The sequence below is a fragment of the Curvibacter sp. GW821-FHT09D12 genome, assembly GCF_059416245.1.
The window spans coordinates 57,672-115,342 of record NZ_JBWKOU010000003.1 but is presented as its reverse complement, the minus strand read 5'-3'; the positions used below and the strand labels follow the sequence as shown (position 1 = coordinate 115,342).

At 61.8% G+C, this 57,671-nt stretch carries 46 protein-coding genes, 1 tRNA gene and 2 pseudogenes (2 of these 49 cut by a window edge); 42 read left to right on the top strand and 7 right to left on the bottom strand.

Going from position 1 to position 57,671, the window contains the following annotated elements:
- From AC07PT_RS05470 to AC07PT_RS05345, 26 genes are all read left to right on the top strand, one after another.
- Positions 1-3,165, top strand: partial view of an SDR family NAD(P)-dependent oxidoreductase gene (locus AC07PT_RS05470; protein WP_494656050.1) — the 3' end only. 4,554 nt of this gene lie to the left of the window's left edge; only the last 3,165 of its 7,719 coding nucleotides appear in the window; its start codon lies beyond the left edge, outside the window; it ends in the stop codon at positions 3,163-3,165.
- Positions 3,162-4,526: an aminotransferase class I/II-fold pyridoxal phosphate-dependent enzyme gene (locus AC07PT_RS05465; protein ID WP_494656049.1), complete on the top strand. Its 1,365-nt coding sequence runs from the start codon at positions 3,162-3,164 to the stop codon at positions 4,524-4,526. Before AC07PT_RS05470 ends, AC07PT_RS05465 begins: the two co-directional genes overlap by 4 nt.
- Before the next feature lie 44 nt (positions 4,527-4,570).
- The gene (locus AC07PT_RS05460) at positions 4,571-5,689 is read left to right on the top strand and encodes a KpsE/RkpR family capsule polysaccharide export protein (RefSeq protein WP_494656048.1); all 1,119 of its coding nucleotides are present in this window, start codon (positions 4,571-4,573) and stop codon (positions 5,687-5,689) included.
- A 3-nt stretch (positions 5,690-5,692) separates the two neighbouring features.
- Entirely contained in the window at positions 5,693-6,490 is a 798-nt protein-coding gene (locus AC07PT_RS05455; protein ID WP_494656047.1) for an ABC transporter permease, read from the top strand.
- On the top strand, positions 6,487-7,131 hold the full coding sequence (locus AC07PT_RS05450; protein ID WP_494656046.1) for an ABC transporter ATP-binding protein: 645 nt from the start codon (positions 6,487-6,489) through the stop codon (positions 7,129-7,131). Before AC07PT_RS05455 ends, AC07PT_RS05450 begins: the two co-directional genes overlap by 4 nt.
- Before the next feature lie 29 nt (positions 7,132-7,160).
- Positions 7,161-8,717 (top strand): sulfotransferase family protein, encoded by a 1,557-nt coding sequence (locus AC07PT_RS05445; protein WP_494656045.1) that lies wholly within the window; start codon positions 7,161-7,163, stop codon positions 8,715-8,717.
- The gene (locus AC07PT_RS05440; protein ID WP_494656044.1) at positions 8,714-9,808 is read left to right on the top strand and encodes a hypothetical protein; all 1,095 of its coding nucleotides are present in this window, start codon (positions 8,714-8,716) and stop codon (positions 9,806-9,808) included. Before AC07PT_RS05445 ends, AC07PT_RS05440 begins: the two co-directional genes overlap by 4 nt.
- A gap of 245 nt (positions 9,809-10,053) precedes the next feature.
- Positions 10,054-12,927 carry a glycosyltransferase gene (locus tag AC07PT_RS05435; RefSeq protein ID WP_494656043.1) on the top strand — a complete coding sequence of 958 codons (2,874 nt, stop codon included), beginning with the start codon at positions 10,054-10,056 and terminating at the stop codon, positions 12,925-12,927.
- A gap of 42 nt (positions 12,928-12,969) precedes the next feature.
- On the top strand, positions 12,970-14,175 hold the full coding sequence (locus AC07PT_RS05430; protein WP_494656042.1) for a hypothetical protein: 1,206 nt from the start codon (positions 12,970-12,972) through the stop codon (positions 14,173-14,175).
- The gene (locus tag AC07PT_RS05425) at positions 14,172-14,816 is read left to right on the top strand and encodes a PI-PLC domain-containing protein (RefSeq protein ID WP_494656041.1); all 645 of its coding nucleotides are present in this window, start codon (positions 14,172-14,174) and stop codon (positions 14,814-14,816) included. The genes AC07PT_RS05430 and AC07PT_RS05425 overlap by 4 nt, the downstream gene beginning before the upstream one ends.
- The gene (locus tag AC07PT_RS05420; protein WP_494656040.1) at positions 14,785-15,450 is read left to right on the top strand and encodes an HAD family hydrolase; all 666 of its coding nucleotides are present in this window, start codon (positions 14,785-14,787) and stop codon (positions 15,448-15,450) included. The genes AC07PT_RS05425 and AC07PT_RS05420 overlap by 32 nt, the downstream gene beginning before the upstream one ends.
- Positions 15,443-16,186 (top strand): glycosyltransferase family 2 protein, encoded by a 744-nt coding sequence (locus AC07PT_RS05415; RefSeq protein WP_494656039.1) that lies wholly within the window; start codon positions 15,443-15,445, stop codon positions 16,184-16,186. The genes AC07PT_RS05420 and AC07PT_RS05415 overlap by 8 nt, the downstream gene beginning before the upstream one ends.
- A 3-nt stretch (positions 16,187-16,189) precedes the next feature.
- Positions 16,190-16,558 (top strand): cupin domain-containing protein, encoded by a 369-nt coding sequence (locus AC07PT_RS05410; RefSeq protein WP_494656038.1) that lies wholly within the window; start codon positions 16,190-16,192, stop codon positions 16,556-16,558.
- The gene (locus AC07PT_RS05405; RefSeq protein ID WP_494656037.1) at positions 16,552-17,289 is read left to right on the top strand and encodes a glycosyltransferase family 2 protein; all 738 of its coding nucleotides are present in this window, start codon (positions 16,552-16,554) and stop codon (positions 17,287-17,289) included. Before AC07PT_RS05410 ends, AC07PT_RS05405 begins: the two co-directional genes overlap by 7 nt.
- Positions 17,290-17,310: 21 nt before the next feature.
- Positions 17,311-18,204: an NAD-dependent epimerase/dehydratase family protein gene (locus AC07PT_RS05400; protein WP_494656036.1), complete on the top strand. Its 894-nt coding sequence runs from the start codon at positions 17,311-17,313 to the stop codon at positions 18,202-18,204.
- Positions 18,204-19,235 (top strand): GDP-mannose 4,6-dehydratase, encoded by a 1,032-nt coding sequence (locus AC07PT_RS05395; RefSeq protein ID WP_494656035.1) that lies wholly within the window; start codon positions 18,204-18,206, stop codon positions 19,233-19,235. Before AC07PT_RS05400 ends, AC07PT_RS05395 begins: the two co-directional genes overlap by 1 nt.
- A gap of 50 nt (positions 19,236-19,285) precedes the next feature.
- Positions 19,286-20,317, top strand: a complete 1,032-nt coding sequence (locus tag AC07PT_RS05390; protein WP_494656034.1) for a GHMP family kinase ATP-binding protein — start codon at positions 19,286-19,288, stop codon at positions 20,315-20,317.
- Positions 20,302-20,907 (top strand): D-sedoheptulose 7-phosphate isomerase, encoded by a 606-nt coding sequence (locus AC07PT_RS05385; RefSeq protein WP_494656033.1) that lies wholly within the window; start codon positions 20,302-20,304, stop codon positions 20,905-20,907. Before AC07PT_RS05390 ends, AC07PT_RS05385 begins: the two co-directional genes overlap by 16 nt.
- Positions 20,904-22,175 (top strand): HAD-IIIA family hydrolase, encoded by a 1,272-nt coding sequence (locus AC07PT_RS05380; RefSeq protein ID WP_494656032.1) that lies wholly within the window; start codon positions 20,904-20,906, stop codon positions 22,173-22,175. The genes AC07PT_RS05385 and AC07PT_RS05380 overlap by 4 nt, the downstream gene beginning before the upstream one ends.
- On the top strand, positions 22,172-23,455 hold the full coding sequence (locus AC07PT_RS05375) for a sulfotransferase family protein (RefSeq protein ID WP_494656031.1): 1,284 nt from the start codon (positions 22,172-22,174) through the stop codon (positions 23,453-23,455). Before AC07PT_RS05380 ends, AC07PT_RS05375 begins: the two co-directional genes overlap by 4 nt.
- Positions 23,456-23,635: 180 nt before the next feature.
- The gene (locus AC07PT_RS05370; RefSeq protein WP_494656030.1) at positions 23,636-25,471 is read left to right on the top strand and encodes a YncE family protein; all 1,836 of its coding nucleotides are present in this window, start codon (positions 23,636-23,638) and stop codon (positions 25,469-25,471) included.
- Positions 25,472-25,499: 28 nt separating this feature from the next.
- On the top strand, positions 25,500-26,201 hold the full coding sequence (locus AC07PT_RS05365) for a sulfotransferase family 2 domain-containing protein (RefSeq protein ID WP_494656029.1): 702 nt from the start codon (positions 25,500-25,502) through the stop codon (positions 26,199-26,201).
- Between the two features lie 136 nt (positions 26,202-26,337).
- Positions 26,338-27,045, top strand: coding sequence for a hypothetical protein (locus tag AC07PT_RS05360; RefSeq protein ID WP_494656028.1), 708 nt, complete (start codon positions 26,338-26,340; stop codon positions 27,043-27,045).
- Between the two features lie 17 nt (positions 27,046-27,062).
- Positions 27,063-28,340, top strand: a complete 1,278-nt coding sequence (locus AC07PT_RS05355) for a glycosyltransferase family 2 protein (RefSeq protein ID WP_494656027.1) — start codon at positions 27,063-27,065, stop codon at positions 28,338-28,340.
- A 112-nt stretch (positions 28,341-28,452) separates the two neighbouring features.
- Complete coding sequence (gene cysQ / locus AC07PT_RS05350; protein ID WP_494656026.1) at positions 28,453-29,307, top strand: 3'(2'),5'-bisphosphate nucleotidase CysQ; 855 nt, start codon at positions 28,453-28,455, stop codon at positions 29,305-29,307.
- A gap of 9 nt (positions 29,308-29,316) precedes the next feature.
- Entirely contained in the window at positions 29,317-30,888 is a 1,572-nt protein-coding gene (locus tag AC07PT_RS05345; RefSeq protein ID WP_494656025.1) for a glycosyltransferase family 4 protein, read from the top strand.
- A gap of 49 nt (positions 30,889-30,937) precedes the next feature.
- Here AC07PT_RS05345 and AC07PT_RS05340 read toward each other — a convergent pair whose 3' ends face one another.
- Entirely contained in the window at positions 30,938-32,254 is a 1,317-nt protein-coding gene (locus AC07PT_RS05340) for a glycosyltransferase family 4 protein (RefSeq protein ID WP_494656023.1), read from the bottom strand.
- Positions 32,247-33,128, bottom strand: coding sequence for an FkbM family methyltransferase (locus AC07PT_RS05335; protein ID WP_494656021.1), 882 nt, complete (start codon positions 33,126-33,128; stop codon positions 32,247-32,249). The genes AC07PT_RS05340 and AC07PT_RS05335 overlap by 8 nt, the downstream gene beginning before the upstream one ends.
- Positions 33,129-33,275: 147 nt before the next feature.
- On the opposite strand from AC07PT_RS05335, the gene AC07PT_RS05330 reads away from it, so the two are divergent.
- From AC07PT_RS05330 to AC07PT_RS05310, 5 genes are all read left to right on the top strand, one after another.
- On the top strand, positions 33,276-34,487 hold the full coding sequence (locus tag AC07PT_RS05330) for a polysaccharide biosynthesis/export family protein (RefSeq protein ID WP_494656020.1): 1,212 nt from the start codon (positions 33,276-33,278) through the stop codon (positions 34,485-34,487).
- 53 nt (positions 34,488-34,540) lie between these two features.
- A complete protein-coding gene (locus AC07PT_RS05325) occupies positions 34,541-35,707 on the top strand; it encodes a glycosyltransferase family 4 protein (RefSeq protein ID WP_494656019.1) in 1,167 nt (388 codons plus the stop codon).
- A gap of 10 nt (positions 35,708-35,717) precedes the next feature.
- Entirely contained in the window at positions 35,718-36,950 is a 1,233-nt protein-coding gene (locus AC07PT_RS05320; protein WP_494656018.1) for a capsule polysaccharide biogenesis protein, read from the top strand.
- The gene (locus AC07PT_RS05315) at positions 36,947-37,735 is read left to right on the top strand and encodes an SDR family NAD(P)-dependent oxidoreductase (RefSeq protein WP_494656017.1); all 789 of its coding nucleotides are present in this window, start codon (positions 36,947-36,949) and stop codon (positions 37,733-37,735) included. Before AC07PT_RS05320 ends, AC07PT_RS05315 begins: the two co-directional genes overlap by 4 nt.
- 215 nt (positions 37,736-37,950) lie before the next feature.
- Complete coding sequence (locus AC07PT_RS05310) at positions 37,951-39,267, top strand: LTA synthase family protein (RefSeq protein WP_494656016.1); 1,317 nt, start codon at positions 37,951-37,953, stop codon at positions 39,265-39,267.
- On the opposite strand, the gene AC07PT_RS05305 is transcribed toward AC07PT_RS05310, so the two are convergent.
- Positions 39,236-39,886, bottom strand: a complete 651-nt coding sequence (locus AC07PT_RS05305; RefSeq protein WP_494656015.1) for a GNAT family N-acetyltransferase — start codon at positions 39,884-39,886, stop codon at positions 39,236-39,238. The two genes, AC07PT_RS05310 and AC07PT_RS05305, sit on opposite strands and share 32 nt — an antisense overlap.
- 219 nt (positions 39,887-40,105) lie before the next feature.
- Between AC07PT_RS05305 and AC07PT_RS05300 the strand changes: the two are divergent.
- The 5 genes and pseudogenes from AC07PT_RS05300 to AC07PT_RS05280 all read left to right on the top strand — a co-directional run.
- A pseudogene (locus AC07PT_RS05300) lies at positions 40,106-40,357 on the top strand (leucine zipper domain-containing protein); the annotation flags it as partial.
- 40 nt (positions 40,358-40,397) lie between these two features.
- Entirely contained in the window at positions 40,398-40,700 is a 303-nt protein-coding gene (locus tag AC07PT_RS05295) for a hypothetical protein (RefSeq protein ID WP_494656014.1), read from the top strand.
- Between the two features lie 213 nt (positions 40,701-40,913).
- Positions 40,914-41,489 carry an adenylyl-sulfate kinase gene (gene cysC / locus AC07PT_RS05290; protein ID WP_494656273.1) on the top strand — a complete coding sequence of 192 codons (576 nt, stop codon included), beginning with the start codon at positions 40,914-40,916 and terminating at the stop codon, positions 41,487-41,489.
- Between the two features lie 153 nt (positions 41,490-41,642).
- Positions 41,643-42,155 (top strand): annotated as a pseudogene (locus AC07PT_RS05285) (methyl-accepting chemotaxis protein); the annotation flags it as partial.
- Between the two features lie 308 nt (positions 42,156-42,463).
- Positions 42,464-42,553: transfer RNA gene (locus tag AC07PT_RS05280), tRNA-Ser, on the top strand.
- Between the two features lie 116 nt (positions 42,554-42,669).
- Here the strand turns inward: AC07PT_RS05280 and AC07PT_RS05275 are convergent.
- Positions 42,670-44,256: an EAL domain-containing protein gene (locus AC07PT_RS05275; protein WP_494656013.1), complete on the bottom strand. Its 1,587-nt coding sequence runs from the start codon at positions 44,254-44,256 to the stop codon at positions 42,670-42,672.
- 446 nt (positions 44,257-44,702) lie between these two features.
- Here AC07PT_RS05275 and ilvD point away from each other — a divergent pair, with 446 nt between their 5' ends.
- On the top strand, positions 44,703-46,562 hold the full coding sequence (gene ilvD / locus AC07PT_RS05270) for a dihydroxy-acid dehydratase (protein WP_494656012.1): 1,860 nt from the start codon (positions 44,703-44,705) through the stop codon (positions 46,560-46,562).
- Between the two features lie 91 nt (positions 46,563-46,653).
- Here ilvD and katG read toward each other — a convergent pair whose 3' ends face one another.
- The 3 genes from katG to AC07PT_RS05255 all read right to left on the bottom strand — a co-directional run bounded on the left by katG (position 46,654) and on the right by AC07PT_RS05255 (position 52,183).
- Positions 46,654-48,828 carry a catalase/peroxidase HPI gene (gene katG / locus AC07PT_RS05265; RefSeq protein ID WP_494656011.1) on the bottom strand — a complete coding sequence of 725 codons (2,175 nt, stop codon included), beginning with the start codon at positions 48,826-48,828 and terminating at the stop codon, positions 46,654-46,656.
- 410 nt (positions 48,829-49,238) lie between these two features.
- Entirely contained in the window at positions 49,239-51,422 is a 2,184-nt protein-coding gene (locus AC07PT_RS05260; protein ID WP_492345418.1) for a putative bifunctional diguanylate cyclase/phosphodiesterase, read from the bottom strand.
- The gene (locus AC07PT_RS05255) at positions 51,419-52,183 is read right to left on the bottom strand and encodes an oxygen-binding di-iron domain-containing protein (RefSeq protein ID WP_494656010.1); all 765 of its coding nucleotides are present in this window, start codon (positions 52,181-52,183) and stop codon (positions 51,419-51,421) included. The genes AC07PT_RS05260 and AC07PT_RS05255 overlap by 4 nt, the downstream gene beginning before the upstream one ends.
- A gap of 241 nt (positions 52,184-52,424) precedes the next feature.
- Here AC07PT_RS05255 and AC07PT_RS05250 point away from each other — a divergent pair, with 241 nt between their 5' ends.
- From AC07PT_RS05250 to AC07PT_RS05230, 5 genes are all read left to right on the top strand, one after another.
- Positions 52,425-53,690: an MFS transporter gene (locus tag AC07PT_RS05250; RefSeq protein WP_494656009.1), complete on the top strand. Its 1,266-nt coding sequence runs from the start codon at positions 52,425-52,427 to the stop codon at positions 53,688-53,690.
- 74 nt (positions 53,691-53,764) lie between these two features.
- A complete protein-coding gene (locus AC07PT_RS05245) occupies positions 53,765-54,139 on the top strand; it encodes a FlxA-like family protein (RefSeq protein WP_492345415.1) in 375 nt (124 codons plus the stop codon).
- A 242-nt stretch (positions 54,140-54,381) separates the two neighbouring features.
- Positions 54,382-55,566, top strand: a complete 1,185-nt coding sequence (locus AC07PT_RS05240; protein WP_494656008.1) for a response regulator — start codon at positions 54,382-54,384, stop codon at positions 55,564-55,566.
- On the top strand, positions 55,550-56,269 hold the full coding sequence (locus tag AC07PT_RS05235) for a histidine phosphatase family protein (RefSeq protein WP_492345413.1): 720 nt from the start codon (positions 55,550-55,552) through the stop codon (positions 56,267-56,269). The genes AC07PT_RS05240 and AC07PT_RS05235 overlap by 17 nt, the downstream gene beginning before the upstream one ends.
- On the top strand, positions 56,266-57,671 hold the start of the coding sequence (locus AC07PT_RS05230) for a PAS domain-containing hybrid sensor histidine kinase/response regulator (protein WP_494656007.1). 2,965 nt of this gene lie beyond the right edge of the window; the window shows 1,406 of its 4,371 coding nt (coding positions 1-1,406); it begins with the start codon at positions 56,266-56,268; its stop codon lies off the right edge, out of view. Before AC07PT_RS05235 ends, AC07PT_RS05230 begins: the two co-directional genes overlap by 4 nt.

The following is a 57,671-nucleotide window of genomic DNA, read 5'->3' as shown; positions in this document are numbered from 1 at the left end:
AACACGCCAGCGGCTCGTTGGCTGGAGTGGCTGTTTGGTCCCCAAACGGCATGGCACGCAGGTCCTGCGCATTGGCAGGCGCAATTGGAACGGCGAGGGCTGCAGACCAGCGGACAGTTGTTACTCGCCCCAGGCAGCCCCAGCTCGCCAAACGCCTGGCTGAGCCAAAGTGCCAGGCCCCCCGCCCAGACGGCCCAATCGTCGGCGGCAGGCTCGGTTTGGTTGATCCTGGCGAACCAGGACGTCGATGGCGGACCAATGGCTGACCAGTTGGCCACACGCTTGTCCAGACTAGGCGCCCGGGTAATTCTCTCTCCTCCCGCGCTGGACTTCAGCCAGGTAGAAGCCCTCAGTGCCTGGCTAAGCCAAACCACGGCGCAACTCGGCCCGGTGCAAGGCATCCTGCATCTGCATGGGCTTCCCCCTGCAGGCTGGGGCCCCAATACACAGGCCGGCGTCAAACCTGAAGCCCAGTTGGCGATGCAACTGCAACGCTCGACCGTTGCCACCACCGTGCTCCAGGCCTGCGAAGCGACCCATACGACAACAACCTTCTGGATCGTCACCGCCGGTGCGGCATCGAATTGGCTGCCAGGGCGAACGGCCCACTTCGGGCACACCTTAGACGCACCACTCTATGGGCTGGGGCGCACCCTGCTAAACGAGCCGTCCTGTCTGCAAATACGCCTTATTGATTTGGAGCCGACGGGGGTCGATGAAACCACCGGTGAAGCCGTCTTCCAGGCCCTGCTGACCGAGTTGATCGCCCCCGATGCCGAACGCGAGGTGATCTTTAGCTGCACTGGCGAGCGCTTTGTGCCTCGGCTGAGAGTGGCACCGCGTCTGCTTCCCCTCCCCCCAGCCACCGGCGGTGCAACCAGAGTCCACCTCTCGTTCTCGACGGCAGGACAGTTGCGTCACCTGGGCTGGACCACCAGCCCCAGCATCGCCCCGACAGCAGATGAGGTGCAGATCCAGGTTCACGCCACCGGCTTGAACTTTCGCGATGTCATGTATGCCCTGGGCATGCTGTCCGAAGAAGCGGTCGAATCCGGATTTGCCGGTCCCACACTCGGACTAGAGTGTGCTGGCATCGTGACGGCGCTGGGCCCCGAGGCCCGCGGCCTGGCCATTGGCGACCGCGTGCTGGCATTCGGGGCTTCCTGCTTCGCGAACCAGGTCTGCACCCGGCGCTCCGCTGTGGCCAGGCTGCCAAGTGCCATGGGCTTTGAAGCGGCCGCCACCATTCCCACCACCTTCTTCACGGCCTACTACGCCTTGCACCACCTGGCCCGCTTGCAACCAGGAGAGCGGGTGTTGATCCATGGCGCCGCTGGTGGCGTGGGCATCGCTGCCATCCAACTGGCTCAACACCTGGGGGCCGAGGTCTTTGCCACGGCGGGGTCGGATGAGAAGCGTGACTTTTTGCGACTCCTGGGCGCGGATCATATTTTTGACTCGCGCTCCCTGGCCTTTGCGGACCAGATCATGCAGGTCACCCAGGGCCAAGGGGTGGATGTGGTGCTGAACTCGCTGGCGGGTGAAGCCATCAACCGCAACCTGGGCGTGCTCAAGCCCTTTGGCCGCTTTCTGGAGCTGGGCAAGCGTGACTTTTACGACAACACCAAGGTTGGGCTGCGCCCGTTTCGCAACAACATTGCCTACTTTGGCATCGATGCCGACCAATTGATGCTGGCGCATCCAGCACTGACCGAAGCCCTGTTCCAGCAGGTGCTGGGCCTGTTTGCCCAAGGCATCCTGCATCCGCTGCCTTTTCAGGCCTTTGAAGCCGATGAGGTGGTCGATGCTTTCCGACAGATGCAGCAAGCGCGCCACATCGGCAAGATCGTGCTCACCTACCGCCAAGGCATCAACCAAATCCAGCCAACCACCCGCACACGTGCCCCCTGGCACCTAAACCCCAACGCCACTTACCTGGTCACCGGCGGCCTGGGCGGCTTTGGCCTCAAGACGGCGCAGTGGCTGGCCGACAAGGGGGCGCGATTCCTGGTCTTGATCGGTCGCAGGGACCCTGTGGCCGCCCATGCCGTGGCAGCGATCGCGGCCCTGGAGCATCAGGGTGTCACGGTCCTGGCGCAATCCTGCGACGTCACCAGCGGGCCAGCCATTGCTGCGCTGATGGCTCAACTGAACGAACACATGCCACCGTTGCGGGGGGTGGTGCACGCCGCCGCGGTGATCGAGGACGGCCTGCTGCGCAATACTTCACCGGCACAGCTGGCCAAGGTGTACGCCCCCAAGATCCTGGGTGCGCGGCATCTGCATGAAGCGACCCAGCACATGCCACTCGACTTTTTCGTGCTGTTCTCCTCTGCCACGACGCTCTTTGGCAACCCCGGTCAAGGCGCATATGTAGCAGCCAACGCCTACCTAGAGGCCCTGGTCAAAGCACGCCGCGCCGTGGGGTTGGCCGCCTTGTCGGTGCGCTGGGGAGCTGTCGACGATGTTGGCTTTCTGGCACGCCATAAAAAAGTCAGGGATGCCCTGCAGAACCGCATGGGTGGAGCCGCGTTGGCCTCCGACCATTACCTCGCCGTGTTGGAGGAACTGCTGGCAGCCAACCGTTCGGACCTGGGCGTCATGGCGCTGGATTGGGGATCACTGAGCCGGTTTCTGCCTTCAGCCAACGAACCCAAGTTCGAACGCCTGGCCACGCTGGCGCAAGGCCCGCACACCGACCCCATCCAGCAGAGCGACCTGCTCAGCCTGCTCGATCAGCTCGATGAAGCTTCACTCGACATCACGGTCAAGGACATGCTCAAAGCCGCCGTTGGCGAGATCTTGCGCATCCCTCCGGACAAGATCGACCCCGACCGATCAATCTATGACCTGGGCCTGGATTCGCTCATGGGGGTCGAGTTGGGACTGGCCATTGAAGGCCGCCTTGGTGTTCAGTTTTCAGTGATGGCGCTCAGCGAAAACCCCACCATCAGCAAACTCGCAGGCAAACTCATTGCCCAGGCCCGCCAGGCGCGTGCCGGCACGCTCAGCGAGGATGAGCAAAGCGCGGCCTTGATCACCGCACAGGTGCAACAAGTGGTCGAGCAGCATGCGATCGTGGTCGATGCCCAGTCGATCGAACGCCTTGCCACCGACATCCATTCTGGTCAGGCGACTCCGCCAGCACGGATCACCCAGTCATGACGCCCAAAAGTATCCGAAGCCTCAGCGCCCAAATCAAAGACAAGCTGATCCAGCAGACGCTGGAGAGGCGCATGCAACAAGCCTCCGCCCAGCCGCCTGCGGCAGGTGCCGCGAGGTGCCTCATAACTCCCAGCAGCGACTCGCAGAGTCCTGTGCCGCGGGCCCATTACCAGTTCAGTGCTCACCCCGGCTACCAGCGGCTGCGCATCATCAACGATGGCTCCGCACGGCTGGGCATTGCCAATCCGTTCTTCAAGTCGCAAGACGGGGTGGCGGGGGCCACCACGCGGATGGCAGGGCGCGAATTCATCAACTTTGGCAATTACAACTACCTGGGCCTCTCGGGAGATCCAGAGGTCTCCAGCGCAGCCAAGGCGGCGATCGACCAATATGGCACGTCGGTGTCAGCCAGCCGAATCGTTTCTGGCGAGCGCCCTCTGCATGGCCAACTTGAACGTGACCTGGCCGAGTTGTATGAGGTGGACGACGCCCTCGTATTTGTCAGCGGCCACGCCACCAACGTCACCACCATTGGCTACCTGTTTGGTCCCAAGGATTTGATCGTGCATGACGCGCTGATTCACAACAGCGTGCTCCAAGGGGCCCAACTCTCGGGCGCCACCCGCCTGGCATTTGCCCACAACGACTGGGCTGCGCTCGATGCCCTGCTGACCGCGCAGCGGCACCAGTTCGAACGCGTGCTCATCGTCATTGAAGGCCTCTACAGCATGGATGGCGATTACCCCGATCTGCCCCGGTTCATCGACATCAAACAACGCCACCACGCGTTCTTGATGGTGGACGAAGCGCACTCACTGGGTGTCATGGGCGCCAGCGGACGCGGCATTCGCGAACATTTCGATGTCGCTGGCCGGGCGGTGGACATTTGGATGGGCACCTTGAGCAAGGCATTGGCGGGCTGTGGTGGCTACATCGCCGGCGAAGCCGCCTTGATCGAGCACCTCAGATTCATGGCCCCGGGCTTTCTATACAGCGTCGGCCTGGCCCCCCCCCTGGCCGCGGCCAGCTTGACCGCCTTGCAGAAATTGACGAGGGAGCCGCAGCGGGTTCATTCACTGCAGGCCAACGGCGCCTATTTTCTGGCGCAGGCCCGAGGCCAAGGCATGGACACCGGCGGAGCCACGGGCCTGGCGGTGATTCCGGTCATCACAGGCAGCTCCCTCCGTGCGGCAAAATTGTCTGAAACACTTTTTCAGCGGGGCATCAACGTGCAACCCATCTTGTTCCCTGCAGTGCCTGAAAAATCGGCCCGGCTGCGCTTTTTCATCTCCTGTGAGCACACCCAGGCGCAGATTCATCGCACGGTGGACACCCTGGCCGCCGAACTGGCCCGGGCCTAGGTAGACGATCCACTCCTTCCAATGCAACGAACCAGGCAGGCACCATGGACACCCTGATTGAAAAACTCAAACAAAAAACACGCAGCTTCGACGGATTGTTCTGGCTCACGGTCGCAGTGCCAACGGCTCTGTCCATCGGGTACTTTGGTTTCATGGCCTCTGACGTCTATACCAGCGAAAGCCGCTTTGTCGTGCGCAGCCCCGAGAAACAAGGTACCTCCGCACTGGGGCTGATGCTCAAGGGGGCGGGCTTCTCAAGCAACCCCAGCGAGACCTATACCGTGCAGGATTACATCCTCTCGCGAGACGCACTCAAGGCCCTCAACGACGAATTGGGCCTGGGCAAGGCCCTGGGCAGCACGGAGGTGGATGTGTTCAGCCGCTTTGCGGCCCTGGATGGCGATGGCAGCTTTGAAGCCCTGTACCGTTACTACCAAAAGAAGGTCCAGGTGCAAACGGACAGCAGCTCCGGCATCAGCATCCTGACCACCCGGGCCTTCAATGCCGAGGACGCACTCAACACCAACCGCAAGCTGCTGGAGCTCAGCGAGGTGCTGGTCAATCGCCTCAATGAGCGCGGGCGCCAGGACATGATCAAGTTTGCCAGCGCCGAAGTGGCCCAAGCGGCTGCCAAGGCCAAAGCGGCGGGCATCCTGCTAACTGATTACCGCACCAAGTACGGCGTGATCGATCCCGAACGGCAGGCCAACGCGCAATTGCTGCAGCTCACCAAGATCCAGGATGACCTGCTGGCCACGACCACCCAGTTGTCACAGCTCCAGGCCTTCACGCCCGACAACCCCCAGATTCCGGCTTTGAACAACCGTGCGAAGGTGTTACGGGCCGAGATCGACAAAGAAAACCGGCAGATCACGGGGGAACAGGCCTCGTTGGTGAAGAAAGCCACGGACTACCAGCGACTGCTCATTGATCGCGATCTGGCGGAAAAGCAGCTGGCCAGCGCCCTCGTCTCTCTGGAGAGTGCCCGCAACGAAGCCTTGCGCCAGCAGGTGTACCTGGAACGCATTGCCCAGCCAAGCCTGCCCGACATCGCCACCGAGCCACGCCGCGTGCGCAGCATCCTGGCCACCCTGGTGTTCGGCCTGGTGGCTTGGGGGGTGCTGGGCATGTTGCTCGCTGGGGTGCGCGAGCACCGGGACTGAACCATGCAAGAAGCAGCCACCTCGACATTGCGCCGTTCATGGGCCATCCAGCGTCGGGTCATCGGGGCCCTCCTGGTGCGGGAGATGCTCACCCGCTACGGGCGACACAACCTCGGTTTCCTGTGGATCTTTGTCGAGCCGATGATTTTCACGCTGGGGGTGACCACGCTATGGACCCTGACGGGCATGGGCCACGGATCCAACCTGCCGATCGTGGCTTTTGCGATCACGGGCTACTCATCAGTCTTGCTGTGGCGCAACATGCCGGGACGCACCATCGGCGGACTGGCGCCCAACATGCCCTTGATGTACCACCGCAATGTGCGGGTGATGGATGTGTTCCTGGCCCGCCTGCTGCTCGAGGTCGCGGGCGCCTCCATGTCTTTTGTGACGCTGTCCTTGCTGTTCACCTTCTTGGGCTTGGTCAAACTGCCCGAGGATCTTCTGCAAGTGGTTTTTGGCTGGGTGCTGCTGATTTGGTTTGGCACCGCCTTGGCAACCTTCCTGGGTGCACTCAACGAACGGACCGAGGCCGTCGAGAAGATTTGGCATCCCGCTTCTTATTTGCTCTTTCCATTATCAGGTGCCGGCTTCCTGGTCGATGCCTTGCCAAAGGCATGGCAGGACTGGATATTGGTTTTGCCCATGGTGCATGGCGTTGAGATTGTCCGTGAGGGTTATTTTGGCTCCGCCATCCATGCGCACTACAGCGTGGCGTACCTGATCGGGTTCAATGCCTTGCTCACGCTGCTGGGCCTGGCCAATGTCAGATACGTCAGCAAGAACTTGACCTTACGATGATAGAAATCCTCAACATCAGCAAACGTTACCCTCTGCGCCACGGTTGGACCACCGTGCTTGATGGCGTCAACCTGGTGATCGAGCCCGGCGAGAAAATCGGCATTCTTGGCCATAACGGGGCCGGAAAGTCCACCTTGATCCGTCTGATCAGTGGCATTGAATCGCCCACCACGGGCTGTGTGAAACGCCACATGAGTGTTTCTTGGCCGCTCGCGTTCGCAGGCGGTTTTCAAGGCCGATTGACCGGTTTGGATAACCTGAAATTCATATGCCGCGTCTATGGCACCACGGTGGCTGACAAAATTGATTATGTGCAGGACTTTGCCGAACTGGGCAAGCACTTCAAGGAGCCCGTGGAAACCTACTCATCAGGGATGATGACTCGTTTGGCTTTTGCCATCTCGATGGTGATTGAATTCGACTGTTTCTTAATCGATGAGGTGGTGGCGGTCGGCGATAGTCGATTCCAGCAAAAATGCCATGACGAATTGTTCATCAAACGCAAGGACCGGGCCATGATTTTTGTCTCGCACCACGACGGCTACATCAAGGAACATTGCCGGCGCGCCTGCGTCTTGGCCCAGGGCCGCCTGGAAGCCTACGGCGATGTGGACTCAGCCTTGCACCGATACCACCAGTAACCCTGCGACCAGCCAACCCCCAGAACACGATGAAAGTCATCCTTTGCACCGGCGCCCCACAGTCTGGCCTCGAAGACGTCTTCGGGCTGCTTCAGCAAGCGGGCGTGGCGGCGGCCCTACCGGCGAGCCAGGCAACCCTCACGGCGACAGAACTGCAGACCAAGTTGCTGCTCAGCCAGGAAGTCAGCCTGGCGGGCACCGAACCCCTGACGCAGGTCGTGCCTGGCAAACTGTGGCACCAGTTGGCCGCAGAGCTGTTTTTTGCCAATTTGCCCTATGCCGCCTGGGGTTGGGCCGACCATCAAAGCAGCGTGCTGATGGATTTTTGGCAAGACTTTGACCCCCAGGTTCGCCTGCTGCTCGTTTACAACTCGCCGCAGGCGCATTTGATCAAGGTAATCGACGAGCACACACCTGCCAGCCCGGCCCTGGTCGCCGAACAGCTCCAGGCGTGGGCGCGTTGGAACACGGCCTTGCTGCGCTACCACCACCGCCACCCAGGACGCTGCTTGCTGGTGAACGCCCAATCGGCCGGCGCTCAGCCGCAAGCCTTGGTGGACGCCATCGCCTCGCGCTGGCAAATCGACGGCCTGGACCGCAGCGCCGTCACAACGGCCACGCTGCCCGCCCACCAAGCGCTGCAGGACTACCTCATCAATCAGATCATCGATCCGCAGCACCCGGCGCTCACCCTTTACCAGGAACTGGAGGGAGCGACCCTCGCCATCAGCGCGCCAGAAACGCAGGCCCCACCCAACGCCCGAGACGCCTGGGAAAGCTGGGTTCAGGCACGCAGCAGGCAGGCCATGGAAGCTCAGGAGCAGGCCCGATTCAGGCAGGACATGGCGGCACAGGCACAGGCACAGGCACAGGCACAGGCACAGGCACAGGCACAGGCACAGGCCCAAGCCCAAGCACAGGCACAGGCCCAAGCCCAAGCCCAAGCCCAAGCCCAAGCCCAAGCCCAATTGGCCGACCGGGTGGACCAAACCCATGAACAGCTGCGGGCACTCGGCAACGAAAACGAACACCTCATGCTGCAACTGCACCAGGCCCAGGAGGAGCTGGAGCACTATTTCGTGCGTTACCAGGCGCAGGAACAAGCCGCCAGCGCCCCGTCCTCCGCTACCCGATTGGTCAATGATTTCTGGCGCATGCACCAACCCAAGAACCTGAGTATCGACATGCAAAAGGACGTGGCTGGCAGCAACTGGTACCCCCCGGAGGCCGATGGCCGATGGGCCGGGCCAGCGTCCCTGTCCACCCTGCAAATGCCCCCCGTGCAAGCTGGCGACTACACGCTGGAGTTGGACATCGTGGATGCGATGTCGCTGGACATCGTGCGCCAGCTCTGCATAGAAACTCCTGGCCAAAGCCAAGCGGTGGAACTGATCTTCCCGCTCTACCAAGGCGACTACCCACTGGTTTGCAAAGTACCCCTGCACCTCGCCAGTGCCGATGCCGATCAGCCCTGGGAAATCGGCCTGCGCTTCAGTCACACCCTCAGTCCTGCGGACCAAGGCCTGGAAGACCAGCGTAGCATGGCACTGCGGCTGCGCAGCCTCCGGCTCATCCAGCACGCATGATGGCACGTTATCCCTACCTGGATGTTTGGCTGCAGTGCCTGCAGCAGTTGGCCCCGCCCACGGGCCTTGTGCACGTCGGTGCTGGCGGTGGGCTTCAGCCATACCCCTTTGGACATCTACCCCGCGTGCTGGCGGCAGAGGCCCATGGGCCTCGGCACGCCCATTTGCAAGCCCAACTGGCAACGCACACGAACAGCCAGGTCTTCCACGCCGTGCTGGCGGACAGAGTGGGCAACGCCGACTTCCACACACTCAGCCAATCGCAGGAAAGCGGGCTCTGCCCCGCCGCCACCTGGCTGGGACTATGGCCGAATCTCCAAACACTGCAGACAGATGTCCGCCCCACCACGACGCTGCATGCCCTGCTGACCCAAGCGCCGGCGGGTCCTGAAGCCTATAACTGGGCAATGATCGACTGCCTGCCAGCCGACCAGATACTGCATGGGGCAGGCGACTTGCTGCATGGCTGGGACGTCCTGGTGCTTCGTGCGCTCCAAGCCGTGCCCGCCGACGCCTCCCACCCCACCCAGGCCATGGGCCTGGCCGCCCTGCGCGCGCAAGTGGCCCCGTTTGGCCTGCAATGGGTGGCCCTGCAAGAAGAAAACCACCCGAATCTGGTGCGCGCCTTGTTTGTTCGCAACCCCACCGAGCACAAAAGACAATGGGCGGAGCAACTGCAGGCACAGGCCCAGCAAACCGTCCAGTATCAAAGCGCCTTGGCGTCACTTCAAGCCCAACAGGCCTGCTGGCAACAGGACCTGGCCCAACTCGGCGAATCCATGACCGCGCTGACACAAGCCCAGGACCAATTGGTGCAAGACAAGGCCGCCTTGAGCCTTGCCCTGGACACCACCCGCGACGAATGCGCCCAAAAAGCCGCGGCCTTGGAACAAGCCCAGGCGACGTTGCAAGAACTCGAATCCGCCCTGCAAGCCAGCAACCGCCAATGGCAGCGGCAGCAGTCCGAACTGAAACAAGCCGAGGCCCACATCGCTTTGATCCAAGGCCTGCTCGACGTCCCGCCCTCCCTTCCTGTCGTGCCGCCCAGCGCCCCGAGCCCCCTGCTCGAACCGGAGCGACCCAAGCCATGAACGCAATGCACGGGTCATCTGCCTTCGCCGCATGCCAGCGCCCCGACCGGGGCGGCCGGCTGCGCACGCGCCACCAGGGCCAGTCTGGAAACCAGACCCCTACCCGAGTCTCTGGGCTCGTTCCAAGTGACTTGCGCAGCGAGCGCATCAACTGACCAACCCATATCGAACCACAGATGCAGCAAGCAAAAGTCAGACTGTCCGAGGGTTATGGCGCGCTCCGCGCCGGAAAGCTGGCGCTAGCCATGCACTGCTTTGTGGAGACGCTGGCGAGTGGTCCAGGCCTGTCCCGGGTGACCCTCTCCAACATCCGCCAGGCCCAACGCCACCAACAAAGACTGGCCGCCGCAGGCCGCACAGACCGGTTTCTCATCCTGCCGCCTGCCGGTACCCCATCGGACGCGAACGTTCCTGTGCGCACCCTGGAGGCGGCCACCGGCCAGATCACTTGGCACGACCAAGCCTTTCACCTGCAAGGCCAGTCGCCAGGCCCAGGCGGAGGCATGGCGGGCAGTGCCTGGATCGACTTCGCAGCCCGGCATCCTGCCAGCCATGTGCACGATACAGCCGCCACGGCCGAGTCGGTCTTACTCGGCTGCTGCTACCGACTGCTTTGGCGGACACAGGTATTCATCGCGCCAGGTCCCGGCCCCGCCATCGCCCTGGACAACTATCTCGGGCAGTGGGCCGACCCCTCGGTGCTGGCCCCAATCGCCATGACCATGGGGCCCGAGCTGCCCGCCCTGATTGAGCAACTGGGCAGCACCACGAACAGGCTCGGGGCCCAGGAGGGCCAGGACTGGCCGCAGCCCTACACCCGACTGGGCGCCGTGCATCAACAGCTGCAGGGCATCGCAGACGAGCCCTTCTTGTCCGCGCTGTTCAGGTTGAGCATGGAACGCCAACCCGAACCCCACGAGCGCCAGCATTACCTCGAACGCCTGCAGCAGCAGCCCGGCGAACGCGCGGCCATCGTCCGCGCGGTGTGCCAAAGCCAGGAATGCCAGCAGCGCATGCGCGACCGCCAGGTCGTCTCACCGCACACCCCCCGCGTGTACGCCTTGCCTCAGATCGGAGACCTGGGACCGCTCGATGTCAACCTGCCCGGCCATGCCCACCCCGTCGTTTCGGTCCTGATCCCGGTGTATGGCAAGGTCGAGTACACGCTGGCCTGCCTCCAATCCATCGCGAATAACCCGCCCCAGGCACCGTTTGAAGTCATTGTCGTGGACGATGCATCGCCAGACGGTTCCGCCCAGGTTCTGCAGCGCATCCAGAACCTGCGTCTGATCCGGAACCGAGTCAACCTCGGCTTTCTGCGCTCATGCAACCATGGCGCCAGCAGTGCCAAAGGCGAGTATCTGCTGTTCCTGAACAACGACACGCAGGTCCAGGCCGGCTGGCTGGATGAGCTGCTGGCGACCTTCACGGCCTTTCCCGGATGTGGGCTGGCAGGGTCTAAGCTTCTGTACCCGGACGGCACCCTGCAGGAGGCCGGCGGCATCATTTGGCAAGACGGCAGCGCGTGGAACTACGGACACGGCCAAGACCCAGCCCTGCCCCACTTCAACTACGCACGCGAGGTCGACTATGTGTCGGGGGCGGCCATCATGGTACCGACCGCCCTCTTTTCGCAGCTCGGCGGCTTTGACGAAATCTATGCCCCCGCCTACTGCGAAGATGCCGACCTCGCCTTGAAGATCCGCGACCTCGGTCTCCGCGTCATTTACCAACCCCTGTCGCAGGTGGTGCACTTCGAAGGGGTCACCTCCGGCACCGACACCCGCCAAGGCGTCAAAGCCAACCAGGTGAGAAACTCGCACACGCTTCACCAGCGTTGGCAATCCAGGCTGGCCAAGCACCGGCCCAATGGCCAGGCCCCCAGCGAAGAGAAAGACCGCGCGCACACGGCGCGCGTGCTGGTGATCGAGCATTGCACCCCCACACCCAACCAGGATGCAGGATCGGTCACCGTCTACAACCTGCTGTTGCTGCTGCGAGAAATGCAGTTTCAGGTCACCTTCATTCCCGAAGACAACTTCCTGTACCTGCCCGAGTACACCCCAGCCCTGCAACGCATGGGCATCGAAGTGCTCTACGCCCCATACGTCACCAGCGTCGAACAGCATCTGAAGGAAGAAGGCGCTCGCTACGACCTGGCCTTCTTGTTCCGCCCCGGGGTGGTGGAACGCCATGTGCAGGCCCTGCGCCAGCACAGTCCCCAAGCCAAAGTGCTCTACCACACGGTGGATTTGCACTACCTGCGAATGAGTCGAGAGGCTCAACTGCAAGCCGACAGCACCAAACAGCAGGCAGCCCAGGTGATGCAACAGCGCGAATTCGCCGCGATTCGTGCGGCCGATGCTTCGATCGTCCACAGCACGGTGGAATTCGACATCCTGCGCCCTCAACTCCCGCAGGCAGCGCTGCACGTCTTCCCACTGATCCTGGAGGTTCAAAGCAACGCCGCCCCCTTGAGCAAGAGGCGGGACATCGTCTTTGTCGGGGGCTACCAACACACCCCCAACGTGGATGCAGTGCACTACTTTGTCGCCGAAGTCATGCCCTTGCTGCGCAAGCAACTGCCCGGCGTCTGCTTCTATGCCGTGGGCAGCAAGCCCCCCCCCGACATACAGGCCTTGGCCGCCGAAGACGTCATCATCACAGGCTTCGTCGAAGCACTGACCCCGCTGCTGGACAACATGCGGGTCTCCGTGGCGCCGCTGCGCTATGGCGCAGGCATCAAGGGCAAGATTGGGACCGCCATGGCCGTTGGCTTGCCCGTGGTCGGAACCGCCTTGGCGGCCGAGGGCATGTCCCTGACCCACGGGGACAACATATTGATTGCAGACGAAGTGCAAGCCTTCGCAGATGCTGTGACCAAGGTCTACCAAGACCCTGATGTCTGGCACACCCTCAGCCAAAATGGCCTGGCGTTTGCAGATCAGGCCTGGGGAAGCGATGCGGCATGGAGCATCCTGAACACCATCCTCCAATCGCTGGGAATGCACCCGGTGCGCCGCGCCACGCCGCTGCGCCTGTACTCCTCAAACCCGGGTCCCTCGGTCGAGTCCCTCTCCCGCCAGCTCCCCGATGCCACCGGTACGGTCTGTTACTGACCAAGTCCTCGCTTTATTGATCAATTATTCGAATTCAATCCTATGACGCAACGGGCTGTGGTATTTACAGGCTTGATCCGGGATGAAGCCAAATTCATCCTTTTTCTGGACTTTTATCGGTGCCAGCCAGCCAGCAGCAGGCCTCCGCTCTACTTTTCAACTTGGCAAGGAGAGCTTGCAAAATACCCGGCGGTGCAAGATGCCTTGGCCCATCTGGGTGCGCACATCCTGGAGCAACCACAACCGGATCTGATCCTCCCTGGCCACGTACTGCACCAAATCGCGGCACTTGATTTTCCCCTGGCCATCATTCCAGATGACGTTTTAGTCTACAAAGGGCGCCCTGACTTCTCAGACATCGATACCTACCGGGCCTTCATGGCGCTCGAACCACAAGAATGTGCAGCACTGCCTTTCTTGCATCCGGCCCCGACGCGCCGGATCTACATCCTGGGTCACTTCCCGGCTCACCCGTTTTACATCAATGACATGATCTACTGCGGCCTCGCCGCAGACTTGAAAAAGAACACTGAACTCTCCTTCACCACCCTCCTTCGATACAACAGGGTGGCGCCTGAACAACTGATGTGGGGGCATTGGGGTTTCGGATCGGACTGGATTGATCGCTACATGCGATGCAATATTGGCCTGATATTTGATGATGCCGAAAAGACCCGGGTGCATCTTGAGCTGCTGCAATCCTCCGCCTGCTACCAGCATGCCTTGGCGCTCTACATGCTGATCATTGATGCATGGTTTTCTGATTTACAGCCGCAAGCTATCGATGTGCCAAAACAATTGGCTCAGTGCACACTGGAAGAACTGCTGTGGGCGCCGATTGACAACAAGCACGTGTCACACCATTCAAATGCCATGAACAATGCGCTCTCGAGCACCCAGTTCGCCAAGGGCATCCTGGCTGGTCAATACCGGCGATCCGCATTTGGTGACCTTTTCCAAGCAGCATTGAGTGACATCCTGCGTCAACCTCTTGCCAGTCCGGAGCGGTTGGCCTGGATTGAAAAATCAGCGCTCGACTTTCAAATCAAAATGAACAGCGTGCTGCCTGGCGTCGGCGGGAAATGCCTACAGAACAAGGGCCCACTGTGGCAGTTGGACGGCCCCAAAGCGCAGTGGACCCAGCAGCAAACCGGTACGCCACTCACGAAGGCCCTGGAAGATGAGATCAACCTCCTGCGCAGGGCCAACAACCTGTTGCAGACCCAACTCAATGCCAACCGACCATGAAAATCATTGCACATCGCGGCATGTGGTCGCATCCCGACGAGAAGAATACCGCGGCAGCCTTTGACGCCGCCTTGGCGCGGCAATACAGCATCGAGACCGACTTGCGGGACATGCATGGGCAACTGGTCATCTCTCACGACCCAGCAATGCCGCCGGCCCTGTCTGGGCTGGACTTCTTGATGCGCTTCCGGGAAAAGAACCCCAACATCCCCTTGGCCATCAACATCAAATCCGATGGCCTGCACACGCTGATGGCCCAAGCCTTGGCGGGTTGGTCTCCCGAGGACTACTTTCTGTTCGACATGTCCATACCAGACACCCTGGGCTACCTGCGCCAGGGCTTGTCTGTTTACCTGCGATGCAGTGAATACGAAATCCCTGCCCCCAAGCTGCTGCCTCAAGCCAGAGGCATCTGGCTGGATGCCTTTGAAGAAGAATGGTACGACCCAGCCACGATCGAGCCTTGGACATCGCAGGGCAAAGCCGTGTGCATCGTTTCGCCAGAACTGCACCGACGAGCGCATCAAACCCATTGGGCCAAACTCAAAGCCTGGGGTCTAGGCCGCCATCCATTGCTGTCGTTGTGCACAGACTACCCTGATGCCGCCCATGACTATTTCAATTCACAAGATGAATATTGATAAAAAAATCAAGGCCATTATTTTCGACATGGACGGCGTCTTGATTGACGCCAAAGAATGGCATTATGAAGCACTGAACCGGGCACTGGGGCTGTTCGGCATGGAGATCAGCAAATATGATCACCTGGTGACATATGACGGATTGCCTACCAGAAAAAAACTGGAGATGCTCTCGATTGAACGGGGCCTACCCACAGCCTTGCATGACTTCATCAATGATCTCAAGCAAGATTACACGATGGAATTGACCCACGCCCGCTGCAAGCCAACCTTTGTCCATCACTATGCCTTGTCGCATTTGAAGGCAGAAGGCTACCAACTGGCCGTTTGCTCGAACTCGGTACGCAAAACCATTGAAATCATGCTGGGCAAAGCCCGACTTTTGGATTATATGGATTTCTATCTATCCAATCAGGATGTGATCAAGCCGAAACCCGATCCTGAAATCTACACCAAGGCCATTCAGCGTCTCGGCCTGCCTGCCACACAATGCCTCATCATCGAAGACAATCTCAACGGTATCAAGGCCGCACAAGACTCAGGAGCGCATGTTCTCAAAGTTCGTGACACCAATGATGTTAACTACATGAACATCACTGAGTTCATTCAGCGCGTCGAGGCCAGCCATGCTTAATATCTTGATTCCTCTGGCGGGGCCCACGCCTTTCTTTGATGCCAAAGACTATCCTTTTCCGAAGTCGCTCACGGAAATCCGCGGCAAGTCAATGATTGAGCACTTGATCCACAACCTCAATTCGATACAACAGAAGAAGCGATTTATTTTCCTGCTCCGAGACGAAGATTGCGTGCGATTTCATTTGGATGAAACCATCTGCCTTCTGACCGAGGCGGGTACAGTGGTGCGCCGCATTCGGGGTGAGACCCAAGGCGCTGTATGCAGTTCGTTGCTGGCCATTGACGAGATCGACAATGAGAATCCTTTGATGATCTCCAATGGCGATCAGTTTTTTGAAACCAGCTTGCCGACCTGTGTTTCACAACTGATGCATCAAGACCTTGATGGTGGCTGCATCACTTTCCAGTCAACCCATCCCCGTTGGTCCTATGTGCGAATCAACCAAGACCAACAATTGATCGAAGCGGCAGAAAAGCGCCCCATCAGCAAGCATGCGATTGCTGGAGTTTATCTGTTCAGCCGTGGCTGCGATTACATTCAAGGCGCCAAAAATGCAATCAGCAAGAATGCCAATCACGAGGGTCTGTTCTACGTCTCGTCCGTTCTGAATGAACTCATTTTGCTGAATCGAAATTTGAAAGCAGTTCCCACGCCGCCTGGTGACTACATTACCTTCTACTCCCCCCAAAAGATAGCCGAATACGAATCCGGTCGACGCCCGGATGCTTATTAAAAAATGGCACTGACCAATCAACACTCCAAAGGTTTACACATGAAAGTGGCGAAGTTAGCCGAAATGCACCGAGGGTGGTTTGTTGGAGATTTCAACCCAACCGTTTTCCAGACCCAGGCTGCAGAAGTGGGTGTCAAGCACTATGCCGCGGGAGCGCAGGAGGAACGGCATCATCACAAAATAGCAACCGAGATCACGACCATCCTGTCTGGCCAAGTCCGGATGAATGGCCAGGACTTTTTTCCCGGTGATATTGTGACGATTACCCCCAACGAAAGCACTGATTTCCAGGCGATCACTGATGCCATGACCGTGGTGGTCAAGGTCCCAGGGGTGTTGGATGACAAGTTCCCGGGAGAGGCGTCGTGTTGAATATCGTGATACCGATGGCAGGGCACGGCAGCCGTTTCAAGCAAGTTGGCTACCCAGACCCCAAGCCCTTGATCCCTGTGAATGGGGTCCCCATGATCAAGGTCGTGATAGACAACCTTCGACCTCGACAAGCCCACCGCTATATTTTCATATGTCTACAGCAGCATCTGCGTGAACATGCCTTGGCCGAGAAACTACAAGCATGGGCACCCGGATGCCATGTCAGGGCGGTTGACCAGGTTACCGATGGAGCAGCCTGCACCGTCTTGCTGACCAAAGACCTGATCGACACCCCAGCTCCGCTGATGATCGCCAACTGCGATCAGTACATTGACGTGGCCATCGACGATTATCTATTGACATTGCAATCCAATGACCTGGATGGCTTGATCATGACCATGAAGGCCACCGATCCCAAATGGTCATTCGTCAAATTGAACAGCCAGGGGCTGGTTTCGGAAGTGGTCGAGAAGGTCGTGGTCTCAGATGAAGCTACGGTCGGAATCTACAATTACCGGCATGGAAATCATTTTGTCGCGGCAGCCGAGCAGATGATTTCAAAGAACCTGCGGGTCAATCAAGAGTTCTATGTCGCCCCGGCCTATAACGAAATGATTGCGCAAGGCGGGCGCATCGGGATTTACAACATTGGGGCAGACCGGGCGGGCATGTACGGTTTGGGTGTGCCAGCTGACCTGGAATATTTCACCGCTCTGTCTAAATTCATTTGAAAACACCAGACCATCCATCCCATGATTCACAAAGCGATGAATGCCCAACCGAACTTGCTTGTCATTGGTGCCGCAGGGTACATCGGCAAGGCCTTGCTCCAGCAGGCCAAAATGCGAGGCCCAGCCCTGGGCACCTCGTCCAGTGGCCAGGGCGGTTCATGGCCCCTGAGGCTGGAGGCACCCGAAGATTTTGACTACAACCGCATCCAAACTGGAGATGTGGTCTTCGTCACTGCCGCCATTTCTGCGCCCGATGTGTGTGCACGGGAACCTGAGCGCGCCAAAACGGTGAATGTGACCGGCACCATGGTCTTGATTGACAACGCCCTCCGACAGGGTGCTCGGGTGGTTTTTTTCTCAAGCGACACGGTCTATGGCGAGCGCGCGCAAGCCTTTGATGAGCAGGCGCCTTGCCAACCCGCCGGTGACTATGCAGCGATGAAACATGAGGTGGAACAGCACTTCGCGGACAAACCCCAATTCAAGTCGATTCGCCTGTCGCATGTGTTCTCGCGCGAGGACAAGTTCACTTCGTACATCACCGGCTGTGCGCAACGCCAGGTGCCTGTCGAATTGTTCCATCCGTTCTTGCGCGCCATGGTCCATCGCGATGATGTGGTCGCCGGTGCGCTGGCCCTGGCAGAGCGCTGGGATGCCACGCCTGAGTCGGTCATCAACTTTGGTGGACCCGACTGTGTGTCGCGGGTCGATCTGGCAAGCTGTCTCCAGAAAAACTGCTTTCCGGACCTGCAACTGCAGGTGACGCAGCCCCCCGACGATTTTTTCAAACAGCGCCCCCGCGTGATCGCCATGACCTCCCCGGTTTTGGCGCGCCTGCTGGATCGATCACCTCGCTCAGTGGAGGAGGCGGTGCGCCTGGAGTTTCCCCAGTTCAACAGGAGCCGTGCCAATTGATGAAGAAAAAAATATTGATCACCGGCGTGACAGGCCAGGTTGGCTCTCAACTCGCAGATTACCTGCTGGAGAACTCTGCCTATGACGTGGTGGGCATGATGCGTTGGCAGGAGCCGATGGACAACCTCTATCACCTGACACAGCGCATCAACCGCAAGGACAGAATCAGCCTGTTTTACGCCGACCTCAACGACTACGCGGCCTTGAGTCGCATGATCAAAAGCGTCAGACCCGATGGCATTTCGCACCTGGCGGCACAGTCCTATCCCAAGACCTCGGTCGACATCCCTCTCGAAACACTGCAAACCAACATCATCGGTACGGCCAACCTGCTGGAGTGCGTCCGGCAGCAAAGAGAGGCCGATGGTTATGACCCGGTGATCCATGTCTGCTCGTCGAGCGAGGTTTACGGACGGGCCAAGGCCGGTGCCAAGCTGGCCGAAGATACGCCGTTCCATGGCGCCAGCCCCTACAGCATCAGCAAGATCGGCGCCGACTACCTGGGGCGCTATTACGGCGAGGCCTATGGACTGCGCACGGTCATCACCCGCATGGGCACCCACTCGGGACCGCGGCGCAGCGATGTTTTTTTTGAAAGCACGGTGGCCAAGCAGATTGCACTGATCGAGGCGGGCTACCAAGAGCCAGTGATCCGGGTCGGCAACCTCGCCAGCACCCGAACCTTTCAAGACGCACGCGATGCGGTGAGAGCCTACTTTTTGCTGATCGAGGCCAGTGCCCAAGGCAAGATCCCTTGCGGGGCGTACTTCAACATCGCCGGCGAGGAAGCGTTCCAGTTGCCTGAGGTGATCGAGTTGCTGCTTGGCATGAGCACGCGCCAAGACATTCAGGTGCTCAGCGATCAGGAGCGCTTTCGACCGATCGACGCCGACTACCAAATGTTCGACAACACCAAGATCCGTTCTGCCATCGATTGGGCGCCCCAGATTCCGGCCCGGCAAATGTTCGCCGATTTGCTCCAGCACTGGCGCAATGAGATTGCCAAAGGTCGGATTCCGTTGAACCGCTAGAAAATGCCAGAACAGATGGATTGAACCTGTTGACCAACCGAAATGACACCATGACCGTGATTCGCGCCCGAGCGCCCCTGCGCCTCGGCTTGGCCGGCGGAGGCTCCGACGTCTCGCCCTTTTGCGATATCCATGGCGGCTATGTGCTCAACGCCTCCATTGATCGGTATGCCTATGCCGTGATCAAAACGCTGAAGGAGCCCTTCATCCGCTTGATTGCGACCGACCAGCAATCCGAGCAAGTCCAGGCTTGCACGGCCCAACTGCCACTGGACGGATCGCTGAACCTGCACAAAGCGGTCTACAACCACATCGTGGCCCACTACCACGGCGGGGTACCGATCGCCCTGGAACTGAGCACCTTCTGTGACGCCCCTGCGGGATCGGGCCTGGGCTCATCATCGACCTTGGTGGTGGCCATGATCCGAGCCTTTGCCGAGCTATTGAACCTGCCACTGGACGACTACACACTGGCGAAGATTGCCCACCAGATCGAACGGGTGGACTGTGGCTTGCAAGGGGGCAGGCAGGATCAATACTCGGCCACCTTTGGCGGCTTCAATTTCATGGAGTTCTACGCTGAAGAGCGGGCCATCATCAATCCGCTGCGGATCAAGAACTGGATTCTGTGCGAGTTGGAGGCCTCTTTGCTACTGTACTTCACCGGGGTATCGCGCGAGTCCGCCAACATCATCTCTGATCAAAGCAACAACGTGAAGGCTGGTGCGGCAGATGCCCTGGAGGCCATGCAAGGCATCAAGCGCGAGGCGCTGGTGATGAAGGAATGCCTTTTGCGGGGCGACTTTGCGGGCTTTGTAGCGTCCATGCGGGTCGGCTGGGATAACAAGAAACGTTCTGCCAAAACCGTCTCCAACCGCGACATCGACGCGGTGTACGACGCTGCCATGGCTGCTGGCGCATTCGCGGGCAAGGTGTCGGGGGCGGGCGGCGGTGGTTTCATGTGGTTTTTTGTGCCCACCGAAAAGCGCATGGACGTCGTTCGCGCGCTCCAGGGCTTTGGCGGGCAGGTGAGCAATTGCCATTTCACCAAGAGTGGGACACAAGCATGGAGACTGGCATGAAGCGCCACATCATCCACCAACTGGAAGAGGCGGCCCGGGTGCTGGCCGCCATGGCCCGAGATGAGGCATTGCACGCCCGCATCGAGGCAGCGGCCCAGGCCTGCGTACGGGCCTTTGAGCAGGGGAACAAAGTCATGCTGGCCGGCAATGGCGGCAGCGCGGCCGATGCCCAGCACATTGCCGCCGAGTTGGTGAGCCGATTTGCATTTGATCGCCCAGGTTTGCCCGCGATGGCCTTGACAACCGACAGTTCCATTCTGACGGCCATTGGCAATGACCTGGGCTATGCGCGCGTGTTCGTGCGCCAGTTGCAAGCTCATGCACGACCGGGCGATGTGTTCATTGCTTACTCCACCTCGGGCCAGTCGCCCAACGTCATCCTGGCACTGCAGGAGGCGCAGACACTGGGGCTGATCACCATTGGCCTGACCGGGAATCGCGGCGGCCCCATGGAAGGGCTGTGTGACCACTACCTGACCGTGCCCAGCACAGACACCCCCAAGATCCAGGAGGGGCATGCCGTGCTGGGACACATCCTGTGCGGTCTGATCGAGCAATCGCTGTTCGGTGGCACCGAGGCCGCGCCATGAGCACGGTGTCCACGTCGGCCGATCCTCCGCACGCCATGCCTTTGAATCAGGCACTGATCCTGGTGGGTGGCAAAGGCACGCGTTTGGGTGCTCATACCGCCCACCGGCCCAAGCCCATGATGGAGGTCGGCGCGCGGCCCTTCCTGCAACAAGTGATTGAGGAGGTCGCCCGGCATGGCATCACCGACATCGTGCTGCTGTGTGGCCACATGGCCGGGCACATCGTCGAGGCCTTTGAGGGCATGGTGGTATGCCAGGCACGGGTGCGCTGCGTCACAGAGCCCTGCCCTATGGGCACCGCCGGAGCCATCACGCAGGTGAGCGATTCGCTCCAAGAGCAGTTCCTCTTGCTCAATGGGGACTCCTTTTTTGACCTGAACCTCTTGGATCTGCCGTCGCTGGCCCCGGGCTCGGACTGGCTTGGCAAGGTCGCCTTGCGACCGCTGGCCGATACAGGACGGTATGGCACAGTGGGGCTGGCGGGCGAGCAAATCACCTCGTTTGCTGAAAAGGCGGCACAAGGGCCAGGGCTGATCAACGGCGGCGTCTATCTGTTGCGGCGGGATGTGCTTCAGGACATCGTCAAGGTCCCCTGCTCGCTGGAAACCGAGCTCCTGCCCAAGCTGGTGGACCGAGGCAGACTGTTCGGGCGCGCCTACCCGCGCTACTTCATCGACATCGGCATCCCGGAGGATTTGAAACGTGCCCAAGCCCAGTTGCCCCTGCGCCGGCCGGCTCTGTTCTTTGATCGCGATGGTGTGCTCAACCAAGACGCGGGCTACACCCACCGCGAGCAGGACTTCCGCTGGATGCCTGGTGCGCCAGAGGCCATCCGCCATTGCAACGACCAGGGATGGCTGGTGATCGTCGTGACCAACCAAGCGGGTATCGCGCGAGGCTACTACGATGCCGCCGCCGTCGAGCAACTGCATGGCTGGATGCAAGCCCAACTGCAGGCGATCGGGGCTCACATCGATGCCTTCTACTACTGCCCCCATCATCCGGAGGGGACAGTGGCAGCGCTGACCATGACCTGCGATTGTCGCAAACCCCAACCCGGCATGCTCAGACAAGCGCTGCGCGACTGGCCTCAGATCGACCCGGCCAGATCCCGCCTGATTGGCGACAAGCCCTCGGACATCGAAGCCGCCCAGCGAGCGGGACTGGAGGGCTGCTTGTTCGAAGGCCAGGACCTGCTGGGCTTGGTCACGCGCCTTGTGCTGCCCGCCTCCATCGACCCAGCCCCCCAAGGCAAGGCTTCAGAATGAACGAGCCCCTCCCGACGACCCGCCACACCACCCTGCTGGTGGCGGGCATGCACCGCAGCGGCACCTCGGCCCTCACCCGGCTGCTCAATTTGCTGGGGGCCACGCTGCCAGCCAATCTGATGGCACCACACAGCCAATTCAACCCGACCGGCTTTTGGGAATCCAACGATGTGATTGCCATCAACGATCAACTACTGAGGGAGGCTGGTTCCCACTGGGATGATGTGCGTGCGCTGCCCCTGGAGGCACTCACTGCAGCCACGCAGGCGTCCTTTCGCAAGGCAGTCGACCAACTGCGCCAGGCGTACCCATCCCAAGACAGCCCATTGGTCATCAAGGACCCCCGCATCGCGCGCCTCCTACCGTTGTGGATTGAGGCCCTGCAACAACAACGAAGCGCCGTCATGGTCGTCATCACCGTGCGTCACCCACTGGAGGTGGCGGCCAGCCTGGCGCGCAGAGAAGGCTTTGGCGTTGAACGGTCGGTGTCCCTGTGGCTGCGCCATGTGCTCGATGCCATTCGCTACAGCACCGACGTGCCCTGCGCCATTGTGGTGTACGACGAGTTGATGCGGGATTGGCACGGTACCCTGGAGCGCTTGCGCCAGGAGTTGGACCTCGTCTGGCCCACCCCAATCACCCAAGCCGAATCGGCCATCGAGCACTTTCTGGACCAGGATTTGCGCCACCACCAGGCCGATCCGCAGGCGTTGGAGGCACTCCGGCCCCATGCCATCACGCAGTGGGCCATGCGCCTGTACGAGGCCTTGCTGCACCGGGCACCCGACCTGGCCGATCTGGCCGAGCGTATCCATCAGGAACTGAGTGAACTGGAGCACCTGTATGCCCCACTCCTGGAGGACTACCAGCGCCAACGCGAACGCGAACGTGAGGAGCACGGCACCACGCGGCAGGCACTGGCCAAGGCCTACCAACATGCCGAAGAACTGGAGCAACGACTTCGGGCGGAGCGCCTGGTGTACCAGCACCTGGAGGCAGAATTCGCCACCAAATGCGATCACGTGCAACTGCTGCAATCTGAGGTTGCCGATCTCAAGCATGCCATCCAGGCCGGCGAGACCAGCCTCCCCTCGGCCAGCCCCAACCTTCTCGATCCGCCCGTGTCATTGATGGGTCCCTTGCGCGCACTTGAACAGCAGGTGCGGGCCCAGCAAGACCAGTCCGGACGCCTGCACCGCGAACACTTGAGAGACCGGGACGCCCTGACCCGCACCCAAGCCCAATTGGACCTCCTCAAAGAACTGCTGGCCAAGCGCTAGCCTCCATGCGAAGCGCCTGCCCTTGTCCACGTGACCAGGAAGCGACCCTCCACTCAAGCCATGATCACACTCGCACCCCACACGGAAATTCGGAGTTTTGACAGCAACTACCGCTCCGAGGATGTCCGATTTTCACCGTCCGGACGCCGCCTCGCGGTGGTCGCGACGGATGGCTGCCTCTTGCTCTTCTCGGTCAACCTGGAGGTCAGTCCGATTGTGGTGGAGGCCCAGGTGGAGTTTCGTTCGCCCAGCCTGTTGATACCGCATGGTGTCGAGTTCCTGGGGGAGGACATGGTCGTTGTCGCAAGCCGCAACGGCAGCCTCGCCTTCTTTCAGATTCCACCAGCCTCCCAGTGGTACGACGGGTATGTGCTGCAGCCCGTGCACGAAGTGGTGTCTCCCTTGTTCGGTCGAACCGGCGTCACCCGCAAGCTGCGGGACCGTGACTTGTTCTGTGGACCCGGCTCGGTGCGTCTGTTCAACGGTGTCTTGTTTGTGACCTGCAATTACATGAACACTGTCTCCACTTTCCGGTGCCAGCGCCATGGACAGGACCTGCAAATCGAGGAAGGGGTGGTCATCGCCCATGAGGGGTTGAGCGTCGTCGATGGCATTGCACTGAGCGAAGATGGCCGCCTGATGGCCTTGAGCGACCACGACCACCGCAGGGTGGTGGTCTACCGCAACACGGGGCGACCTTCAGAGCGTTCAAACCCGATGCCGGGGCCGGGCGATTTCCGCTTCGCTTGTTCCCTGACAGACTTTGACATGCACTTCCCCCATGGATTGCGCTTTGGACCCAATGGGACGGCGCTCTACGCCGTGGATGCGGGTGGGCGCTACGTCCATGCCTTCAGAACCCGGGACGATTGGCAATCGGACATCCACCACAGCACGGTCAAGACATTCGGCATCGACCTCGGCGCCTTTCACAAGTCGCAGCAGGCCGTCAAGGAGGCCCACCGCATCCTGGAAGGTGGAGGCAAAGGGCTGGACATCGACCCCAGTGCACGCTTCTTGGTCGTCACTTGTCGCAATCAATCGCTGCGATTTTTTGAGTTGGATCCAAGCGCGCGGGTGTCTGCCTCCCCACCCGCGCAAGCGGCCGTGCGGGAGGCCGCACGGAGCGAGGTGGCGCTGTCCTGCCTGGTGGATGACACCCCCGGCATCTGGCGCAGCCTGATGCCCTGGCTGGCCACGGCCACGCGCCTGGCCAACATCGCGCCGGAGCACATTCATGTCCACCATGTGTGCGAATTGCCACCGGACGTGACCCGACTTTGCGGTCAGTTGGGTGTGCGGACCCACGCCGTCTCGCGCTTCGATGAGCGCAACAGCTATGCGAACAAGATCATCCAGGGGGACACCGATTTTGGTCAGGTCAACCGTGTCGTCCTGACGGATGTGGACGTCGTTTTCACGGCGCCCCTCCCCTTTGAGGAACTGAGCGACGCGGTGGCAGGCAAGAGCGTGGACATGGAAAACCCGCCACTGCAGCTGCTGGAAAACCTATTCCGTGAAGCCGGGGTGCCCATGCTCGGCCTGGTTTCCAATGGGTACAGCCGCCAAGGCGTGAGCAAGGTATTCAACACCGCGATCGGGAATTTCAATGGCGGCTTCTACTGCATCCCTCGAACCGCCCTGGTGCAGCTGAGCAAACGCTGGGGCGTGTGGGTGCGATGGCTGCTGTCTCGCACCGAACTCATGGAACGCTGGGCCCAGCATGTGGACCAGATCGGATTCTGCCTGGCGCTCAATGACCTGAGATTGCCCGCCCAGGTCCTGACAAACCGCTGGAACTACCCGACCCACCTGGATCTGCCCCCGCTCAAGGACGAACCCTGGGTGCTGCACCACCACGCGGCCCTGGACCCAGCGTCACAGTTGGCTGCCCATGCAGACCCGAGCGTCCACCTGGCCGTGCGGCGGGTCAACCATGCCATCGCGAGCTTCATGCAGGAGCACGGGCTCCACGGCATGCGGCCCTCCACCGGTACCGCGGCCGCCCTCACTTGAGGTCGCCTCCACCTTCTTGAACACAAGCATGCTCGCTTACGACCCAGCCCACCCCTTGATCTGCATCCACATTCCCAAGACCGCCGGGACCTCGGTCCACGAGCTGTTCAAGCAGTGGTTCGGTGATGGTTTGCTGACACACTACTACCGAGAAGCCAGCTGCGAAATGCCGGACAGGCATGATATTTTCGACCTGCACCGCCCCCAGCGGCCGATTGCCGTGTACGGCCACTTCAATCGGCGCCGCCATTTTGGTGTCGAGGACTATTACCCGCAAGCCAAGCAGTTCATCACCATCATGCGCGACCCCCTGGAGCGCCTGGTATCGCACTACTACTACATCCAGAAGGTGGCACAGGGCTGGAAGAAGCACACCGAGCCCCTGGACCCCGATCTGTTGAACTATGTCCGGACCACCCCCTCGGTGATGCTGAACTACTTCCCGAGGGTGATCACTTTTGACAACTACCGAGACATCATCGAGCAGTACTTCATTGAGATTGGCATCATGGAGAACTTGAACGGCTCGCTGCAAAGCATCGCCCACAAGCTCAACAAGCCATTCAGCCCCAGTGCGCTGGAGCACCTGAATGCGACCGAACGCAGTGAAACCGTCCCCGATGCCGTGCGCGATCAATTCATCGAGAACAATGCTTTGGAGTACACCGTTTACCACTACGCCAAAGACCGCCTGACCCGGCAGTTGGGCGAGCCGCGTCAAGCCACTTAAGCATGCTCAGGGCCGCCTCTGCGCCGATTCCCGTGGGTGGGCTTTCTGAAGCAGCACTGCTATGGCAGTGGCCCCAGGGAGAATAAGTGGGCCATGCACCACAGAACCCCATGCGATCTGAGAGAGACTGTTTCAAATGACCCTCCTCCTGTCCCACATTCCCAAAACGGCGGGGACCTCCTTGCGCCGACTGGTCGAGAAATGCCATCCCGACGTGGTTTTTGCCTACCACGGTGAACTATCGCTCCTGAATCCCCAGCTTGATTTCGTCAACTCCTTCAGAAGCCGGCCCGGCGGCGCCCCCTCAGTATTGATGGGCCATTTTTCCTATGGCGTGCACCGGCTTTTGCAGCTTCAGCCTACTTATGCGACCGTGTTGCGCCACCCTCTTGATCGTGTGGTCTCGCTGTACCGCTATCAAAAAAGCCTGCCGGACTCCCGCTTCGCCCACCATTTTCAACAGCAGATCAGCCTGCGGGAGTTTGTGCAGCGAGGCCTCACGGAAATGACCAACAACCATGCCTGCCGGGTCATTGCGGGCATTGCACCCGATGCCGGGATGTTGATCAATGAGCGCTGGTTACTGGACTTGGCCCTGCACAATCTGCAGCGGCATTACCTGCTGGTGGGTACGTTGGACAACCTGAGCGATTTCCTGGCGGCCTTAGGCGCAAGGCTCCATTGGCCCCCGCTAGCTTTCCCGAAGGAGAATGTCACGATGGGCCCCACACTGGAATTGGACAGCACGACACGCGACTGCATCCTTGAGCACAATGCGCTGGATCTGGCCTTGTACCAGCATGTCCTGGCGACAGGCCAGGCGCATGCTGCCCAACCCCGCTGAGCGCCTGACAACCCACCATGCAACACCCCGTGATCAGTTTGATCGTCCCGCTGTACAACCACCTGACCCAGACCCAGGCGATGCTGGCTTCGCTGCACGCGTCTCTGCCTCCGGGCTTGGCCTGCGAGGTGATTCTGGTGGACGATGGCTCCACCGACGGCACCCGCGAATGGCTGGCCCAGTTGACCCACCCAGGCATACAGAGGGTGCTCAACCCGTGCAACCTGGGCTATGCCAAAGCCATGAATGCGGGCTTGGCGCGAGCCCGCGGCGCACTGGTGGCCTTGCTCAACAACGACCTGGTGCTCTCGCCTGGCTGGCTGGAACCCATGTTGGAGGCCTTGTCAGACCCCTCACTGCAGGCTGGCCTCGTGGGCAATGTGCAAACACGCATCGCAGACGGCACGCTGGACCACGCAGGCATCCACATGACCGACCAAGGCAAGCTCGCCCATGTGCAGGACTGGCCTGGCGCTGGGCAGGTGTCTGCGCGGGTGTTCGCCGTGACCGGCGCATGCTGCCTGGTGAGGCGTGAGTTGCTGGACAGCGTGGGTGGCCTCAACGAAGGCTTTGTCAACGGTGCCGAAGACATTGATTTGTGCCAAAAAATCAAGGCGAAAGGCTTTCACATCGCCATGGCCTACCGCAGCGTGGTGGCCCACCATGTGAGCCTGAGCCGCGACCGTGCCAGTCCCCAGAATGAGGTGAACAGCCGGCATTTGCAGGCGTGTTGGCGCAGCGAGTTCAAACGCGAACTCGCCCGCGTGTGGCATGCCCGGCTCACGCGCCTTGCCCCCCCGATGCACCACCAGGGCCTGGACGGGCAATGGCGTGCCGACGTCCTGGCCACGCCCCACGCCTTGGCCCAATTGATCGCGGAGAACGTTCTGCAGCAAGAGGAAGACTACTGGGCACGCACCCTCGATCAAATCGAACCCCATGCCATGGTGGCGGACCGCTGCCTGGTGCAGGGCCTTTCGTGGAGCCCTTTGCACAACGGCCATGTGCTGAGCAACACGGCCTGGTTGCAGGTGTCCGGGCTGCGCAGCCTGCGCAACTTCTATGTTTGTGGGCGAACGCTCCCGACCCCCGGCGCAGGGCCGACGGTGGTGACCTTGAGCGCCAATGGGCTGCAGGACAAATCCGTGACCCTGCCACCGGAGGCCGATGTGAATGCAGGGCTGCTTCGTCCCCTGGTACTCCCCGGCCTCAACAACTGCTTCCAAGTCGTCACCACGGCCCCCTTGCTGGTGTCGCACTTCGTCCTGGATGACCAGCGGGTGCCTGTCGGCTGACACAACTCACCGGACCGCAGTGCCTCCGTCGCGCGCCAAGGTCAAACCTGCCACCGAAGGCAATGGCACCCCCTGTTCCTGAAACACCCCCACCCCGAGGTAGGCCCGACCAATGCCAAACATTCCCGTCACCGCCACACTGCTGGCAACCCTGTGCTGCACCGCTCGCCACGCTGGCCAGGCCATCCTGGAGGTTTACCACCAGCGCAGCGGAGCGGTTTGGCACAAAGAAGATGCCAGCCCCCTGACCGAGGCCGATCTGCGAGCCGATGCCGTGATCCGGCAAGCGCTGGAGGCCAACTTTCCCGGCGTCTTCATCCTGTCCGAAGAGTCGCGCACCGAGGGCGACAGCAGCGCCCTCGCGTGCCAGACGTTTTTTTTGGTGGACCCACTGGATGGCACCAAGGAATTCGTGAAACGCAGCGGAGAGTTCACGGTGACCATTGCACTGGTGCAACAGGGCGCAACGGTCGCGGGTGTCGTGTATGCGCCGGTGTCGGGGGAGTTGTTCTATGCCGGCCAGGGGCTGGGAGCCTGGAAGCAGCAGGGGGACGACGGCACCGCCCAGGCCTTGCAGACTGCAGCCTGGGCCCCCTCCAAGCCCCTGCGGGTGTTGGGCAGCCGCTCACACGGAGACGGGCAGCTCGCCGCCTGGCTGGCCCAGTTGACGAATGAACACTGCCTGGTACGTGCCGGCAGCTCGCTGAAATTTTGTCGCATTGCCGAGGGGCTGGCTGACATCTACCCGCGTTTCGGGCCCACGTCCCAGTGGGATACGGCAGCCGCGCAATGTGTACTGGAGGCGGCTGGTGGCGCCGTACTCGATGGGGATGGACAGCCTTTGATCTATGGCTTGCAGCGCCCCCTGCTGAACCCCGAATTTGCGGCCGTGGGCTCACCGGCGCTGGCGGCTTTTTGGCGACAGTTCTGCCCGCTGCCGGCCGCATCAGGCCCAGGCGCCGCGTGAGGCCGCCCGATGCAGTTTTTTTACGATGTCACCGAACTGGCGCAGCGCGATCACCACACGGGCATACAAAGGGTGGTGCGCAGCATCCTGATGCAGCTGATGAGCAACCCACCGCCAGGCTGTACCGTCGAACCCGTGCGGGCTCGCCGCCACCAGGAGGGCTATCTCTATGCCCGGCGGTTCACCAGGGCATTCCTCGGTGCGACAGCGCAGGCGGCCGGCGATGCCATCGACAGCCCGATTGAGCCCGATGCCGGCGACATTTTCCTGCGCCTGGAATTGCAACCCGAGGTCGTTTTGGCGCAGGCCGACACCTATGCCGACCTGCGCGGCGTGGGGGTGAAGGTGTTTTTTGGTGTGCATGATCTGCTGCCGATCCACATGCCGCAGTACTTCCCCGAAGGCACGGCTGAGGCGCACCATCGCTGGCTGGGCCGATTGGCGCGGGCTGACGGCCTGGTGTGTGTGTCCCGTACCGTGGCCGATGAGGTGGCGCAGTGGATGACAGGGGAGTCCATCCAGCGCCTGCGGCCGCTCAAGCTGGGTTGGTTTCATTTGGGTGCGGACCTGGCGGGATCAGCGCCCACCCGAGGTCTGCCGCCCGACGCCCGCCAGGTCCTGGCAGCCCTGGCCGCCGCACCCAGCTTCCTGATGGTCAGCACACTGGAGCCTCGCAAAGGTCATCGCCAGGCACTCGCGGCATTCGAGCAACTCTGGGCACGCGGAGACCGGGTCCAGTTGGTGCTGGTGGGCCAGCATGGCTGGCACATGACGCCGTTTGTGGACGGCCTGAAAAGTCATCCGGAGCTGGGGCGACGCTTGCATTGGCTACACCCGGTGAGTGACGAATACCTGGACCAGATCTACGCCGCATGCACCTGCTTACTGGCCGCCTCGGAAGGTGAAGGTTTTGGGCTGCCCTTGATCGAGGCGGCGCGCCATCAACGGCCCATCCTCGCCCGGGATCTACCCGTGTTCCACGAAGTGGCCGGCCCTCATGCCACCTATTTCTCGGGCCTGAGTCCCGAGACACTGGCCCATGCAGTGACCCATTGGCTCGCCTTGCATACCGGCGGACGGGCGCCTTTGTCCACCCCTCTGCGCGTGCAAAGCTGGAAGGAAAGCACCGAACAGCTGATGCAGGTGCTGCTGGGTGGGCAATGGCACCAAGACTGGGTGAGCGACGGCGTGTTGCGCCTGCATGGCGATGATCCCCGGCTCCACAGCCATGGCGGGCAACGCTTGGGCCGGCAGATACACAGCACGGGACAGTCGGGCCACCTGGTGTACGGGCCGTATGTCTTTCTGGCGGCGGGCCGCTATGAAGTTCGCCTCCTGGGGCGATTTGCAGGCCCGCGCGGCGCCAACCCCAACATGGAGGTCACAGCTGATGGCGGCAACCGCCGGCTGGCGCGCCTGGACCTTTACGGCCACGGCCTGGATGAGGACAGTGAACGCGTCCTCGCTTTTGAACTGAAGGACGATTGCGCTGACCTGGAGGTACGGGTGTGGGTGGAGGACTGCAACGTCGTGGCCGTGCATCGGATGGAAATTCACCCCCTGCCCGTTCACACTCGCTGAGCAGTCACCCTCGGCCGGTCCTTGCCGCAAGCCCGTTTTGTGCCACCGATCAGTCCCTAGAGCGTTGGCGTTTGTCGATCACCGACTGATACAGGCGCTGCAGGCGCTGAGCATAGGCCTCCTCATTGAAGCGCTTGGCCTGGACCAAGCCTTGTGCTTGCAGCCGGGCACGCCAAGCATCGTCTTCATCCAGGGCGCGCATGGCTTCAGCCATCGCCTGGGTGTTGTAGGGGTCCACCAGGCAGGCCGCGTTGCCAGCAACTTCGATCAGGCTGCTGGTGTTGGAGGTCAACACTGGCGTCCCCAGTGCCATGGACTCAAGGACCGGCAGGCCAAATCCTTCGTACAGCGACGGGAAGAACGTGGCCTTGGCGCCGCGGACCACACTGATCAGCAGGGAAAATGGCAGGTACTCCAGGCGAATGACCCGCGCAGACTGGCCAAGCGCCTTCAGGAGGGTCAGCAAGCGCAGCTCCTCCTCCGACTCCCAGCCAGGTGCACCCACGATCACCAGGGGGGTTTTCAGGCCACTGCCCAGGTAGGCCTCCAACATGCGATGGAGGTTCTTCTTGGGCTCGATCGCGCCAAAAAACAGGTAGTAATCCTTGTAGCGCAGGTCAAAGATACCCGCCAGCTCCGCCCGCAGGACCGCCTCGCTCTTGCCCAGCACTTCAGGTGGAAAGTTCACCGACTGGTAGGTGTTGGTGACCTGGTCGGGGTGCGCCCCAAGCAAGTTGATGATGTCCTGGCGCGATGCTTCGGACACGGTGACGATGTGATCGGCCGTGTCAACGATCTGCTTGCACAGCCTGTAGTAGCGGCGCTTGTGGTCCAGCGTGGTGTGGGGCAAACGCAGCGGAACCAGGTCGTGCAAGGTGTAGATGTTGAACGCACCGCGCGCCTTGATGGCCAAGGGGTAGGTCCAGTGGGCAATGTCCACCCCGGGGAGGGCCACTTGCCCAAACCGCCCCCACCAGCGAAAGCTGGTGGCGCATCGCTCGTAAACCTGGGTGCTGTTCCAAAGATGGTCGAAGGCAGGCAGTTTGTCCTTCATGGACTCCGCCACCACGCGCCCCGTCAGTGTGACGGTGTCCACCTCGCAGCCGAGGGACGCGGTGCTTGACTCTAGCCAATGCCGTGCGCCATGCAACCAGCGTTTGGATGGGCCGACGGCGACATCAAAAAACGCAATCTCGGTGAGCAGAGGGTTATTGCTTTTGACCGACCTGCGTCCGTACAGCACCCCCACGTCGTGGCCAAGGGCTTGAAGGGTGCGACTGAGGTTTCTGCCATAGGTCGCCACCCCCGTGCCTTTGGCCAAGCCCAGGTTGAACCCATCCAGGGCGATTGTCAGGGCCTCAGTCATGAGTCAGGTAAACCATCCAGTCTTCATTGCGGCGCTCGTTCTGGATCATCTCCCGCGTCAGTGGCTTGATGCGACCATCAAAGTCAATGTGCGACACCCGCTTGAATTGCCCTTGCATGTCCTGGAAGAAGGCCTCCCACGGGTAACCTCGACTGGCATTGAATTCCAGGCATATCTGGATTTCGGGGTTGTTGCGAATGGTGTTTTGCATGCCACGCCAGATGTCGTACTCGGCCCCCTCCGCGTCGATCTTGACCATGCCCACCTGGCTCAATTCGAGGCTGTCCAAGGACAGGGATTGGACCTGCAAAAACTGGGCATGATCACCGTACACAGTCTTAAAGCCCTGTTTCTGTGCCTCGGACTGCATGATCAGCGCGTTCTGGGGGTTGGCTCGCGGGATCCCGAGCGTCAAGGTCCCACCGGTTCCGTGACCCACGGCTTCCTCGCGCACGCGGACTCGGTTGGCAAAGTTGTTCAGGCCCACGGTGGTTCTCACCATGCCCGCCAGACGCGGGTTGGGCTCGAAAGCCAGGACCTGGCCTGACGGGCCCACGGCCTCAGCCATCAGCAGGGTGTAGTAGCCCAGATTGGCGCCCACATCCAGGGCCAGCGTGCCAGGCTTGGTCAAGCGCGCCAGGGCCGAGCTGATCCACATTTCCCAGTACCCTTGCAGCATCAAATGGGGGCTGAGCCCTTTGTCCCGCAAATCCACCCAGGTCAAATACTTGCCCAAGACCACGGCAACCGCCATCTCATCCAGCACCGGGACCACCTTGCATCGGGAGATGCAATAGGCCTCGATCAACGAACGGTTGGCTGGGTCGGCCAAATCAGCCAGCGTGAGCTGGTAATTGCCGACCTGCCTTTTCATGTGCGTACGCAGATTTTGCTGACTCGAAGAGCGGAAAAGACGTTTGAGCATGGTCAGGGGGTACGAGAGGGTGAGAGATCTAAATGCAGACGCAATGGGTTGCACCATACAATGAGAATGTAACTTTTGGGCGGCTTGACCAGCTTTATGCACTCAACATCAACTCACTGGCAAGATCGACTGAAGCGGCAATTCTGGGCAGTTCCCCTGCCCTTCTGCCTGCTTGCCCTGTCGGGGTGCGCCACGGACTCGTCCTGGCTGCCCTCGGCTGGCCCCAATGCCAAGACGGTCCTGGCCTCGGCCCAACCGGCCCAGGCAAGCGTTATTCAGTTGGTGGATATCGACGAGGCTGTTGCACGCAAGGTGCTAGCCAGCCAGCAACGCAGCCTGTTCTCTCAAACGATGAGCCCGTCGGTGATTTCAGGCTTGGTCGGTCCTGGCGATGTACTGGAGATTTCCATTTGGGAAGCCCCTCCAGCCAACTTGTTTGGCTCGGCTGTGATCGATGCACGCTCCGGAGCGTCCGGCTCCCGCATGACCACACTGCCCGAGCAGATGATCAACAGCACTGGCACCATCAACGTGCCCTTTGCCGGTCCGATCCAGGCTGGAGGCCAAACTCCCCAGGCGATTGAGGCGGCGATCGTGCGGGCGCTTCAGACCAAGGCCAACCAGCCGCAGGTGCTGGTGCGCGTCACTCGCAACGCCAGCGCCAACGTCACCGTGGTGGGTGAAGTGGCGGCGAGCCTGCGCATGCCCTTGACCGCCAAGGGTGAACGGCTGTTGGATGCGCTGGCTGCAGCTGGTGGTGTGCGTCAACCCGTGGGCAAAACCACGGTACAACTGACCCGGGGCCAATTGGTGCAATCCCTGCCGCTGGACACGGTCATCCAAGATCCCAGGCAAAACGTTCCGCTGCAAGCGGGTGACGTTGTCACGGCCTTGCACCAGCCCCTGAGCTTCACGGTCCTCGGCGCCACTGGCAAGAACGAAGAGTTGAATTTTGAAGCGCAAGGCATCAGCCTGGCGCAGGCGTTGGCGCGTGCGGGTGGCCTGCAGGAGCAGCGCGCCGACGCCCAAGGCCTCTTCATCTTCCGCTTTGAAGATCCTGCAGCGCTGCTGAGCGACAAGGACGCGCAGGGGCAGCCCCTGCGTGCAACACCTGACGGTCGCGTCCCAGTGGTCTACCGGGTGGACTTGCGCGATCCAGCGATGTTTTTTGTGGCCCAGAATTTTCCAATTCGCAACAAGGACGTGCTCTACATCGCCAACGCCCCTGCGGTGGAACTGCAAAAGTTCCTGAACATCATGTTCTCCCTGGTCTTCCCCATCTACAACCTTCGGGCCCTGGGAAATTGAGCGTCAACGGAGCGCCCGCCACGGTGCCTGAGACGCATGGGCCTGGCGAGCTTTTGATAGACGTCACACGCTTGCTGATCCAGGCCGTGGCCCGGCAGCGCCCCACAGGCATTGACCGGGTGTGTTTGGCCTATGTGCGCCATTTTGCAAACACCAGCCGGGCCGTGATTCAGGTGCGCCACGGGATCTTCTCGTACAACCGCATCCTGTCTCGCGCCGATTCGGTTGTCCTGTTCGAGCGCCTGCTTCAACCCGGCCCTGACTTCAGGCCATGGTTGACTGGATTCGCAGTCCGGCGCGGGTGGCGACATCAACGCGCGTCCCCGGTGCGCGGCCAGGTGTACCTGAACGTGGGGCACATGGGGATCGGCGTGCCGGGCTTTACCCAATGGTTGCAGCGTCTGGAGGTCAAGCCGGTCTTCATGGTGCATGACCTGATCCCCATCTCCCACCCGGAGTACTGCGTGCCCGGCGCACTGGATCGCCACGTCGCTCGCATGCACACGGTGCTGCGGCACGGCGCCGGGGTAATCACCAATTCGCAAGCCTCGCTGCAGGCCCTGCAAGGTTTCGCCCGGCAAGAGCGGCTGCCCCTGCCCCCCACTGTGACGGCGCTGCTGGGGGTCGAAGAGCTTCAGGGCCAGAGCAGCAGCACGCTGCCAGATCGCCCCCTGCCCGGCCCCTATTTCGTGGTGCTCGGTACCCTGGAAGCGCGCAAGAACCACTTGCTGCTGTTTCAGGTCTGGCGGCGTTGGCGGGCGCAAGGCGGCCCGGACATTGCGCGCTTGGTGGTGATCGGCAAGCGCGGCTGGGAGGCAGAGAGCGCACTCGACATGCTGGACCGGTGCGAGGCCTTGGAGGACGTCGTGCTGGAGAAACCAGACTGCAGCGATGCCGAGTTGCAGGGCTACTTGCAACATGCGCAAGCATTGCTCTTCCCGTCCCACGCCGAAGGATTTGGACTGCCCTTGGTCGAGGCACTGAATGAGGGTACGCCAGTGATTGCCAGCGATTTGCCCGTTTTCAAAGAGATCGCCCAGGAGATCCCTGACTACCTCGACCCCTTGGACGGCCTGGCCTGGCTGAACGCGGTGCAAGACTACGCCACGGTGCACAGCCCCCGGCGAGCCGCGCAACTGGCGCGCCTGCAGGGTTACCAAGCACCCCAATGGAGCACCCACTTCGCCCAAGTGGATGCCTTCCTGGACCCACTGCGCTGAGCGGCCTCTCATGCCTCGTCGCACCTTCATCAGCCTGCAAGGCGTTGCCTCACCGTTCTTCTCCGAACTGAACCAACAGCTCCGGGCAGCGGGGCACCGCACCCATCGCATCAATTTCTGTGGCGGGGACCTGTTGTTTTCTTGGGCCGAACCCCATTCGAACTACACGGGCTCGCTCGATGAATTGCCGGCTTGGCTGATGCCAAAGCTGAAGCAATGGGAAGCCACGGACCTGCTGCTATTTGGCGACTGCCGTGGCATCCACAGGTCCGCCATCGCCGTGGCGCGTCAACTACGCCTCCGCATTCATGTGTTTGAAGAAGGCTATCTGCGGCCGGACTGGATCACTCTGGAAGAGGATGGCGTGAACGGATACTCCCCCATGTCCCTGGCACCCTCGGACATCCTGGCCTGGGCCAAGCAAAGACCTGCGGGCCCTGCCACGGCCTCCCCGCCCGGGGCCACGGGCTCCCACCTCCCAATCAGGGCCTTGTACGACATTGCCTACCGCCTGGCCAACACCGCCTGCTGCTGGCTGTTTCCAAATTACCAGACGCACCGCCCTCACAACGGCATTCTTGAGTACGCAGGCCTGGCTCGGCGCTTTGGTCTGAACGGGTGGTTTGCCCGTGAGGCCAGAGCCGTGACCAAGCAACTCATGGCCTGCAAGACGCACTACTTTCTTTTTCCCTTGCAATTGAACGCCGACTCGCAAATCCGGACACACTCCCCATTCCCGGACGTCATTGCAGCCATCGAAACTGTGCTGACCTCTTTTCACAAAACCGACTTCCCACCGGGCCTGGACCAGATGACTTTATTGATAAAGAATCACCCCTTGGACACAGGGTTGGCCGGCTACCGGCGCTATGTCGAACGGCGCACGCGTGAACTGCGGCTGGAGGCGCGCGTTCAGTTCATCGAAGCAGGCGACCTGCCCTTGCTACTGCGCCACGCGCAAGGTGTCGTGCTGGTCAACAGCACGGTGGGACTGAGTGCCCTGGCCCTGAACCGCCCCGTCTACGCCCTGGGAGAGGCCATCTACAGGCAACCCGGGCTCACGGCCACAGGCTCATTGGACTCATTCTGGCGCCAACCCCAAGCCCCCGACCCAGGCTTCGTGACCGCCTTCCTGGCGTACATCCAGGCACACAGCCAGGTTGCCGGAGATTTTTACGCTCCCGCAGGCAGGCAGCTTGCAGTTTCCACCTGTGTGGCTCGCCTGCTCAAGGAACCCGAATGACCACGCCAATGCCCCCCCGGGTGGTGGTCATCACGGGCGCCAGTGGTGCCATCGGCGCGGCCTTGGCCGAGGCCTACGCGGCACCCGGCATGTGCCTCGCGCTGCAAGGGCGGAACGCGCAACGACTTCATGCCACCGCCAACCGTTGTCGTGCGCAGGGGGCCGACGTCGATCTGTGCGAGATGGATGTTCGGGACGCCACCGCGCTGCGCAACTGGCTGGAGAACTATGACACCCGACACCCCGTGGATCTCCTGATTGCCGATGCCGGCGTCGCCCACGTCGTCACGCATCTAGACCAGTGGGAAACGCCCAACGAATTGAGCGAGGTGATCAGCACCAACCTTTGGGGTACTCTGAACACGGTACTCCCTGTGGCCGACCGCATGCGTCTGAGGGGTGCCGGGCATGTTGCGATCGTCAGCTCCCTGGCCGCCTTCAGGGGCATGGCCATCTCGCCCGCCTACTGCGCTAGCAAATCCGCATTGCACGCCTGGGGCCAATCCGTCCGCCCCTTGCTGAGTGCCTCAGGCATATCACTCACCCTGATCTACCCTGGGTTCGTGAAATCCGAGATGAGTGACGCCTTTCCTGCCAGCAAGCCATTTTTGATGTCGGCACACCAGGCGGCCCAGCGCATCCGCCGGGGTCTGGACGCCCGAAAGGCCAGCCTGGTATTTCCAGCCTTGCTGGGCCTGGGCATCAAACTTCTGCAACTGCTGCCCGACCCCTGGGCTGACAGGGTGATGCACCTTTTGACCCTGGCACCCCAGCGACGGACATGATGGAGGGATTGCTTACGGCCACCTGGCTGGCCACGTTGCTCCTTTCGCTGCCATTGGATCGATTGCCAGCGCCCTCGGTGAGGCCCTGGCGGGAGCGTTCGGCCAAATCTGTGGGCCTGCATCTGGCAGCGGTGAGTGCCCTTTTTTTGGTGTTCCTGTCCCTGTGGGGGCGTCCAGCGTCTGCTCTTGTCTGCACATTGGGCTTGTTGAGCTGCTTGATCGCGATCAACCAAGCCAAGGTCAAGGCCTTGCGCGAGCCCGTAGTGTTTTCAGATCTGGCTTTGTTTGCCCAGTCGCTCCGGCATCCACGCCTGTACTTTCCTTACGTGTCGGGACTTCACCTGCTGGCACCCCTTGTGGCCCTGGGGCTGCTGACCCTGGTCATTTGGTTCGACCCCACCTACAGCCCCCTGCCCACCCCTGCACTGTGGCTGATGTGGGGCGGGCTCCTCGGCATTCAGATGCATCTGGCTAAAGGTCTGTCACTGAGTCTTGATCCTGTCCTGGATCAAGCACAACATGGCTTTTATGGCACTTTTGTTGCCTACCTGTTGAACGGACTGAGCCGAGCCGAACGGCACCGGACTCACGAACGATTGAACGAATCGCCTTATGGGCCGATTGCCATCCAAACCTGCAAAAAATCCGGACCCGGTGCGCTTGATCTTCCCGACCTGGTGGTGATTCAAAGTGAGTCCTTTTTCGACATCCGAAAAACGGGCCTGCGCCTGGCGCCAGGGCTGTTAGACCATTTTGATGAGTTGCGAAGTCTGAGCCTGAGCGCTGGCGCGCTGGACACCCCTGCCTGGGGAGCCAACACCATGCGCACAGAACATGCGTTTTTGTCCGGCATCCCGAATGCAACCCTGGGCTATGCCCGCTTCTACCCCTATGCATTCGTGAACCAGGCCATGCCCGCCCTCCCTCGCACCCTGCAAAAAAAGGGTTACCGGTGCACGGCCGTGCATCCCTATCCGGCCGACTTTTTCAGGCGCCGGCAGGTGTTTCCCAGGATGGGCTTTGACACATTTATAGATGAGGCGCACTTCGCCAAGGCAGAACGGGCAGGCCCCTATGTGTCAGACGCAGCGCTCACGGACCACCTGATCCACACACTGGAGCAAGTCCACGATCAGCCCCAGTTCCTATTTGCCATCACGATGGAGAACCACGGCCCGCTGTACCTGGAAGCCGCCAACGCAGCCGAAGCCGCCGCGCTCTACCAGAGCCCCGACGGACTGATCCACCATGACCTGACGGTGTACCTGCGCCACCTCGCCCATGCCGATGCCATGCTGGGTCGATTGCAAGCCTTCCTGAGACAACGCCCCCGCAAAACCCTGCTGTGCTTTTACGGCGACCATGTGCCCAGCCTGGGACCGGTGTACACCTCCTGGGGTGCCACTCCTCAGGACAGCGACTACGTGATCTGGGCCAACCACGCCCAAGCCCAGCCCCGACAGCCACCCGGGCAACGCCTGACGCCAGAACAGCTGGGGCTCACATTGGCCCAGTTCGCAGGACTGCGTTGAGCGGCTTGGTCATGCGGCGGGTGTTGGGGACCGCGCCCCGCGGGCCTGCAAATGCATTTTCCGAGCGGACTACAAAGCCATAACGCTCGTACAGGGCCTGAGCCCTGGGATTCTCCACCGACACATCCAGGCCCAAGTGGGTTCGACCCATGGCCAAAGCAGGGCCCAGCTGCGTGTCCAGCAGGCGGGTGCCCAGCCCCTGGCACCGGAACGCCGGACTCACCCCCAAATGCGCCACATAGTGCATGCCGAGTCCCGGGGGTGGCATGGTGGATTGCAAGTGCATGGCCCGCGCCAGTGCATCCGGCGCTTCGCGTGCCCGGTAGAAACGGCAAATCTGCCACAAGTGCTCCAGACTGAGCTGCACATAGCTCGAGAGCCGGTAAAACGCCCCGACCCCCACCACCCGGCCATCAACGACTGCCACCGTGTGGGCTCGGTAGCCCAGCAAGCCTCTCCCCTGCACAAAAGCAAAGCGCAAAAAATCCAGGCTGTCCGTGCCCCCGCAGGAAAATCCATATGCAATGGCCTGCGGCCCCGAGCTCAACAGCAGTGGCAACACTGCATCCACGTCCTGGGGCTGCGCGGGTCGAAAGTAGCATCGCAATTCGGGGCTCATGTCGGTCCTAAGTGTGAAGTTCCAATAGGTTGTGGCGGGTGTTTACCCGGAGAGTTTCTGAGAGACTGGAAATCGCAAACCCCCAGTCAACTCAAACTTCCAAACCGAATGAACATCCATAAGAATGCCCGATCGACCTACCTGCATCGCCTGGAAATGATTCAAGTTCTCATAGAACGTGACGTAAGTGCATCATAGGCAGACGCCAAGCATGGCGTCAGTGCTGTGGCTGCGCACAAGTGGCTAGCTCGCATCCTGGCAGACGGGGCCAATGGTCTGTGGGACAAATCCTCGCGCCCCGAGAAATCTCTCGCGCGCCATCGAACCACATGTCGCTCAGGCCATCGTAGAGTAGCGACGCAAGCTTTGCCTGCAAGCCTATATCGCCTCATACATTGGCGTGTCCAAAGCGACGGTCAGCCGTGTTCTGCGTCGAGCCGGGTTGTCGCGGCTGAGCGATCTGCGGCCTAACGAACCCGTGCAACGGTACTAACGCGAGAATCCCGGTGACTTGCTGCACATCGACATCAAGAAGCTGGGGCGCCTCGAGCAGGCCGGTCATCGCATCACCAGCAATCGAACCCAGCGCACGCGACAAGTCGACTGGGGGTACGCCTTTGTGGCCGTAGACGACCATAGCCGGCCGACCTTCACGCAGGTCTATCCCGATGAGACAAAGATCAGCGCTGGCGCATTTGTGCGGGCTGCGATGGGCAACTTCGCCATTCTGCATGCACCCATCCAACGCGTGCTGACGGGCAATGGCATATCGTTTCGGTCGGCGCTGTGCGATGAAGCATGCCTGGGAGGGTGAAGTTGCAACCCGTCCCTCCCCTGAGGGAGTCATCGCAGCCTGAAGGTTTGCAGAGGCATGTTGCCCACGCATCGCCCCCAAGTCCAAGTCTCCCTGGATCAAGGGTCAGCCTGCGGCGGACCGCATGGCAATTTGTGACTCCGCGTAAATCCTGCCAAAATCCTACGAGCGCAAACAAGCATATCCAATTTTCTCTTGAATCAAATCAATGCAATGCACCGCCGTCCTCCTGGGGCCGTGGTGTGGCTGACAGGCCTGTCAGGTTCTGGAAAGTCCACCGTGGGCGACGGTCTCCATAACCATCTGCGCGGCCTGGGCCACGCCACGGTACGGCTGGATGGAGACCAACTGCGCGCGGGGCTGTGTGCGGACCTGGGGTTTTCACAGGCAGACCGTGCCGAGAGTGTGCGCCGTGCAGGCGAGGTGGCAGCACTCATGGCCGAGTCTGGCCTCCTCGTGATTGCCTCTTTGATCTCGCCGTTTCAGGCAGGCCGCCTCCAGGTGCGAAAGCGTGTGGCACCGGCCCCCTTCCTCGAGGTTTACTGCGACACTCCCCTGGCAGTGTGCGAAGCCCGCGACCCCAAAGGACTCTATCAACGGGTCCGTGCCGGCCAGATCGCGGAGTTCACCGGCGTGTCCTCCCCCTACGAAGCGCCCAAACAACCCGACCTGCGCCTGGCTACGGCAGAGACGCCCCCGGCTGCATGCATCGAACAGCTGACCCAGGTACTGAGAGACAGGGGATTGCTGTTACAGCCGGAGGTTGCCCTCGAATTTCGGGGTTCATAGCTCAGCCCAGAGAATCTCGGGAAAGAAGTGAAGATATGAACGATGGCGTGGTGAGCAGAGCTAATGACACCTTAGAGTTGACGCACGAGACCGTCACGCAGGTCAAGACAGGCGCGCAGCGTCGGTAGTGGCCGAGACACTGGGCATCCCCAAGGACAGATTGACCAACTGGGCAACATCCTGGCACTGAACGCCGCCGTGGAAGCGGCCCGAGCCGGGGAACAAGGACGGGGCTTTGCAGTAGTGGCCGGAGAGGTGCGCACGCTGGCACAGCGCAGCGCCGAAGCGGCCAAGGAGATCAAAGCCCTCATCGGCCGTAGCGTCGAGCAGGTGGAACAAGGCGCACTCCTGGTCAATCAGGCTGGCAAGACCATGGACGAAATCGTTGGGTCCATCCGCAACGTCAGCAACATCGTCGCTGAGATCTCCCTGGTTAGCCAGGAGCAAAGCACCGGCATCTCGCAAATCGAAGATGCGATCAGCCAGATGGACCAGGTCACGCAACAGAACGCCGCCTTGGTCGAGGAAAGTGCTGCAGCAGCCTCCAGCCTGAATGGGCAGGCCCAGCAACTGGTGCAAGCCGTGGCTGTGTTCAAGGTGGCCCACGAACCATCGGGGGCCACCCATGGGCGGAGACCGGCACCGGGACTGACACTCGCCCACTGAACACCACGGCGAGTCGCATGGTCAGAATGCGGGGGCAAAGCCCCCCTCACTCATGAACGGAGCAGCCGTCCCCCACCCTACCGGCTCAATCTGAATGACCGTATCTGAGGATCGTGATGCAGCCTGGGCAGAGCCTGGGCTCTGCTGGGCCCGTCAGGTCTAATCGATTTGCCATGCGCGCGGAGCGAGACACAGCGCAAGTGTCGTGACTCAAACCATCACCTCGCAATACGTCTGCTGAAATAGTTGAACTCAAGACTCCGTGAGCCGAAAAGCCCTCAGTTTTCCTGCTATAGTTGAGGGCTTCCGGAGAGGTGGATGAGCGGTTTAAGTCGCACGCCTGGAAAGCGTGTGTGGGTTAATCCCCACCGCGGGTTCGAATCCCGCCCTCTCCGCCAAATACAGCCCCAAGTGATTTGCGTCACTTGGGGTTTTTTGTTGCCCGACACCCTTTCACCAGGGCACGGATGGGGCCCAGATCAGCCCATTCATGAGCCCACGCAAGGGACGTTCGTCAGGGCTGGAGAGTTCGCTGCCCAACGGCCGACTTCTCAGCCACCTGGAGTTCAGGCAGTCCACGGGACAGGCGGGTCAACCAGTCTGAAATTTCCTCGGCGGGCATGGCTTTGGCAAACAGGTAGCCCTGCAGCTTGTGCAGTCCTATGCCACGCACCACGGCCAGTTCCTCCTGGGTTTCGATGCCCTCGGCGGTCACCTCCAGGTCGAAATCCTGCGCGATGGCCAACACATGGCTCAGCAAGCGCTGACGCCGCGGATCGAGCAACAGGTTTCGCACAAAGAGGCGGTCGCACTTGATGCCCCGGATGGGCAGCTCGGCCAACATGGCCAGCGATGAATACCCGGCACCAAAATCATCCATGACCACGGCAATGCCCACCCGCGCCATGGCACGCATGGCCTCCAGCATGGGAGCGCCGCTGGCAATGATGGCGTGCTCGGTCAACTCCAGGGTCAATTGTCCGGTCTCGACACCGTGAGCCGCCAAGACCTGTACCAGCCAATGCTCAAACCCTGGCTCCATCAGTGTGGTCGGCGACAGGTTCACCGAAACCCGCAGACCCAGCTGGCCGTCATCCCCCCAGCGCGCCATCTGACCGATGGCCTGCTCCAGGATCAGGCGATCCACCAGCGTGGTCTTGCCCTGCAACTCGCACACCAGCAAAAACACCTCGGGGTTGAGTCGGCCCAGCACCGGATGCTGCAGACGCAGCAGGGCCTCGAAGGCCGGCGGCTGGCCCGCCTTCAACTGCACGATGGGTTGAAAATGCAAGTTCAGGCGCTGCTTGGTGAGCAACTCTGCCAAGTGGTCTGCGATCAGCGCCATCTGAACGTCGTGCTGCGGGTTGGTCACCGGTGTTGCCACTCGCATCATTGACAGGCCTTGCCGCAAGCGCAATTGCAGCCGCTGATCCAAACGCAGGTTGCCCATGTGCTCCAGCGCCACGACCAGGGCAAACACCGCCACCACCGCGATAGCGCCAGCCGACCTGCCCACCGGGTCCGTCAATGGCGACGGAGGAAAGGCGTTGATCAGCAGGCAATGCAGAGCCAGGATGGTCAGGCCACCCAGCACCACGTCGGGCCAGCGCCGCATGGCGTGGCTCTGGATCAACAAACGCCGCTTCGCCGCACGGTGACGGATGGACAGGACAGTCGTCAGGCAAATGGCGACCGCGATGGACGCCAGCAGGGACCCTGCATCGATGTGCGCCAGGCTGGCGCCATAGCCCATGGCCAGCACGAAGTGCCCCGTGAGCATGCCCAGGGCCATCACCACACCCGCCACCACGGTGCGCTTGCGGCTGACGCTGGTGCTGAGCTCAGGCAGCGTGATGCGGGCACTGACCATCATCACCAGCAAGGCCAGCAGCCCCTCATTCAGGTTGGGCGCCCTGCCGCCCAGGTGCTGGTACATGAAGAAACCACCGATGTCCAGCGCCCAGACGATACAGCCGATGATCAGCGCCGCGTGCGAGGCACTCAGGCGCCGATTGCCGGGGTCGACCGACCATGCCGCGTGCTCCACCAGCCGATTGCTGACCTGCACCACCAGAATCGCGAAGGCCACAAATAACAGCATGGACAGTGGCGAAGGGAAACTTGCCGCTCGGGGCACCACAAACCCCGCCACTCCGTACATATATTCATTGACAATCATCAACCCCGCCCCACTCCAACGCAGCACATTTGTCGCCAGAGTCGGCAATTAGAAGCTCGCGCAGCCCCGCAAATGACTCAAGTCAAAAATTTGACACCGGCGAACGCCATTTTGTTGCCAGATTGATACAGATCGTCGAATCACCGGCCCATCAAGCGGGCTGGGGCAGTGGGCTGGCCCACCGGCACGGCCGACGCCGCGCCCATTGCCTGGACCGGAACCCACCGGGGCGGCCCCTGCCCCACGCCTCAGACCCGCACGACAACAAGGCTTGCTCCGCCAGACGATAATCAGGGGCTTCGGCGCTCACCGCCTGTGCGGCACGCTGTTCGACACCAACGATCTGGAACGACCCCAAGGACCTCCTCATGCCAGCTTACCGCTCCAAGACCTCCACTTCCGGCCGCAACATGGCGGGCGCTCGCTCTCTGTGGCGCGCCACCGGCATGAAGGACGACGACTTCAGCAAGCCCATCATTGCGATTGCCAACTCGTTCACCCAGTTCGTCCCGGGTCACGTTCACCTCAAGGACATGGGCCAACTGGTGGCGCGTGAAATCGAGGCCGCTGGCGGCGTCGCCAAGGAGTTCAACACCATTGCGGTGGATGACGGCATTGCCATGGGCCATGACGGCATGTTGTATTCGCTGCCCAGCCGCGACATCATTGCCGACTCGGTCGAGTACATGGTCAACGCCCACACAGCCGATGCGCTGGTGTGCATCTCCAACTGCGACAAGATCACGCCCGGCATGCTCATGGCCGCCATGCGCCTGAACATCCCGGTCGTCTTCGTGTCGGGTGGCCCGATGGAAGCCGGCAAGGTGCGCCTGGCCAACCCGGTGACCCAGACCATCGAATTCAAGAAGCTCGACCTGATTGACGCCATGGTGATGGCCGCCGACAGCAAGGTCAGCGATGCCGACGTGGCCGAGGTCGAGCGTTCAGCCTGCCCCACCTGCGGTTCGTGCTCGGGCATGTTCACCGCCAACTCGATGAACTGCCTGACCGAAGCCCTGGGCCTGAGCCTGCCGGGCAACGGCACCGTGGTGGCCACCCATGCCGACCGCGAGCAGCTCTTCAAGCGTGCGGGCCACCTGATCGTGGACCTGGCCAAGCGCTATTACGAAGGCGATGACGAGACCGTGCTGCCGCGCTCGGTGGGTTTCAAGGCATTTGAGAACGCCATGACCCTGGACATCGCCATGGGCGGCTCCACCAACACCATCCTGCACCTGCTGGCCATTGCGCAAGAGGCCGGCATCGACTTCACCATGACCGACATCGATCGCCTGTCGCGCGTGGTGCCTCAGTTGTGCAAGGTGGCGCCCAACACAAACAAATACCACATCGAAGACGTGCACCGTGCCGGCGGCATCATGGCCATCCTCGGTGAACTGGCGCGCGCCGGCAAGCTGCACACCGACGTGCCCACCGTGCACAGCAAGACCTTGGGCGACGCCCTGACCCATTGGGACATCGTCACCGCCACCGACGAGGCCGTGCGCACGTTCTACATGGCTGGCCCGGCCGGCATCCCCACCCAGGTGGCTTTCAGCCAGGCCACCCGTTGGCCCAGCCTGGACACTGACCGTGCCGAGGGCTGCATCCGCTCGTACGAAAACGCCTTCTCCAAGGAGGGTGGCCTGGCCGTGCTGCGCGGCAACATCGCCTTGGACGGCTGCGTGGTCAAGACCGCGGGCGTGGATGACAGCCTGCTGGTGTTCGAGGGCCCGGCTCATGTGGTCGAAAGCCAGGACGAAGCGGTTGAGCACATCCTCAACGACGAAGTCAAGGCCGGCGACGTGGTGATCGTGCGCTACGAAGGCCCCAAGGGGGGCCCGGGCATGCAAGAGATGCTCTACCCCACCAGCTATATCAAGTCCAAGGGCCTGGGCAAAGCCTGTGCCCTGCTGACTGACGGCCGCTTCTCGGGGGGCACGTCCGGCCTGTCGATCGGCCACTGCTCACCCGAAGCCGCTGCGGGCGGCACCATTGGCCTGGTTCGCCATGGCGACCGCATCCGGATCGACATTCCCAACCGCACGATCGATGTGCTGGTGAGCGACGAAGAACTGGCCGTGCGCCGCGCCGAGCAAGATGCCAAGGGCTGGAAGCCCGTCAAGCCGCGCCCCCGCAAGGTGTCGGCGGCCCTCAAGGCCTATGCCCTGCTGGCCACCTCGGCTGACAAGGGTGCCGTGCGCGACCTCTCGCTGCTCGGCGACTGAACGCCAGCGCCCCCAAGCTCTGAGCTCTGAACGAGAAAAGCCCCGAAAGGGGCTTTTCTCATGGTGGCCCCGTTCGGGGCCGGTGGGGGGCTCAGGCCAGGTCGAAACGGTCCGCGTTCATGACCTTGGTCCAGGCGGCCACGAAGTCCTTCACAAACTTGTCACGGCCATCGTCCTGGGCATAGACCTCGGCGTAGGCGCGCAGCACAGAGTTCGAGCCGAACACCAGGTCCACCCGGGTGGCCGTCCAGCGCACGGCACCCGACTGGCGATCACGGATCTCGTACAGGTTGCTGCCGGCCGGCTTCCAGGTGTAGGCCATGTCGGTCAGGTTGACGAAGAAGTCGGTGCTCAGAGTGCCCACGCGGTCGGTGAACACGCCATGTGCGCTGCCGCCGTGATTGGTGCCCAGCACACGCAGCCCGCCGATCAGAGCCGTCATTTCCGGAGCCGTCAGGCGCATCAGTTGGGCACGGTCCAGCAGCAGCTCTTCAGCGCTGACCACGTAGTCCTTCTTGAGCCAGTTGCGGAAGCCATCGGCCACCGGCTCCAGCACGTCGAAAGACGCCGCGTCGGTCTGCTCTGCCGTGGCATCGCCGCGACCGGGTGCAAACGGCACGGTGAGGTCAAACCCGGCTGCCTTGGCAGCCGCTTCCACCCCCACATTGCCGGCCAGCACGATCACGTCGGCCACGCTGACGCCGAATTTCGCGGCGATGGGCTCCAGCAGCGACAGCACACGGGCCAGGCGGGTTGGCTCATTGCCTTCCCAGTCCTTTTGCGGGGCCAGGCGGATGCGGGCCCCATTGGCACCGCCGCGCTTGTCCGAGCCACGGAAAGTACGGGCGCTGTCCCAGGCCGTGCTGACCAAGTCAGCCGTGCTCAGACCTGTCGCCGCAATGGCGGCCTTGACGGCGGCCACGTCGTAGTCACTGCGACCGGCCGGCACCGGGTCTTGCCAGATCAGGTCTTCCTGCGGCACATCGGGGCCGATGTAGCGGGCCTTGGGGCCCAGATCGCGGTGGGTCAGCTTGAACCAGGCCCGGGCGAACACTTCCGAGAAGTACGCCGGATCCTTGTAGAAACGCTCCGAGATCGCGCGGTAGGCCGGGTCCATCTTCATGGCCATGTCGGCGTCGGTCATGATCAGGCGGGTGTGGCCACTGGCGCCTTCCACATCGGTCGGGCGGTGCTCGTCCTTGAGGTTGATGGGCTCCCACTGCCAGGCCCCGGCCGGGCTCTTCTTGAGTTCCCAGTCGTAGTTCAAGAGGGTTTCAAAATAGCCGTTGTCCCATTGAGTCGGGTGCGGTGTCCAGGCGCCTTCAATGCCGCTGGTCACAGCGTCGCGGCCAATGCCTCGACCGCTGTGGTTGATCCAGCCCAGACCTTGCTCGTTCAGATCAGCACCTTCGGGGGCCGGGCCCAGCTTGGCAGCGTCGCCGTTGCCGTGGGCCTTGCCCACGGTGTGGCCGCCGGCGGTCAAGGCCACGGTCTCTTCATCGTCCATGGCCATGCGGGCAAAGGTCACACGCACGTCGTGGGCGGTTTTGAGTGGGTCGGGCTTGCCGTCCACGCCTTCCGGGTTCACATAGATCAGGCCCATCATGACCGCAGCCAGGGGGTTCTCCAGATCGCGCTCGCCGGAATAACGGCTGTTGGGGCCGCCGCTCGGGGCCAGCCATTCCTTTTCGGAACCCCAGTAGATGTCCTTCTCGGGTGCCCAGATGTCTTCACGGCCGAAGGCAAAGCCAAAGGTCTTGAGGCCCATCGATTCGTAGGCCATGTTGCCAGCCAGGATCATCAGGTCGGCCCAGCTCAGCTGATTGCCATACTTGCGTTTGATCGGCCACAACAAGCGGCGGGCCTTGTCGAGGTTGCCGTTGTCAGGCCAGGAGTTCAAGGGGGCGAAGCGCTGGTTGCCCGTGCCTGCACCGCCACGGCCGTCGGCAATGCGGTAGGTGCCAGCCGAGTGCCAGGCCATGCGGATCATCAGGCCGCCATAGTGGCCCCAGTCGGCCGGCCACCAGGGCTGGCTGTCGGTCATCAAGGCCTTCAGGTCGCGCTTGAGGGCTTCGACATCCAGCTTGCTCACTGCCTCACGGTAGCTGAAGCCGTCGCCCAAGGGCTGGGTCTTGCTGTCGTGCTGGTGCAGGATGTCCAGATTCAGGGCCTTGGGCCACCAATCGACATTGGTCTTGCTGACCGAGGTCATTCCACCGTGCATGACCGGGCATTTGCCGACGGCATTGGCGTTGCTGTTTTCCATTGCGAGTTCCTTTGTAGAAAAGATGACGGTCCGGATCGACCTGACTCGATGCGATGGCCCTGGCATGCCAATGGAGGCGGGGCCAAGCTGCGTCTTGTTGATCACTATCCAGCGGTCTCCATTCTGAAGCCCAAGCCGCTTAAAACCACAAAAATATCACTCCAAAATCATTATCATCACAATAGAAAAATACGAACGACTTTGATTTTTGATAGTTTTGTGCGCCATTCAGTCATTGGCACCGACCGCTCGGTGTCTATCGTGCCTCGCGATGGCGCAGGTGTGTGCGCTTTGCGAAGCACACGGTCGCACCATCCGACGAAAGGAGCCCTTGCCCTCACCTCGCCCTTGGCAGGCGAACGCGCGCCAGCCGCGCTCGCTCGCCGGCCTTCGACCCGGGCCAGGGTGCCTCAGGCCTCGCTGCTGAGACGCGGAGAGGCCGTCAGCGGCATGTCCCGGGTGGGCAGGCTGATGCGGTAGCCCTGGGCGTAATTGATGCCCATCTCACGCAGCGCCTGCAGGATGTCGTCGCTCTCGACAAACTCGGCCACGGTCAGGATGCCGATGTCCTGGCACAGACGCGACAGGTTATGGACCAGGGCATAGTCGATCTTCGAGTTGAGGATGTTGCGCACAAAGGCGCCATCGATCTTCACGTACTCGAACTTCAACTCGCGCAGGTAATGGAACGAGTTGTAGCCGCTGCCAAAATCGTCCAGCGCAAAGGCAAAGCCCCGGCTGCGCAACTGGGTGAGAAAGGTGCGCATATTGGTCATGTCACCAATCGCATCGCGCTCCAGGATCTCAAACACGATGCACTGGGGCGGGATGCCCAGCGCATTGCACAGGTCTTCCGCATAGGCCAGCACGCCGCGCCCCTGGATTTCCTGTGCCGACAGGTTCAGGAACACCTTGATGTCGGGCGCGCCGCTGAGCATGCGCTGGCGTTGGGCCTCCAGGGCTTTTCGGATCACGATGCGGTCCAGCTCGCGGCCCATGCCGTATTTCTCGATGGTCTCGATGAACTGCCCGGCCACCACGATGTCGCCATTGGGCTCGACCATCCGGGCCAGGGTCTCGCAGGCAAAGAGCTCGCCGCTGTGGCAGTCCACGATGCTGTGGAAGTACGGCACGATGCGCTCCTGATGCAACGCCACGCGCAGGCGCTCGGCGTAGTCACGGGTCTGCCGGCCCGCGTGGGCCTTGCCCTTGAGCGATTCCAGCGTGCAGGCGCCGTCCTTGCCCATCTCCTTGGCCCGGTACATGGCCTGATCGGCACCGGCCAGGATATCGGCCTCATTGCCGGCGTCGCCTGGGTACACCGCGATGCCAATCGACACGGTCAGGTGAAAGTGCTTGCCATCGGGCGCGGTGAAGCTGCGTTCGCGCAAAGCCTGCCCCAGCAGGTTGGCCACGGTGCTGGCCCCGCTGCGGCCCGTCTCCATCAACAGCACGGTGAACTCGTCGCCACCGATGCGCGCCGCCACATCCCCCTTGCGGATCTGGGTGCGCAGGATTTCGGCCACACCGCGCAAGGCCTCGTCACCCACCTGATGACCATAGGAGTCGTTGATGTCCTTGAAATCGTCCAGGTCCAGCATGAGCAGCGAAAACTCGTGCCCGTGACGCTCCGAACGGCCAAATTCGTACTCCAGCACGTTGCTGAACTGGCGCCGGTTGTACAAGCCCGTCAGCGGGTCGTGCATGGCGTAGTACTCCAGCTCGGACAGAGTGCGCGACAACAGTTTGCTGGAGCCCACCACCATCACCATCACCGACAGGATGGAGCGCACCACGCTCTCTTCCTGCGACGTCAGCTCGTTGCTGCCCACGTAGGCCACGCCCAGCAGGCCGGCCAGCCGCGGAGTGTGCTCGGGCACGGTCACGGTGATCATGCGGATGTCATCCGCTGCCGCATTTTGCTCGGGCACGGGAATCTCGAACTCGTCGATCTCCAGCAGGGTGTCGGCCGGCAGGTTCAGCCCGGTCAACATCTGGCGCGACAGCATCTCGCGCGCGCTCTTCTTCATGTCTTCCGGGTAGTCACCCAGGTAGTACAGGAACAGCGACAGGCCGTGCTCCTCGGCAAATGCGATGTAGAAGAAGTTGAACGGGAAGATGGCATGGAAATCGGCCAGGATCTCCTGCACAAACGCCTTCCACTGGGCCACATGCTCGTGCGAGAGGATGATGCGCTCCAGCACCCGGCTCTGGCGCTCGAAAAGGTCTTTCTCGATCAGCGTCGAGGCCAGATCGGTCACCGTCTGATTGAACTCCAGCAAGGTGGTCTTGGCATGCTCGGCGTTGCGGCTCCACTGGCGCTGGCGCTCGCCCAACAGCAGCGCCATGGTCTGCTCCAGGCTGCGGTAGGTGTCGATCACGTGGCGCAGGCGCAGCGCCAGGTTGTGCGGCATGGCCTCTTGGGACAAGGCCTCCAGCTCAGCCATCACCTCACTCTGCACCTGGCGAACCAGGGCCCCCAGGTTGCTGGCGAAGGCCCGGCTGCGCGTCTGGCTCTCCAGCAGGGACGCCATGCGGTCCATCACCCGCTGGCGCAAAGCCTCCAGATGGTTGGTGAAAATGGGGGCACTCATCGAACGAATCGCCCGCCGCTTTGCAGCAGATCGATGCCGCATTGCAATTCGCCCAGCCAGGCCAGAAACTGCCCCACCGCGGCCCCACGGTAAACCGGCCCATGCTGGGGCGCGATCATCTCGATGTCCAGGTGCGCGATCGTCTCCAGCCAGCAACGGATGGCCCGGTTCGATCCCATGTAGCGGCGGTGAAAGCCTTCGATGTAGGGCAGGTGCCCAGCCAGATCATCCACAAAGGCCGTGTCCAGATCCGGCGGCATCATGGCCGCCCCGATGTCGCCCGAGAACAGCACCTTGGCCACCGGGTCGTACACATTGATCTGCCCCTCGGAGTGCAGAAAATGCGCCGGCACCACCTCCAGATCAAACCCAGGGGCCACGTTGCAGTGCATGCCCTCGTCGGGAACCCCGACAAAATGGGACATGTCCTTGAGCCCGTAGTGCGGCAAAAACCGCATCCAGATGCTCGACACATAAACCGGTGCGTCCAGCAACTCCAGCCAAGTCGACAGGCCCCCGACAATGTCCGGATCCTGATGCGAGAGAAAAACACCTTTGATGCCGGCAGGCTGCACATAGCGCAGCATTTCAGCCAGCACCCGGGGCATCACGCCAAAACCACCGGGATCCAGCAGCACACCCTGCCCCTCATGAACCACCAGATATTGGTTGGACCTGATCCCATCCTCCTCGCCCGGTTCACTCTCATTCAACAAAATGAATTGATGCTGGTCTGATTCATGGAGCTTGATATTGCGCATAACCTTCTGAGAGCTTCAAGGGGCAGGGTCGATGATCGACGAAACATAAAATGATTTCGGAGCGGCAATCTATTCCATTTGCGTTACGTCAAGGAATCTGAATTGGATTTTTGCTCAAGGGAAAACCCCATCTTCGGCGTGGCAACGGCGACACAAATCCACTGCTGCCAAAGTCCGAAAAATGAAACGAGCCACGCATTTATTTCATCTATGATTTTTATCTCCAACCCCTGAGCCTGCTGTGCCTTCAACTGCCTTTCAAAAATCCCTGGCGTTGTTGACCAGCCGGCGTTTCGGCACCTTCTGGGTCGCCAGCCTGTTGGCCAACATCGGCACCTGGGCGCAACAGGTCACCCAGCCCTGGCTCATGCTCAGCCTGGGCGCCTCGCCCCTGATGCTGGGCCTGGATGCCTTTGCGCTCAGCGCACCCGCCCTGCTGCTGACCCTGGTGGGTGGCGAATTGGCCGACCGTGCCGATCGGCGCCGCACCATCGCCTTGTTCCAGTCGATCCAGATGCTGTGCCCTTTGCTGCTGGTCGCAGGCGTGATGGGCGGCTGGATCCAACCCTGGGAAGTGGTGCTGCTCTCGCTGGTGGTTGGCGTGACCGACGCCTTGTCCATGCCGTCGTTTCAATCGATTGTTCCGTCCATCGTCCAGCACGAGCAGATCCCGGCGGGCATCGCCCTCAATGCCAGTCAATTCAACCTGTCACGCATCCTCGGGCCTGCGGTGGCGGGTCTGCTGATGGCCAGTGCCGGCATGGCCGGCGCCTTTGCCGTGAGCGCAGCGTCCTACCTGCCCTTCATCGGCGTGGCCCTGTGGGTGCTGCCGCGGCGCTTGCAAACGCCCCCGGCCCCCCCCCAGGTGCCGGGTCGCCCCCCCGCCCAGGCCCTGACCCAGAGCAGCCAGAGGCTCTGGCTGGGCCTGCGCGAGGTGCTGGGCCAGGCCCGGCTGCGAGGCGCCCTGCTGACCGTGTTCGTCAATGCCCTGCTGTGCGCCCCCCTGATCACCTTTTGCCCCGTGCTGGTCAAACAGGCCTTCCAAGGCGATGCTGCCCAGTTCAGCCTGAGCGCTGGCGCACTCGGTCTGGGGGGCCTGCTGGGCGCAGCCGCCTTGCTGGGGTTCAACGCCCAGCGCGACCGACGCCCCTGGTGCACGGGCTTTGCGCTTGCCTATGCAGTGGTCGTGTTGCTGGCCGCCATCAACCCCTGGGCTGGCGCGATGGCCCCCTTGTTTGTCCTGGCCGGGGTGGCCATGACTGCGAGCAATGCCTCTGCCAACACCTTGCTGCAATCGAGTGCACCCGAGCACCTGCGTGGCAAGACGGTCAGCCTGTTCATGCTGGCCATGCGGGGTGGGTTGTCGCTGGGCAGCCTGCTCACGGGGTTCAGCGTGCACCTCATGGGCGTGCGCAGCGCGCTGGCCCTCAATGGGGTCCTGGCCTTGCTTGTCTTGTCGGGCCTGGGTTGGGTCTGGCGGCGGGCGAGCCAGGGTCCCGATTTGTAAGCAGCAGGCAAAGAAACCGCATCAGAAATACCAAATCAGTTCATTTTTGGCTGATATGGCCGATACACAAGGGCATGCAAGTCAATTCCAACACCTCCAGCAGCGCCGTCACAAGCACCACCAGCTCGGGCGGAACCGACAGCGCCAGCCAGATTGCCGCGCTTCAAAAGCAGTTGCGGCAATTGACTCAACAACTCAAGGACATCACCAATTCCGATGGTGACGCCAAGACCAAGCAAAAGCGTGCCGCCTTGCTGCAGGCTCAGATTCAATTGGTTCAGGCCCAGATATCCGCCTTGCAACAACAGCAGCAGCAAGAAAAGCTGGACAAAGCTGCGAAGGCCCAGGAATCCAGGCCCGGCCAGGCCAGCGGTAAAAATCAACAGGCGCAGCAGAAAAAAGCAGCCGCCCAGATCGGCCTGGGCCAGCAGGTCGACGTCTACGTCTGAAAACGTTGAATGGTGGCGCATGCAGATCGCCTCAACGCAATAAGCCGGGATTTTCAGCCGGCTCGGTTCGATACCCCAGCGATACCTGGTGATTCATTGCGATGGGGGCTGGATTATCGAAGCGCTTCGTGTATCTTGTTGTATCAAACAGCCAATGGAATATCCATGCTCTGCTGATGATGCACACGCACCCTGCAATTTCGCCCCCGAATCCAGACGCCTTGGCGCCTGCAGGGCGCGTTTTGCCGACGGTTTTGCTGGTGGACGACACCAAGGAGAACCTCTCCGTCATCGGTCAGATGTTGCGTCCGCTCTACCAGGTCCGGGTGGCCAATTCGGGGCAACGTGCCCTGCTCGCGCTGCAGAACCCACCTCGACCTGATCTGATCCTGCTCGACGTGATGATGCCCGACATGAACGGCTACCAGGTGTTGGAGCAACTGCGGGCTGCCCCCTTGTGGCGCGACATCCCGGTGATCTTTGTCACCGCCCTCAACGCCGACGACGACGAAGAGCACGGTCTGGCCCTGGGTGCGGTCGACTACGTGACCAAGCCGGTCAAGCCGGCACTGCTGCTGGCCCGGGTGCATGCGCAGCTCGAACTCAAACAGGCCCGTGACCGCCTGGCCCACCAGAACGCCTTTCTCGACGCCGAGGTGCGTCGCCGCATGGCCGAAAACGAGTTGATCAAGAACCTCAGCCTGTTCGCCCTGGCCACGCTGGCCGAGAAACGTGACAACGAGACCGGCAACCACCTGCGCCGCACCCAGGCCTACATCGAGGTGCTGATGAACCAGCTGCTCGATCATCCTCGTTTCGCCCAGGCGCTGGCCGCACCCGACGTGCGCCAGCGCATTGCCAAGGCCGCGCCGCTGCATGACATCGGCAAGGTGGGCATTCCGGACGCCATTCTCCTCAAGCCCGGCCGGCTCACGCCCGAAGAGTTCGAGATCATGAAGACCCATGCGGCCATCGGAGCGCAGGCCCTTGAAGAGGCCATTGAACGTGCACGTGAACTGGAGCCCACGCTGACCCCTGTGGGCGCCGGCCCGGACGCCCCGGACGCCCCGGGCGCACCAGACGCACCAGACGCACCAGACACATCCGACAGCAGCCCTTCCCTCGAGTTCCTCGAAACCGCCCAACAGATCGCGGCCGGCCACCATGAAAAATGGGATGGCAGTGGCTATCCCCTCGGGCTGTCTGGTGAAGCGATCCCTCTGCCGGCCCGCCTGATGGCCCTGGCTGATGTGTTCGATGCACTGATCTCGCGCCGCCCCTACAAGTTGCCCTTGCCCATGGACACCACCCGGCAAATCATCACCGAGGGCCGAGGCCGCCATTTTGACCCCGACATCGTCGACGCCTTTCTGGCCCGCTTCGATGAGTTCAGGACCATTGCAGACCACTATGCCGATCAAGCCTGAGCCCGCATCGCCGCGACCGGCCCTACAACGACTCGCAGCCTGTGCCGCGCTGGTGGCGCCCCTGCTGCTGGGTCCGAGCCAGGCAGCCCGGGCCGCGGATGCCAGCCCCATGCCCGCACCGACTCCATTTCAGGAGGTCATGGCCAAACCCGAAATCCTGAGCCAGTTGCGATCCGGCGGCTACGTGCTCTACATGCGCCACGGCACCACCGACAACAGCCGGGCCGATGCCGTCACCGGCCTGCGCCTGGACGACTGCAGCACCCAGCGTGTGCTCAATGACGAGGGGCGCCGTCTCGCGGTCACCCTGGGCAACACCCTGCGCCAGGCCCGCATCCCGGTGGCTGAGATCTTCCACAGCCCCTTGTGCCGCACCACCGAGACCGTGAAACTGGCCTACCCCGACTTCAAAGGCCCGGTGCACGCCGACCCGGACCTGATGTACACCGCCAACCTGACCAGTGAACAGAAAAAGCCCGTGCTACAAGCCACCCGGCGCCTGGTCAGCACGCCGCCGGCGCCAGGCAGCAACCGGCTGATCGTGGCCCACGCCCCCAACATGGCAGACCTGATGGGCTACTTCGTCAAGCCCGAGGGCACGGTGGTCGTGCTGCGCCCACTGGGTTCCAACGGCTTTGAATACCTCGCCAGCATCCCCCCAGCCCTCTGGCCGCAGTTGCTCAAGGCGGCGCCGACGCCATGAAGTGGCGCACCGACTCCAAGCAACTGCATTTTCTGCTGCTGCTCTTTCTGCCGGTGGCGTTGGCCCTGCTGCTGGGTGGTGCGTTCAACCAGTTCACTGAACAGGAACTGCAACAGACTCGAAGCGAGTACGACCGGGCCCAGGCGCGCGACCTGGGCACCGCCAGCGAGGCCTCCTCGATCAGCCTGCAAGCGCTGGTCCTGCAGCAAGAGCTGACCGACGCGCTGGCGCAAGCCCAGGCCGGGCGCATCGACGAGGCCGGTGCCTACCGCCTGCACACCCGCATCGTTGACCAGGTGGCCCAGTTCGAGCAACGCCTGGCCCGTCTGGGGCAGGCCGACCTGTCAAGCGCGCAGGCCCAGGCCCTGCGCGCTGCCCAGACCGAATTCGGCGACTTCAAACGCTTTGTGCTCATGAGCACCGACCTGGCCTCGATCGACACCCGCCTCGCCGGCCAGCACCTGCTCACCGCCCATGAGCATTACGTGAAGCTGGCCTTGCAACTGCAGTCGTTTGACGAGCGACTCACCCAACAAGCCCAGCAGCGCAACGCCGAGGCCGGCCAGGCGCTGGACGCCATCCGCACCCGCATGCTGGTGCTCAGTGGCACCGCCACAGGACTGGTGCTGCTGCTCTGGCTGGCCGTGGCCGTGCGGCTGGCCCGACGCCTGGGCCGCCTCAGCGCCGCGCTTCGCCACCTCAGCGAGCACGGGGACGAGCCCGGCGACACGCCGCTGTTCACCGAACTCGTGGCCAGTGCCCGCCGGCATGGCCTGCTGGGCGACATGACCCGCGCCGTGCTGGCCTACCGCGACGCCCGACTGCAGCGCCGCGCTGCCCAGGACGCACTGGACGCCGAGCGCAGCCAACTGCGAGCCCTGATCCAGGGCATGCCCGATCTGGTCTGGCTGAAAGACCCCGACGGCGCCTACCAGGTGTTCAACCAGCGCTTTCTGCAGCAGACCGGGCGCAGCCCCGAATCCCTGCGGGGTCTGCGCGATCAAGACCTGTTCTCTCCTGAAGTGGCGGCGCTCTACCTCAGCGGCGATCAGATCGCCGTCGACACCGGCCGCTACGAGCTGCCGCCGCACTGGCGCACCTTTGCCGATGGCCACCGCGAGTTGGTGACCGCCATCAAAACCCCCATCCGCGACGCGCAGGGCCAGCTGCTGGGCGTGCTGGGCGTGGGCCGCGACATCACGGCCCTGCACCAGGCCCAGCAAGCCCTGGCCGACCGGGAACGCCAATACGCCAGCATCGTCAGCCAGGCCCCCATCGGCATCGTGCTGGTCGACCAGGCCACCCTGGGCTTCATCAGCTTCAATGAGGCGGCCTGCCAGGCCATGGGCTACGAGCGCGACGAATTTGCCCGGCTGAGCATCTATGACCTGCAAGCCCACCT

Coding starts and splice junctions, on each gene's coding strand:
- AC07PT_RS05465 (WP_494656049.1), top strand. CDS start 3,162: ATGACGCCCAAAAGTATCCGAAGCCTCAGCGCCCAAATCAAAGACAAG.
- AC07PT_RS05460 (WP_494656048.1), top strand. CDS start 4,571: ATGGACACCCTGATTGAAAAACTCAAACAAAAAACACGCAGCTTCGAC.
- AC07PT_RS05455 (WP_494656047.1), top strand. CDS start 5,693: ATGCAAGAAGCAGCCACCTCGACATTGCGCCGTTCATGGGCCATCCAG.
- AC07PT_RS05450 (WP_494656046.1), top strand. CDS start 6,487: ATGATAGAAATCCTCAACATCAGCAAACGTTACCCTCTGCGCCACGGT.
- AC07PT_RS05445 (WP_494656045.1), top strand. CDS start 7,161: ATGAAAGTCATCCTTTGCACCGGCGCCCCACAGTCTGGCCTCGAAGAC.
- AC07PT_RS05440 (WP_494656044.1), top strand. CDS start 8,714: ATGATGGCACGTTATCCCTACCTGGATGTTTGGCTGCAGTGCCTGCAG.
- AC07PT_RS05435 (WP_494656043.1), top strand. CDS start 10,054: ATGCACTGCTTTGTGGAGACGCTGGCGAGTGGTCCAGGCCTGTCCCGG.
- AC07PT_RS05430 (WP_494656042.1), top strand. CDS start 12,970: ATGACGCAACGGGCTGTGGTATTTACAGGCTTGATCCGGGATGAAGCC.
- AC07PT_RS05425 (WP_494656041.1), top strand. CDS start 14,172: ATGAAAATCATTGCACATCGCGGCATGTGGTCGCATCCCGACGAGAAG.
- AC07PT_RS05420 (WP_494656040.1), top strand. CDS start 14,785: ATGACTATTTCAATTCACAAGATGAATATTGATAAAAAAATCAAGGCC.
- AC07PT_RS05415 (WP_494656039.1), top strand. CDS start 15,443: ATGCTTAATATCTTGATTCCTCTGGCGGGGCCCACGCCTTTCTTTGAT.
- AC07PT_RS05410 (WP_494656038.1), top strand. CDS start 16,190: ATGGCACTGACCAATCAACACTCCAAAGGTTTACACATGAAAGTGGCG.
- AC07PT_RS05400 (WP_494656036.1), top strand. CDS start 17,311: ATGATTCACAAAGCGATGAATGCCCAACCGAACTTGCTTGTCATTGGT.
- AC07PT_RS05395 (WP_494656035.1), top strand. CDS start 18,204: ATGAAGAAAAAAATATTGATCACCGGCGTGACAGGCCAGGTTGGCTCT.
- AC07PT_RS05390 (WP_494656034.1), top strand. CDS start 19,286: ATGACCGTGATTCGCGCCCGAGCGCCCCTGCGCCTCGGCTTGGCCGGC.
- AC07PT_RS05385 (WP_494656033.1), top strand. CDS start 20,302: ATGGAGACTGGCATGAAGCGCCACATCATCCACCAACTGGAAGAGGCG.
- AC07PT_RS05380 (WP_494656032.1), top strand. CDS start 20,904: ATGAGCACGGTGTCCACGTCGGCCGATCCTCCGCACGCCATGCCTTTG.
- AC07PT_RS05375 (WP_494656031.1), top strand. CDS start 22,172: ATGAACGAGCCCCTCCCGACGACCCGCCACACCACCCTGCTGGTGGCG.
- AC07PT_RS05365 (WP_494656029.1), top strand. CDS start 25,500: ATGCTCGCTTACGACCCAGCCCACCCCTTGATCTGCATCCACATTCCC.
- AC07PT_RS05360 (WP_494656028.1), top strand. CDS start 26,338: ATGACCCTCCTCCTGTCCCACATTCCCAAAACGGCGGGGACCTCCTTG.
- AC07PT_RS05355 (WP_494656027.1), top strand. CDS start 27,063: ATGCAACACCCCGTGATCAGTTTGATCGTCCCGCTGTACAACCACCTG.
- cysQ (WP_494656026.1), top strand. CDS start 28,453: ATGCCAAACATTCCCGTCACCGCCACACTGCTGGCAACCCTGTGCTGC.
- AC07PT_RS05345 (WP_494656025.1), top strand. CDS start 29,317: ATGCAGTTTTTTTACGATGTCACCGAACTGGCGCAGCGCGATCACCAC.
- AC07PT_RS05340 (WP_494656023.1), bottom strand. CDS start 32,254: ATGACTGAGGCCCTGACAATCGCCCTGGATGGGTTCAACCTGGGCTTG.
- AC07PT_RS05335 (WP_494656021.1), bottom strand. CDS start 33,128: ATGAAAAGGCAGGTCGGCAATTACCAGCTCACGCTGGCTGATTTGGCC.
- AC07PT_RS05330 (WP_494656020.1), top strand. CDS start 33,276: ATGCACTCAACATCAACTCACTGGCAAGATCGACTGAAGCGGCAATTC.
- AC07PT_RS05320 (WP_494656018.1), top strand. CDS start 35,718: ATGCCTCGTCGCACCTTCATCAGCCTGCAAGGCGTTGCCTCACCGTTC.
- AC07PT_RS05315 (WP_494656017.1), top strand. CDS start 36,947: ATGACCACGCCAATGCCCCCCCGGGTGGTGGTCATCACGGGCGCCAGT.
- AC07PT_RS05305 (WP_494656015.1), bottom strand. CDS start 39,886: ATGAGCCCCGAATTGCGATGCTACTTTCGACCCGCGCAGCCCCAGGAC.
- cysC (WP_494656273.1), top strand. CDS start 40,914: ATGCACCGCCGTCCTCCTGGGGCCGTGGTGTGGCTGACAGGCCTGTCA.
- AC07PT_RS05275 (WP_494656013.1), bottom strand. CDS start 44,256: ATGCTGTTATTTGTGGCCTTCGCGATTCTGGTGGTGCAGGTCAGCAAT.
- ilvD (WP_494656012.1), top strand. CDS start 44,703: ATGCCAGCTTACCGCTCCAAGACCTCCACTTCCGGCCGCAACATGGCG.
- katG (WP_494656011.1), bottom strand. CDS start 48,828: ATGGAAAACAGCAACGCCAATGCCGTCGGCAAATGCCCGGTCATGCAC.
- AC07PT_RS05260 (WP_492345418.1), bottom strand. CDS start 51,422: ATGAGTGCCCCCATTTTCACCAACCATCTGGAGGCTTTGCGCCAGCGG.
- AC07PT_RS05255 (WP_494656010.1), bottom strand. CDS start 52,183: ATGCGCAATATCAAGCTCCATGAATCAGACCAGCATCAATTCATTTTG.
- AC07PT_RS05245 (WP_492345415.1), top strand. CDS start 53,765: ATGCAAGTCAATTCCAACACCTCCAGCAGCGCCGTCACAAGCACCACC.
- AC07PT_RS05235 (WP_492345413.1), top strand. CDS start 55,550: ATGCCGATCAAGCCTGAGCCCGCATCGCCGCGACCGGCCCTACAACGA.